General features: G+C 62.1%; 40 protein-coding genes, 5 tRNA genes and 2 pseudogenes. 18 read left to right on the forward strand and 29 right to left on the reverse strand.

All coding sequences use genetic code 11. The features are described from left to right. Positions 1-56 precede the first annotated feature (56 nt). From AC6R19_RS13685 to AC6R19_RS13740, 12 genes are all read right to left on the reverse strand, one after another. Positions 57-1,097: a 1-aminocyclopropane-1-carboxylate deaminase/D-cysteine desulfhydrase gene (locus AC6R19_RS13685; RefSeq protein ID WP_500580397.1), complete on the reverse strand. Its 1,041-nt coding sequence runs from the start codon at positions 1,095-1,097 to the stop codon at positions 57-59. 50 nt (positions 1,098-1,147) lie between these two features. After that, positions 1,148-1,438 (reverse strand): type II toxin-antitoxin system RelE/ParE family toxin, encoded by a 291-nt coding sequence (locus AC6R19_RS13690; protein ID WP_500580398.1) that lies wholly within the window; start codon positions 1,436-1,438, stop codon positions 1,148-1,150. Beyond that, entirely contained in the window at positions 1,428-1,670 is a 243-nt protein-coding gene (locus AC6R19_RS13695) for a CopG family ribbon-helix-helix protein (RefSeq protein WP_500580399.1), read from the reverse strand. The genes AC6R19_RS13690 and AC6R19_RS13695 overlap by 11 nt, the downstream gene beginning before the upstream one ends. Positions 1,671-1,755: 85 nt before the next feature. Continuing rightward, the gene (locus tag AC6R19_RS13700) at positions 1,756-2,541 is read right to left on the reverse strand and encodes an RES family NAD+ phosphorylase (protein ID WP_500580400.1); all 786 of its coding nucleotides are present in this window, start codon (positions 2,539-2,541) and stop codon (positions 1,756-1,758) included. 93 nt (positions 2,542-2,634) lie between these two features. After that, positions 2,635-3,000: an antitoxin Xre/MbcA/ParS toxin-binding domain-containing protein gene (locus tag AC6R19_RS13705; protein WP_500580401.1), complete on the reverse strand. Its 366-nt coding sequence runs from the start codon at positions 2,998-3,000 to the stop codon at positions 2,635-2,637. Positions 3,001-3,292: 292 nt separating this feature from the next. Beyond that, positions 3,293-3,369 (reverse strand) — tRNA-Asp (locus AC6R19_RS13710). Between the two features lie 27 nt (positions 3,370-3,396). Further along, positions 3,397-3,472: transfer RNA gene (locus AC6R19_RS13715), tRNA-Val, on the reverse strand. Positions 3,473-3,573: 101 nt separating this feature from the next. Next, complete coding sequence (locus AC6R19_RS13720) at positions 3,574-5,823, reverse strand: DUF6351 family protein (protein WP_500580402.1); 2,250 nt, start codon at positions 5,821-5,823, stop codon at positions 3,574-3,576. Between the two features lie 302 nt (positions 5,824-6,125). After that, the gene (gene cysC / locus AC6R19_RS13725; RefSeq protein ID WP_500580403.1) at positions 6,126-6,749 is read right to left on the reverse strand and encodes an adenylyl-sulfate kinase; all 624 of its coding nucleotides are present in this window, start codon (positions 6,747-6,749) and stop codon (positions 6,126-6,128) included. Between the two features lie 339 nt (positions 6,750-7,088). Further along, positions 7,089-7,164, reverse strand: a tRNA-His gene (locus AC6R19_RS13730). 244 nt (positions 7,165-7,408) lie between these two features. Beyond that, positions 7,409-7,485, reverse strand: a tRNA-Arg gene (locus AC6R19_RS13735). A 19-nt stretch (positions 7,486-7,504) separates the two neighbouring features. Continuing rightward, a tRNA-Pro gene (locus AC6R19_RS13740) sits at positions 7,505-7,581 on the reverse strand. A gap of 292 nt (positions 7,582-7,873) precedes the next feature. Between AC6R19_RS13740 and folD the strand changes: the two genes are divergently transcribed. From folD to AC6R19_RS13755, 3 genes are all read left to right on the forward strand, one after another. Then, positions 7,874-8,722, forward strand: coding sequence for a bifunctional methylenetetrahydrofolate dehydrogenase/methenyltetrahydrofolate cyclohydrolase FolD (folD, locus tag AC6R19_RS13745; RefSeq protein ID WP_500580404.1), 849 nt, complete (start codon positions 7,874-7,876; stop codon positions 8,720-8,722). Between the two features lie 116 nt (positions 8,723-8,838). Further along, positions 8,839-9,531, forward strand: coding sequence for a 16S rRNA pseudouridine(516) synthase RsuA (rsuA, locus tag AC6R19_RS13750; protein WP_500580405.1), 693 nt, complete (start codon positions 8,839-8,841; stop codon positions 9,529-9,531). 96 nt (positions 9,532-9,627) lie between these two features. Further along, complete coding sequence (locus tag AC6R19_RS13755) at positions 9,628-10,638, forward strand: class I SAM-dependent methyltransferase (protein ID WP_500580406.1); 1,011 nt, start codon at positions 9,628-9,630, stop codon at positions 10,636-10,638. A gap of 171 nt (positions 10,639-10,809) precedes the next feature. Here the strand turns inward: AC6R19_RS13755 and AC6R19_RS13760 are convergent, their stop codons facing one another. The 12 genes from AC6R19_RS13760 to AC6R19_RS13815 all read right to left on the reverse strand — a co-directional run bounded on the left by AC6R19_RS13760 (position 10,810) and on the right by AC6R19_RS13815 (position 24,361). Continuing rightward, positions 10,810-11,265 carry a hypothetical protein gene (locus AC6R19_RS13760; protein WP_500580407.1) on the reverse strand — a complete coding sequence of 152 codons (456 nt, stop codon included), beginning with the start codon at positions 11,263-11,265 and terminating at the stop codon, positions 10,810-10,812. Between the two features lie 104 nt (positions 11,266-11,369). Continuing rightward, complete coding sequence (locus tag AC6R19_RS13765) at positions 11,370-12,116, reverse strand: methyltransferase domain-containing protein (RefSeq protein ID WP_500580408.1); 747 nt, start codon at positions 12,114-12,116, stop codon at positions 11,370-11,372. Positions 12,117-12,127: 11 nt separating this feature from the next. Then, positions 12,128-12,613, reverse strand: a complete 486-nt coding sequence (locus AC6R19_RS13770) for a GAF domain-containing protein (RefSeq protein ID WP_500580409.1) — start codon at positions 12,611-12,613, stop codon at positions 12,128-12,130. Positions 12,614-12,722: 109 nt separating this feature from the next. After that, a complete protein-coding gene (locus AC6R19_RS13775) occupies positions 12,723-13,181 on the reverse strand; it encodes a hypothetical protein (protein ID WP_500580410.1) in 459 nt (152 codons plus the stop codon). Positions 13,182-13,489: 308 nt separating this feature from the next. Next, on the reverse strand, positions 13,490-14,719 hold the full coding sequence (locus AC6R19_RS13780; protein WP_500580411.1) for a Wadjet anti-phage system protein JetD domain-containing protein: 1,230 nt from the start codon (positions 14,717-14,719) through the stop codon (positions 13,490-13,492). Positions 14,720-14,837: 118 nt separating this feature from the next. After that, positions 14,838-18,464, reverse strand: coding sequence for an ATP-binding protein (locus tag AC6R19_RS13785; protein WP_500580412.1), 3,627 nt, complete (start codon positions 18,462-18,464; stop codon positions 14,838-14,840). A 66-nt stretch (positions 18,465-18,530) separates the two neighbouring features. After that, positions 18,531-19,238, reverse strand: a complete 708-nt coding sequence (locus AC6R19_RS13790; protein ID WP_500580413.1) for a DUF4194 domain-containing protein — start codon at positions 19,236-19,238, stop codon at positions 18,531-18,533. After that, positions 19,231-20,658 (reverse strand): Wadjet anti-phage system protein JetA family protein, encoded by a 1,428-nt coding sequence (locus AC6R19_RS13795; RefSeq protein ID WP_500580414.1) that lies wholly within the window; start codon positions 20,656-20,658, stop codon positions 19,231-19,233. The genes AC6R19_RS13790 and AC6R19_RS13795 overlap by 8 nt, the downstream gene beginning before the upstream one ends. Before the next feature lie 15 nt (positions 20,659-20,673). Then, complete coding sequence (locus tag AC6R19_RS13800; protein ID WP_500580415.1) at positions 20,674-20,862, reverse strand: DUF3012 domain-containing protein; 189 nt, start codon at positions 20,860-20,862, stop codon at positions 20,674-20,676. Further along, positions 20,859-21,080, reverse strand: a complete 222-nt coding sequence (locus AC6R19_RS13805; RefSeq protein WP_500580416.1) for a hypothetical protein — start codon at positions 21,078-21,080, stop codon at positions 20,859-20,861. The genes AC6R19_RS13800 and AC6R19_RS13805 overlap by 4 nt, the downstream gene beginning before the upstream one ends. Before the next feature lie 25 nt (positions 21,081-21,105). Next, entirely contained in the window at positions 21,106-22,479 is a 1,374-nt protein-coding gene (gene cysS / locus AC6R19_RS13810; RefSeq protein ID WP_500580417.1) for a cysteine--tRNA ligase, read from the reverse strand. 208 nt (positions 22,480-22,687) lie between these two features. Next, positions 22,688-24,361: a glutamine--tRNA ligase/YqeY domain fusion protein gene (locus AC6R19_RS13815; protein ID WP_500580418.1), complete on the reverse strand. Its 1,674-nt coding sequence runs from the start codon at positions 24,359-24,361 to the stop codon at positions 22,688-22,690. 124 nt (positions 24,362-24,485) lie between these two features. Here AC6R19_RS13815 and AC6R19_RS13820 point away from each other — a divergent pair, with 124 nt between their 5' ends. The 4 genes and pseudogenes from AC6R19_RS13820 to AC6R19_RS13835 all read left to right on the forward strand — a co-directional run. Continuing rightward, positions 24,486-24,983 carry a peptidylprolyl isomerase gene (locus AC6R19_RS13820; RefSeq protein WP_500580419.1) on the forward strand — a complete coding sequence of 166 codons (498 nt, stop codon included), beginning with the start codon at positions 24,486-24,488 and terminating at the stop codon, positions 24,981-24,983. A 295-nt stretch (positions 24,984-25,278) separates the two neighbouring features. Beyond that, positions 25,279-26,004 (forward strand): UDP-2,3-diacylglucosamine diphosphatase, encoded by a 726-nt coding sequence (locus AC6R19_RS13825; RefSeq protein ID WP_500580420.1) that lies wholly within the window; start codon positions 25,279-25,281, stop codon positions 26,002-26,004. A gap of 126 nt (positions 26,005-26,130) precedes the next feature. After that, positions 26,131-27,288 (forward strand): saccharopine dehydrogenase NADP-binding domain-containing protein, encoded by a 1,158-nt coding sequence (locus AC6R19_RS13830; RefSeq protein ID WP_500580421.1) that lies wholly within the window; start codon positions 26,131-26,133, stop codon positions 27,286-27,288. A gap of 352 nt (positions 27,289-27,640) precedes the next feature. Then, positions 27,641-27,925, forward strand: a pseudogene (locus tag AC6R19_RS13835) (DUF2269 family protein); the annotation flags it as partial. 160 nt (positions 27,926-28,085) lie between these two features. Here the strand turns inward: AC6R19_RS13835 and AC6R19_RS13840 are convergent. Beyond that, positions 28,086-30,083, reverse strand: a complete 1,998-nt coding sequence (locus AC6R19_RS13840) for a DNA topoisomerase III (RefSeq protein WP_500580422.1) — start codon at positions 30,081-30,083, stop codon at positions 28,086-28,088. A gap of 270 nt (positions 30,084-30,353) precedes the next feature. Beyond that, positions 30,354-30,986, reverse strand: a complete 633-nt coding sequence (locus tag AC6R19_RS13845) for a malonic semialdehyde reductase (RefSeq protein ID WP_500580423.1) — start codon at positions 30,984-30,986, stop codon at positions 30,354-30,356. A gap of 75 nt (positions 30,987-31,061) precedes the next feature. Between AC6R19_RS13845 and AC6R19_RS13850 the strand changes: the two genes are divergently transcribed. Next, entirely contained in the window at positions 31,062-31,322 is a 261-nt protein-coding gene (locus AC6R19_RS13850; protein WP_500580424.1) for a DUF3081 family protein, read from the forward strand. A 119-nt stretch (positions 31,323-31,441) separates the two neighbouring features. Here AC6R19_RS13850 and AC6R19_RS13855 read toward each other — a convergent pair whose 3' ends face one another. Continuing rightward, positions 31,442-32,056 (reverse strand): MiaE family protein, encoded by a 615-nt coding sequence (locus tag AC6R19_RS13855; RefSeq protein WP_500580425.1) that lies wholly within the window; start codon positions 32,054-32,056, stop codon positions 31,442-31,444. Between the two features lie 95 nt (positions 32,057-32,151). Further along, positions 32,152-32,880, reverse strand: coding sequence for an iron-containing redox enzyme family protein (locus AC6R19_RS13860; RefSeq protein ID WP_500580426.1), 729 nt, complete (start codon positions 32,878-32,880; stop codon positions 32,152-32,154). A 163-nt stretch (positions 32,881-33,043) separates the two neighbouring features. On the opposite strand from AC6R19_RS13860, the gene AC6R19_RS13865 reads away from it, so the two are divergent. After that, positions 33,044-33,964, forward strand: a complete 921-nt coding sequence (locus AC6R19_RS13865) for a hypothetical protein (RefSeq protein ID WP_500580427.1) — start codon at positions 33,044-33,046, stop codon at positions 33,962-33,964. A gap of 146 nt (positions 33,965-34,110) precedes the next feature. Here the strand turns inward: AC6R19_RS13865 and AC6R19_RS13870 are convergent, their stop codons facing one another. Further along, complete coding sequence (locus AC6R19_RS13870; RefSeq protein ID WP_500580428.1) at positions 34,111-34,566, reverse strand: DUF1289 domain-containing protein; 456 nt, start codon at positions 34,564-34,566, stop codon at positions 34,111-34,113. Positions 34,567-34,867: 301 nt separating this feature from the next. Between AC6R19_RS13870 and acnB the strand changes: the two genes are divergently transcribed. The 9 genes and pseudogenes from acnB (at position 34,868) to AC6R19_RS13915 (ending at position 43,745) form a co-directional block, all read left to right on the forward strand. Beyond that, positions 34,868-37,483, forward strand: a complete 2,616-nt coding sequence (gene acnB / locus AC6R19_RS13875) for a bifunctional aconitate hydratase 2/2-methylisocitrate dehydratase (protein WP_500580429.1) — start codon at positions 34,868-34,870, stop codon at positions 37,481-37,483. A 238-nt stretch (positions 37,484-37,721) separates the two neighbouring features. Next, positions 37,722-37,991: a DUF2442 domain-containing protein gene (locus AC6R19_RS13880; protein ID WP_500580430.1), complete on the forward strand. Its 270-nt coding sequence runs from the start codon at positions 37,722-37,724 to the stop codon at positions 37,989-37,991. Between the two features lie 295 nt (positions 37,992-38,286). Further along, the gene (locus AC6R19_RS13885; protein WP_500580431.1) at positions 38,287-38,517 is read left to right on the forward strand and encodes a DUF6429 family protein; all 231 of its coding nucleotides are present in this window, start codon (positions 38,287-38,289) and stop codon (positions 38,515-38,517) included. A gap of 297 nt (positions 38,518-38,814) precedes the next feature. Further along, a complete protein-coding gene (locus AC6R19_RS13890; RefSeq protein WP_500580432.1) occupies positions 38,815-40,008 on the forward strand; it encodes a pyruvate kinase in 1,194 nt (397 codons plus the stop codon). Then, positions 39,927-40,262: pseudogene (locus tag AC6R19_RS13895) on the forward strand (pyruvate kinase); the annotation flags it as partial. The gene AC6R19_RS13890 and the pseudogene AC6R19_RS13895, both read left to right, overlap by 82 nt. An 88-nt stretch (positions 40,263-40,350) precedes the next feature. After that, a complete protein-coding gene (locus AC6R19_RS13900; protein ID WP_500580433.1) occupies positions 40,351-40,701 on the forward strand; it encodes a pyruvate kinase in 351 nt (116 codons plus the stop codon). Positions 40,702-41,196: 495 nt separating this feature from the next. Then, positions 41,197-41,622, forward strand: coding sequence for a hypothetical protein (locus tag AC6R19_RS13905; RefSeq protein ID WP_500580434.1), 426 nt, complete (start codon positions 41,197-41,199; stop codon positions 41,620-41,622). A gap of 101 nt (positions 41,623-41,723) precedes the next feature. Beyond that, entirely contained in the window at positions 41,724-42,308 is a 585-nt protein-coding gene (locus AC6R19_RS13910; RefSeq protein WP_500580435.1) for a DMP19 family protein, read from the forward strand. 786 nt (positions 42,309-43,094) lie between these two features. Next, positions 43,095-43,745, forward strand: a complete 651-nt coding sequence (locus AC6R19_RS13915) for a hypothetical protein (protein ID WP_500580436.1) — start codon at positions 43,095-43,097, stop codon at positions 43,743-43,745. Positions 43,746-44,053 lie beyond the last annotated feature (308 nt).

Here is a 44,053-nt window from a genome sequence, read left to right on the forward strand (position 1 = left end):
TTTGTGAGTCGAACGGGACCGCGGAGTTCAGTTGAGAATTGTGAAGACTGCACTGATTATATTTTGCACAACCATGTGCGCTGATTTCCACGCCTTCCTTGAAGTCCGCCGGAATGCAGTGCCAGTATCCTGCTGCCGGGGGGGATGCGGCCGCTGATGGCTTCCTGATGTAAACCGTACATCAGTTTTGCGGTGTATACCGGGTCCAGGGGGATGTTGGTTTGATGCTCGAAGGTTTGCTGGAAGTCTTGCAGGTATCGGGGGTATTTGGCGTAGCCGTTGCAGTGGTACTGGTTGATCAAGTGGATGTTGCCGCGGTTGGCTCCGTGGCAGGCCATGGCTACCCCCTCCCCAACCCCTCCCCCGCAAGCGGGAGAGGGGCTAGATAGTGCCTCTAGCCAGTGTTGTGCATCCCGGCGGATTGAGTCGCCTGCCTTTAGCACCTCCACGCCGTAGATTGGAAAGCTTGTGATCGATGAGGCCAGCCCGGCCAGGGTGAGGCCGGTGCCACAGGCCAGCCACAGTTGATCAAATCTGATTGGGGCAGTCGCCTCGATTGTTTTTCCCAATAGCCGGACGCCCCTGGCCCCGGCCAGGTTGGCGCCGCCTTCCGGTATATAGAGAATGCCCGGCTCTTCAACCCCCAGGAGACTCAGGAACTCCGGGTTATTGCGCTGGCGGTACTTTTCCCGCGTGATGAATCTGAATTTCATGCCGAAGCGCTCGGCATCTTGCAGGGTGGCGCTCAGTTCGGGTGGGCGTTCTCCGCAGATTATGCCGATAGTGTTGAAGCCGAAGCGGGCGCCGGCGGCTGCGGTGGCGTGGATATGATTTGACCAGGCGCCGCCGCAGGTGATCAGGGTGTGGGCGCCCTGCTCTCTCGCTTCGATCAGGTTGTACAGGAGTTTGTAGGCCTTATTGCCGGAAATGAGAGGGTCCAGGAGGTCATCACGGCGGATCCAGACTTCGATGTTGGGGAACAGGTCGCTTTCGATGCGCTGGAATGGAACTTCGCGGACAGCTTCTATAAAGGCATCCAGATCCAAACTGACTAGATAGCGGAGGGGCATGCTGGTTTCGCTTACATGGCGGGCCATGGGTTCGCCTGCAAGCAGGCTCCTACAAAGGATGGTTACTCGTTCCCGTACTACCAACGCTCTGGAAGGCGGCGGGAAGCGTGGAAGACGCGCAGAATTTCAACACGATTCAAACGTGCCCTTACGCGATAAGGAATGATATAGCGGGTATTGGGCACCACCAGTTCCCTGGTGCCGTGGATGCGGCCGGGATGACCGAGAGCAGGGTTATCAGGCAATAGATTCACCGCGTCGTAGATTCTCTGGACAACCTGGCTGGCGGCCTGGGGGTCATCCCTGGCGATATACTCGGCTTCGTCGTCGAGATTCTGCAGGGCTTTTACCAGCCACTTAATCTGCATCCACACCCCATTTCCTGAAGCGCTCTTTTACCGCCTTGTCACTGGCGAAATCACCCTTCTCAGCCTCTTTAACGGCATCCTTGATCTCCTGAACCTGCCATTCATTCAGCTCAATGAAGTCTCGTAGGGCCTCAGCGGCGAGAAATGACTTTGACCGGTGTGTCGCCTCCGCCAATCGCTCGAGCCGCAGCTTGAGTTCTTCATCGAGGCGGATTGTCATGGTTACGGACATGGTACATCTCCGGCTGTGTGCACATGTACACACTATAGTACGCCGCAGTTGTTGCAAGTGCTAGCGCGAATCACCGAAGAACGATTTAGGCCGGTCGCGGCAAGTGACCGTCGATTTGGAAGGCTTCCAGCGAGAAAATCCGGGTTTCCGTTCGATCTCCGGCTTTCACCAGGAAGACGACTTCCCCAAAACCGCTTTCTGCAGTCACATCCGCCTCCTGGGTCGGCGGCCTCTTTAGCAAAGTACGAGGCTCAAAGAGGGCGACATTGATCCCTTCGGAGTTTCCCGGCGGCAGCTCTACCAGGCCCGCCTGCAGGGCACGCGCCGAAGGTGCTTCGATTCCGACGATGCCAGCTTCACGCAGTTCGCGCCCCAGGTTCTGGCAGTAGCGGTATTCCGCCGGGTGGGTCAGCGCCGGCCAGTCGCCCTCCCAGGACGGGGCCTGCAGGCGGATGCCGGGGTCGGCACAGTATTTGGCGGAAAAGATATTGTGATAGCTGGTCACCGGCTTCGGTGGCACCGGGTCCATATCGTGGAAAAACAGCAGCCGGTAGTAGGCGGCTTCGGCAAGCACTGTGAGGATTGTCTTGCTGCCGTAGAAAATGCCGGATTCCGCGGTGCCGCCGAAGCGGGAGCCCCAGGGCAGTGGCGGGTAACGGAAGGGGGTGGCGAGCAGGTAATGTAGCTGTTCGCTGCCGGGCAGCCGCTGCGGCTTGCTCTCTTCCAGCAGTTCTTCCAGCACCTGCTGTTTCTGCAGGTTGTCGACCAGGCTGCGGGTGGCGACTTCTTCCTGGGATTCGACGATGCGGTACAGTCGGCCCAGTAGGCGCTGTTTGCCGGACTCGATCCGTTGAGTCAGTGCTTCGCTCAAACTCTGCCTCTTTCTTATTACTTGGCTGCGCATGACGCCCAGGCTGGCTGTCGGTGTGGTGCGCTGCGCTTATTACACCCTACGGAACTGCGCTCAAACTTTTCCGCGCATGGCATCCAGGTAGGTGACGATACGTACCAGGCCGTCAATGCGGCAGGCCAGCTCCTTGGGTGTGCCGTTGAGGGCGCGGTTGGGTGTGGCAAACCAGTAGCGGGCGCCCTCGGCGTCGCCCATCAGTACGAAAGCGGCGCGGTAGGCGCGCACCAGCAGCAGGGCCAGTTGGCCGGGGGCACTGTCCGGGTCCAGGCCGCTTCGGCGCCTCAGGGTGCGGTCGTCCAGGTGGATGATTTCGCCGAGTTCCTTCTTTTTCAGGCCCAGGTGGTCGGCGGTGTTCAGCAGGGCTTCAAGGAGTACCGCGTCGCCGCTGGGTTGGGGCTGGTAATTGGGGATTGAGGTCATTGTCGCCCCCTCGCTAGCATAAAGTGGTCACATGTCCGAAATATAGAGTTGTATCGGGCAAAATGCAATAAACGAGGAGTCAGGTAATGAGTTTGGTGCGCACGGCGCACCCTACGGGGCAGGCTCCCGCAGGGGTCTGGGAGTGCAGGAGTTGATCCAGAAACGAAAAAACGGCAGGGATTGCCGTTGTGCACAGCCGGAGGCTGCCCGTAGGGTGAGCGGTGCGGCGTTCCGAGCCATGGATGGCCCGAATGAAAAAGGCCCTCACTCTCGTGAGGGCCTTTTCGGAATATGGCGGACCGGACGGGACTCGAACCCGCGACCTCCGGCGTGACAGGCCGGCATTCTAACCAACTGAACTACCGGTCCGCGGTAGATGCACTCCCTGAAGGGGAGTGGTGGGTGGTACAGGGGTCGAACCTGTGACCTACGGCTTGTAAGGCCGCCGCTCTCCCAACTGAGCTAACCACCCGTTGCTCTGCTTTCTCTAGCCTGGGGCCTTGCCCCTCGAGCGACGCGCATCATACCGGATTGCACTGACCTGTCAACAAAAAACGCGCCAATAATTTGCAGTTACCGGCCCTCCTGCCCCCGCGGCAGGGAAACCGGCAGCGGCTGGGCTTCCACCTCTTCCTGCCTGTCCCTCGCCAGGTGATCAATGGGCTGGCGGTAGTCCGGTTCGATCAGTTGGCCGGCGATTTTCACCGGCGTCTCACCGGGAATCAGGTCTTCACTGGGGCGGGCCAGGTCCGGTTGGTTGTAGTTGCAGACACCGGTGGGGAAGATCCGCTGCATGTCGTCGATACGCGCGGCGATTTCCTTCGTATGAGCACCGTAGACACCCTTGGCCAGCGCCCTTTCAACCGGCTGCAGGGCGCATTTGAATATGTCACCGCTGATCGGCCCGCCAGCCACTTGGCGCGGGGTGCTGTAAATGGGGTATTCCTGCATGCACTCGCCGATGGGCTGGCTGTTCCAGTCGCCGTTCCAGACCCCCTCCCCCGCCATCATCACGTTCCCCTCGCGATCGAAACACTGATCGCTGGCATCCACCGGGCGATTGGCGGCCACCCCGGCCTGCGGGTTGTCGATGATGTTCTGCATCCAGCGGTCCACGGTATCCAGGGCTTCGTCCAGCGGCGTGTAGTTCTTGTGGCTGACCCAGATCAGCTGGTTGTCGGCGTGGCCGCGGGCGCGGCGGATACGCTCGCGGGCGGAGAAGGAGGCCGAGCTGTGGTGCATGTCCAGATCACCGTCCAGGTAGTGGCGCAGGTCGATGATCGGAATCTCCACATCGCCGAGGAACACGTGGCCCGAACGGTAGATAGCCTCGATCGCCTCCCGGCTGGCGCGACTGCGCCTGGCCGGCTTGTCGAGGTTGCCCAGGTTCATGTTCTGCTCGCTCCAGACGGACAGCTCCACCGGGAAGACACTTCCGTTGAGGAACCAGAGTTTTTCATCGCCCTGGTCGATGGGGGGCTTCCAGCCACCGATGGTGGCGTTGAGGGTCAGGAAGGTGTCTACGGAGATATCGCCATTCACCAGCGCCTGCAGGCCGTACTGCACCCCCTCGTTGTCCCAGGCGCTGTTGGCATAGCCGGTTTCATCGGCGCCGTAGAACCGGCGCAGGTCCTCCCAGTGGGTCCAGTGGGTCTTGCCTGCCACCTCGTCGGAGAAACTCTTGATAAAGTGCACGAAGTTGGGGTTGTTCACCAGCGGCACCAGCCCGCGCCAACCCTGGGTGCACTCGGTGGCTCCCTCGGTGCCGTCGCGGTAGCGGCCGTCGAACAGGGCCGCGGCCAGCTTGAGGGTGCGGAAGCGGCTGCTGAAGTCCTTGCTGGCGGACAGGCCCTGGATGACCGTGCGCTCCGCCGCGTTGCGCCAGCGCGGATTGTCCGCATCCACCACGTCGAAGAAGTACTCCAGCGGCTCGCAATCGAAGACGTAGATGGTCTGGCTGACCATGTCCGGATAGGAATAGAGAGGGATGGCCGCGTCCAGCAGTCCCGGCGCATTCTGCGCAAACAGATACTGCTGTATGGCGCCGCCCGAGCCGCCAAGCCCGACGGTGTACAGGGGCTCGCCGTAGAGGGCGGTGAATTGCTTCTTGAGCCGGCGCGCGGTGTCCTCCGCCAGCCAGATGTTGTAATGGTTGCTGGTCTGGTTGGCGGTGGAGTAGACGATCGCGTAACCCCGCGCCAGATGGTCCGCACGGCGGGTTACTATGTCGCTCTTGCCGATATCCCCCTGGCGGCGGCCGACACCCACACCGCCGCGCATCTGGTAGATCAGGCGGCGGTTCCAGTTGCTGGGACTGGGTTTGCCGGCGGACTCCCCCTCCCCTTTCAGCACCGCGATGGCATAGAAGAAGCGGTTGATGGTGCCCGTCTCCAGGCGCACCACGAAGTCCGTGAGCCGGCCGTTGACCGTAACCTGATCGATGTCGCCGTCGGCCTCCTCCAGCGGGTGGAAGTCGCCGTCCTTGGTGCTGCGGTAGTAGTAGGCGACTTCCGTGGGATGGCTGCAATCGCGGCTGTAGCCGATGATCTCGTCGGTCCTCTCGCCCTTCTCGTCGAGGGCGAACACAGGAACCCCCTCCCCTAGCTGGTTGTCCACCAGCGGCTGGCGATCGGTGACACTGTTTTCACCGCAGAGGAAAGGATAGCTGGAGGGACCCGCGAACAGGGTTTCCACAGGGCCTATCTCGCCGATGGTAATGGGGAAAGGGAAATACTCCGGCGGGCGCTCCATCACCCGCGGGTGGGGTCCGGAGTAGGCGGGCATGGGGTGGTGGTCCAGGGCCCCTTCGGGAACCCCGACCACGGGGGCCTCCGGCACGTCGGGAATCCGGGGTAGCTTTTGATATCCGTACCAGGCGCCAATCCCCACCAAGGCCACAAGTGCAAAAAAAACCCCAGAGAGAATCCCTGCTCTCCGAACCGACATACACGCCTCCACAGTTGCTTACGTCGTTATTTGGTACAACCTGAGTAAGTATATGTACGGATGGGCGGGCCTACCGGCAGTTGGCGCCTGAAGACACGCGAATGGGGAACGATCTGCGGCCCAGATTCACGGGGCAAGAAGGGAGCCCGAGTCGCGGACTCCCTCAGGGGAAGGATAGGTCAGGCGATAATGCCACGGGACTGCAGATTGGAAATGATCATCTCAACCTCGTCCTCCAGGGTCATCTGGTCGGTGCGTAGATGCAATTCGGGGGAGGTCGGCGCCTCATAGGGGTCATCTATACCGGTAAAGCCGCGGATCTCGCCGGCGCGGGCCTTCTTGTACAGGCCTTTGGGATCACGGGACTCCGCCTCTTCCAGGGAGCAGTCCACGAAGACTTCCAGGTATGGCAGTTCGCCCTCTTCATGGATGCGGCGCACCATTTCGCGGTCTTCGCGGTAGGGGCTGATAAAGCTGCTCAGCACTACCACGCCGCTGTCGGCGAACAGCTTGGAGATCTCACCCACGCGGCGGATGTTCTCCTGGCGGTCTTCGGCGGAGAAGCCGAGGTTGGAGTTGATACCCAGGCGGATGTTGTCACCGTCCAGGCGGTAACTCAGTACACCGCGGGCAGCCAGCGCCTTTTCCACCGCGACGGCGACGGTGCTCTTGCCGGAGCCGGACAGGCCGGTGAACCAGAGGGTCACACCCTTGTGGCCGAGAAGGCTCGCCCTGTCATCGCGGGTCACATCGCCCTCGTGCCAATGCACATTCGTCGCCTTGCGCTCAACTGTTACGGTCACCGATCACTCCAAGTCTCAATTCTTCATTTCTATGCTTCTTTCGGCAGCCCTTATAACCAAAAGCTATCGAAAGATCGGGGTGCTTATTATCAAACAATGCCGCAGGCACCGTAAAGCACCTGCTTATAGTATCAGGACTCCAAAACGAGAAAGCCCGGCATAAGGGCTCGCGTAGGGATAACTTCTGCATTCGAGCGCATCTGCGCCACGCCTGCGGTGTTGCACTTCTTGACAAGGCGCGCCATTGCCGGCGAAGTGCGCCTTGCCGGCGCGGCGCAGCTGCGCTCTCGGTGCGACGAAGTTATCCCTACGCGAGCCCTAAGCCGGGCTTTCGGGAAATGGGGTGGCCGACGGGGATCGAACCCGCGACCTCAGGAGCCACAATCCTGTGCTCTACCAACTGAGCTACGGCCACCATAGAAAGTGATATGTCATTGCGCCCTGTGGCGACGCAATCTGGTGGATGCGCTTGGCGCTTATCCACCCTACCTCCGACCGGGCCGCTAAGCCCGGCAGGGCCAAAACGGCCGCTTGCGAAGCACCGCTTCGCGGTCGTTTTGGCGCCCATCAGCTTGCTGATGGGCCGGAATAGTCCTGCGACTACAAGCTGGCAGCGGACCCTATCGAAGTCGCCGAGCTAACACTAGCCACTAACAATATGGCACGCCCGGCAGGACTCGAACCTGCGACCATCCGCTTAGAAGGCGGATGCTCTATCCAGCTGAGCTACGGGCGCAAGGTAAACCCGATAAACGTGGTCGGGGCAGAGGGATTCGAACCCCCGACATCCTGCTCCCAAAGCAGGCGCGCTACCAGACTGCGCTATGCCCCGCAAACCTTCTTTCATCGCTGGGGCCGCGCCTTGCGAACAGCTACTGTAGTGCAGTTTCGAAGCCGCCTCCCTTGCGAAGAGCGCGCATAATACTGACAGCCCCCGGGGGAGTCAACGGCGCTAAGCTATTCTTTTTGCAGAAGTTTAGCCCCTCAACCGGGGCCCGTGACCAGGTGGGGAAATTATTCGCGGCCTGTGCGAAAATAGCGCGCTTCGCAATCCGGGCCGGATGCCGCACAAGGGCCTCTTCCGGCCAATCAGCCCAAGATTCCTTATTGTTTGAGATACACCTATGTCTGCACTGGTTCTGGACGGCAAAGCCCTGGCACAGAAAACGGAAGAAGAACTCTCGGCCCGCGTGGCCGCACTGAAGGAGAAGAGCGGCGGTCAGACGCCGATCCTGGCGACCATCCTGGTGGGCGACGACCCCGCCTCCGCCACCTACGTCAAAATGAAGGGCAATGCCTGCCGCCGCGTCGGCATGGACTCCCTGCAGGTGGAACTGCCCTCTTCCACCACCACCGAGCAGCTACTGACCAAGATCGAAGAGCTGAATGCCAACCCCAATGTGCACGGCATTCTGCTGCAGCACCCGGTGCCGGCGCAGATCGACGAGCGCGCCTGCTTCGATGCCATCGCCCTGGACAAGGATGTGGACGGGGTGACCTGCCTCGGCTACGGCCGCATGGCCATGGGTGAGGAGGCCTACGGCTGCGCGACCCCCAAGGGCATCATGCGCCTGCTGGAGGCCTACAATATCGACATCGCCGGCAAGCACGCCGTGGTCGTCGGCCGCAGCCCCATCCTGGGCAAGCCGATGGCGGCCATGCTGCTGAACGCCAATGCCACAGTGACCATCTGCCACTCCCGCACCCGGGACCTGGCCGAGCATATCCGCCGTGCGGACATCGTTGTCGGCGCCGTGGGCAAGCCGGAATTCATCAAGGCCGAGTGGATCAAAGACGGCGCCGTGGTGGTGGATGCCGGCTATCACCCCGGCGGCGTCGGCGATATCGAGCTGGGCCCGCTGGCGGAGCGCGCCGCCGCCTACACGCCGGTGCCCGGCGGCGTCGGCCCCATGACCATCAATACGCTGATCTACCAGTCGGTGGATTCGGGCGAGCGCAAGATCGGGGGTTGATCTACCCCGCTCCCCAACCCTCTCCCCCAGGGGGAGAGGGAGTAAACTCCGAAAATTTTCAGTAGTCGCCCGCACCCAAGCCTCCTCCCCGGATTCAGGAAGGAGAGGAAACATCCATGCGCCTAGATAAAGCCGTAAGCCAGGTCACCGACCTCTCCCGCTCGGACGTCAAGCGCGCCGCCAGGGCGGAGCGTATCACCGTCAATGGAGAAGTAGTGACGGACCCGTCCACCAAGGTGGCGGAGACAGACACCCTGTGCCTGGACGGTGAACCACTGCTGGAGCCGGGCCCGCGCTATTTTATGCTGCACAAGCCACTGGGCTACGTCAGCGCCACCAAGGACAGCGAGCACCCGACGGTGCTCGACCTGATCGACGAGCCCAACAAATACAATCTGCATATCGCCGGCCGCCTGGATATCGACACCACCGGCCTGGTGCTGCTCACCGACGACGGCCAGTGGTCCCACAAGGTCACCTCCCCCCGCCACCACTGCGACAAGACCTACTACGCGCACTTGGCGGAGAGGATCGACGAGGATGCGATCGAGAAATTTGCCAGGGGTATCTGGCTGGAGTACGAGAAGAAGAGAACCAAGCCGGCCAAGCTGGAAATCCTCTTCGCCAACGAGGTGCGACTCACCATCAGCGAGGGCCGCTACCACCAGGTCAAGCGCATGTTCGCGGCGCTCGGCAACAAGGTACTGGAGCTGCACCGCGAACGGATCGGCGACATAGTCCTGGACGAAGACCTGCAGGAAGGGGAGTACCGCCCCCTCACCCAAGAAGAAATCGCCTCGGTGAAATAGCTTCTTAGGATGGGCAAAGCGCAGCGTGCCCATCAACTCTCACCCAGTGGGCACGTCGCTGCGCTCCTTTGCCCACCCTACAAACCTGAAAACTGAATGGTCACGTTACTCAGCCAGGAACTGCAGATAGACCCCCGGGAAACCCTGTGGATCGCCGACGAAAACAGCAAGGCTCTGCTGCAGCGGGGTTTTTCCTTTGCCGGCGACCTGCTCAGCAACCGCTGGGATATCGCCAGGCTCGCCGAGGGCAAAACCGGGCGCAGTTTTTTCAGCGATTTCCATTTCGAGGAACTGGAGCGCAACTACCGCCGCATCGTCTACCCGGTCTCCAAGGAAAAGGCGGTGGTGCACCATATCATCAACCGCGCACCGCAATTCCTCGACGAAGGCGGCGAGCTGGTGCTGCTGGGTGGCAAGCAGAGCGGTATCAAAAGCTATGCGGCCAAGGCGGCGCAACGGTTTGGCTGCACCAGACAGTTGCAAAAACACGGCACGGAATACACGAGCAGCAATCCGCTGCACGGCCGCGGCGGTGAGAAAATCGACGACCAGGATTACACCAGACTGCGCCGGCCGGAGGAGCTGGACGGACTCTACAGCAAACCCGGCCTGTTCGGCTGGAACAAGATCGACCGCGGCAGCGCCCTGCTCGCCGAGCAGTTTCGGGATCACCTGCCGCCCGCGGATGCCGGCGTGCTCGATCTCGGCTGCGGCTACGGCTACCTGTGCGCGCAACTGTCCAGGCACGGGCACTTCCACTTTACCGCCACTGACAACAATGCCGCCGCCCTGCTCGCCTGCGGTAAAAACTTCCACGAGCTGGGACTGGAGGGGGTGGTGGTGCCGTCCGACGCCGGCGCCGAACTGGAAGGCGGGATCGCCGACCTGCTGATCTGCAATCCACCTTTTCACCAGGGATTCCAGGTGGAGGGGGACCTGACAAATCGCTTTCTCTCCCAGGGCGCGCGCCTGCTGAAACCGGCCGGATTCGCACTCTTCGTGGTCAACGAGTTTATTCCGCTGTCGAGGAAGGGGCGGGATTACTTTTCCGAAGTGCAGCTGCTGGTCAAAGACAAGGGCTTCTGCGTCTACAAGCTTATTCTGTAGGTACTCTGTTCACGCTCGAGGTTCTAACGGCTCGTCATACCGCGCAGGCCGGCATCCAGTTCAGTGCCACCTGGATTCCGGCCTGCGTTGGTATGACGACAATACGATGAAGGGGCGAACACAAGGTTCGCCCCTACGCGTCAGATTCCACGGAGTTGCAGTTTCCGCGGCTTAGTAATCCCGCAGATTGAACAGATTCATCGACAGGGTATGCTCCTCCAGCTCCTCCAGTTCCCGCAGGCGCTCGAAGGCATCCCGTGCCGACGGTGTCTCGGCGCCCTGGGCCAGGTCGCGGTACTGGTCCGATAAATACATCTCGATGTCCATCGCCAGTTTGGCGATCTCATCCAGGTCGGTGATGTCGACATTGCGCAGTCGCTGCAGGAACTCCTTCTCGCGCCCCTCCGGGGCGAACTGGACCCAGGTGTGCAGGGCGCCGGGGGTCAGGTCGTCGTGGAAGTTTTCCAACGAGTGCTTCATGGAATCCTCCCGCCGTCGCAGCTGGTCCAGCAGCAGCTCTATGCGCCTGTCGGTGGCGAGTTGCTCGTACTCCGCGTACTGCTGCGCCAGCTTGGCATGAAAGTCCCGCCCTTCCTGGATCACTTCCTCCACAGTTTTGTACCGCATCGACCGGCCCCGGAACACAATATGCTTTTTTTCAGTATAGACACGGGGTGACAACGGGCGCCAACCGATATTGGCGCAGCGGTTAGCCTGAGATGGCTGGAAAATCAGGGAAGACGTTTCAGTCGACAGTCCAGCCGCCGGGATGGGTTGCGGGGGTTGATGGCATCCGGCGCGCGGGATGCCAGGCCGGCCAGGGACAGCGGCTGACGGCTGACGGCCAGTACACAGTTTTCATAGGCAGGCAGTTCAGCAGTCCAGCCGCCGCGCAGCTGTCCGCGAATGGATTTTTCCCGCCAGCCGCTGGCCAGCAGTTCGCGGCGGCTGCCGAAATTGCCGACCAGCAGGCCATCCGGGCTCAGCAGTTGCAATAGCTTTCCACACCAGTGCGAATCCGCCACAACGGTGCGCTCCGCCTCGCCACTGCCGTGGCCAAAAAGGTCGTCGATAACCAGGTCAAAGGAACCCTGTTCTTTTGCTCTCAGCTGGTCGGCGACAAAATCCCTCGCATCGGCGCGCACCAGCTCGGCATCGCGCACACCGAAGTACCTGCGCGCCACCTGCAGGTGGGTCGCATCCAGGTCCACGCCGACAATCCTGGCCGGCCCGACAAACCGCTGCAGCAGGCGGACCAGGGCGCCGCCGCCCACACCCAATAGCAGCACCGAGCGGATCCGCCGTTCGGGAATAAAGAAGGCCGGCAATAGCAACAACTCCCACAGGGACCCCTTCAACGGATCCCGCGGATTCCACTGGGAGTGAAAGACGCCGTTGCTGTAGAGACGCACGCTGGCACCGTGACTGCGCACCTGGTAGTGGTTGCTCCCCACCCGCTTCTGCCATAGCAGCGCCATCAGCTGCCCCCCTAAAGGCTATGGGGAATAACGGGGGGAATTTCAGAGCAGTTCAGCAGGACGCGGGCAAACTCCTGCAGCCCGGCCAGGTCCTCGACGGTGAAGCGCGCCAGGCTGGGACTGTCGACATCCAGAACACCGAGACAGCGCCCCCCGGCGTAGAGGGGAATCACCACCTCGGATGCGGAGACCGCATCGCAGGCGATATGGCCGGGAAACCGGTGCACATCCTCCACCAGTTGCGGCTCGCCGGTCGCCACAGCCGTACCGCAGACCCCCGCGCCGACCGGAATCCGCGTACAGGCCGGCTTGCCCTGGAAGGGCCCCAGGCGCAGTTCATCGCCGTAGAGGAAATAGAAGCCGGCCCAATTGATATCCTCGAGCTCCATAAACAGCAGCGCGCTGGCGTTGGCGGTATTGGCCAGCCAGTCCCGCTCCCCGGACAGCAGGGCCGCCAGCTGCTCGCTGAGTGAAGAATAAAAACTGTTCGATGACATAATCCGCTCCGGGCTGATAAATCCTGGCTCAGCATAACGACAAAGCCCCCAAACTGTCCGGGGACAATCTGGGGGCTGGCGGCGCGAATTCAATGCGCGAAGACAGGCTCTACTGGTAGGGATCCACCGGCTGTTGCGAATCCGAATCGCCGGAACTGGCCGGCTGGTACTGTTCCGCATCGACCGTGGGGCGATTCCACTCGGCACCGTCCCCTTCTTCACCGCCTCCGGCGCGGATGGCCGGCGGTGCGCTGGTGACGTCGGACGCGATCAGCTGACGCGAACTGCCGGTTTCGGCAGTGCGCACCGGCGCCGTCCTGACCGGGCGTTCCTCACCGCGGATGCGGCCGGCGATGGTCTTCAGGTCCGGGCGGCGGCGCTCCGCCAGCTTGACCGCCTCCAGCTCGCCGTTGAGCCGGTTGACCTCCGCCTGGAGGTCCCCCAACTGCGCCTGCAGCTCGGTGATCTGGGTCAATACCCCCTTGACCTTGCGGCTCTCCTTTTCGTACAGCACCGCGGCACCGCCAAAGGCGAGGACAAAGACAACCAGAATGGAAAACTGACGCATGGTAATCTCCGGAAAATTCCCTTTTAGGCAAAGGGTATTATTTACAGCAAATTGGCCGCATCTTCCGAGAACCTGCGCATAAAACGCAATAGTGGAAACTGACTGCCGAGCCTTGGTCAGGCCCGCCAGACTGTGCTCCCAGTGGTTAGCGGCGAGTGTGTAGGCTGGGGTGAGTCTTGCGACCAAATTTGCCGGGAGCAAATTGGGACGCCGAAGGCGCCCGAAGGGCGAGCGCCACGGATGGCGCGAGTCAACCCCATTGCCCCGGGACCCGTTGGGCTTCGCTGCACTCAGCCCAACCTACGTGTCTAGAGGCCGGCGAATTGTGTTGCGGCAAGCAGCTGCTCCGGCGTCACCGCCTCCTGGTCCACGTAGCGGCCGAACTGCCACAGCGCCGGGACCAGCTCCCCATCGGCATATTCGCAGCCGGTACTCTCGATGGCCCGCTGCCCGATCTTCCTGGCCTGCTGTGGCCGGTGGCCACCGCCAGCGCGCAGCCGCTCGAGCATCGGCTCGTAACCCGGCCGCCAGCAGTCGAGGTCAGTAAAACTGCGCCGCAGGGCGGCGGCTATCTGCATGCCCTCGTAGTCCAGGTCGCCCCAGAAGTACACCGGCAGCTCCTCCGCGCCCTGCCCCTGCCACCACTGCAGGAAATCCCGGCGCGCCGATTGCGGTGCCTCGTTCAGTGTGCTGAAGCGGGCCACGCCGGGCGCGCGCACCCGCGCGGCGCCGCCGCGGTAGCCCTCGATATAGACCAGGGCGGTGGTCTCGGGTCGGCAGTCCGCCAGCATCAGGAAGGAGTCCTGGTTCTCCACCAGCAGCACCCGCTCGGTCTGTTGCGGCAGGTACAGGTGCATCAGCAGCGGCCGCTCGCGGACTCTACCGCAGAGGCTTGGGAAGAGCGCGCGCACCAGTGCCTGGCGCCCCTCCCCGTCCAGGTATTTGGAGTCGCCGAGAAAACAGCGTGCCGACAGCTGGCGCCAGGAGAGGCTGTCGCTGCGATCCAGCTCCCCGCCCACTGAAGCCCAACAGGCCAGCAATTCTTCGAAACTGTCGAAACCGGGATCCAGCTCCACGCCGCCCGGCGGAAGGCCGCCCCGCGGAAAAGAGTCCGGATTTTCAAAGCGGCCGGCAAATCTGGTCAGCGCCGCCTGCCATTCCGGGTCCACCCGCTGCGGGCGCGGTCTGTCCAGCCACTCGCGAATCATCGCCTCGCGATTGTCTTCGAAGTAGAGACGCGCCCCCTGCCAGGGGGCGGCACCAGTCGACCGGCGCGCCGGCGTTTTGATGGAGAAGCAGCGGTAGTCCTGGGACAGCCATTTCAGCTCGTCCCAGAGCTCGCCGTCGTCGTAGGTTGGGTCGGCGAAAGGTGCCAGGGCGGCACGCAGGGCCCGGGGCGCCTTTGGGGGATCCAGGGTCATGGCGATGGTTTTTTCCTCGCCGGAGAGAATCTGCTCGTCCCGCTTGTCGAGCACGTATTCCAGCAACCCCATGATCACCGGATTTGCCGCCGCCAGATCGGGAATGCGCCTGGTCATGCTCTTCTCTCCCTATTTTCACCTATGCCCCCTGTAGGAGCGGCCGGTGGCCGCGATCGGTATCTGCCAGTAGCCACATCGATCGCGGCCAACGGCCACTCCTACAGAAGAGTCTGCCTCAAGTTTCTACCAGCTCCATAAAATCCAGCGACGCCTGCTGGCGAATCGTGCGGCGGTGGTTGGCCCAGAGCTCGGCGATCTTCTCCCGGTTGCAGACCTTGCGGTCCACATAGACGCGGGTGTTGAGCTGGCCGATGGTTTTGGCACTCGGGCACTTGCTGAACACGAACTGGTTGGAGATCAGGTCCATAAAGGGCCCCGACTTGCTGCTGGGCATGATAAACAGCAGCTGCAGGCCCAGGGTCTCGGTCAGGTAGCGGATCACCTCTTTGGAGCGGGACTCGTCCATCTTGGAGAAGGCCTCGTCCACCAGCACCATCTGCAGGTGGCTGCTGCCCTCGTTGAAGCGGAAGGCCGAGGTCACCGCCGCGGAGCGGATGATGTACGCCGGTGTTTCCAGCTGGCCGCCGGAGCCGGTGCCGTACTGGCTGAGCGCTATCGGCTCCTTGCCCTCGGGCTCCTTGAAGATCTCGTAGTTGCGGTAATTCCTGTAGTCGCTGATGCGATCCAGCTCCCGCCGCGCCAGCTGTTCGTCGTCGGAGAGCAGCATATCCAGCAGCCTGTCGCGCACCTTCTGCTGCGCCGGGGACAGCTGGGCGTCGAACAGGCTCTCCTCCTCGCCCAGGCTCGGCAGCTCGATCACCGCCTTGAAGAAGTTCCAGTACTCCCGGAACTCCGGCACCCAGCTGTAGGCGAAGCGGAAGCGCTCGCGGTCGGCGCCGAAGCGGTGGTGCTCCAGCTCTTTGTTCAGGTCGTCCAGCACCCGCTTGCCGTCGTTGATGGACTGGTAAATGGCGTGGCACAGATGAGTGACGAAGGTGGTATTGAAGGATTTCTTCAGCCCCAGCAACTGCTCGTGGCGGTCCACCAGCAAATTGTTTTTCAATCGGTTGCGCAATGCCTCCACCTGGTCGTGCAGGCTGCACACCAGTTTGAACAGCGCCTCATTGTGGCCCGCGGCCAGGTCCGGTTCGAACGCCAGGGTATCGCCGGCGGCGCAGTGGGCGTTGTAGTCCATCACCGCCCTGTCCAGCTGGCGACTGTATTTCTCCAGTAGGCCCTGCCACTCCTCGATGTCTGCACCGAAGTCGAAATTGTCGCCGGCGCGCCCGGCCTGTTCGTCCGCCTGTTCCAGCACCTTCTCGGCATCGTAATCGGGACGTATCTGCGCTATGCGACGCACCGCGGCTTCGCAGTCGCTCAGCGCCTCGTCCAGAGAGTCCAGCTCAGCCGACAGCGCCTTCAGTTGCTTGCCGGTATTTTCCAGGTCGCGTTCCAGTTTGCCGGCGTCGTGCAGCAACGACGACTGCAGTTTCTGTTGCGCCTGCAGCTGTTCCTTCAGCTCCGCCACCTGCCGCTCCAGCTGCTCGCAGTCTTTCAGGTCCAGGTTTTCAAGTGCCTGCTCGGCGCTGCGCCACTCGCGCTGGGCGGCCAGGGCCGCGTCCACCACCGGCAGCAGCTGCAGTCCGTTCAGGTCGCGCACCGCGGCGGCCACCCGGCGGTACAGGCTGTGCTGCTCGTTGACCTGTGCGGCTTCCGCCAGCAGCTGCTCCAGCGCCTGCTGCTGCGCGGCCAGCGCGCGGGCGCGGGCGCCCTGACCAAACACCAGTTCGGCGTCGTCGATATCGCAGCGCCACATACTGTAGTTGCCGCTGGCCATGCCGTCGGCGGTCAGGCCACGGCGGGTGCCGCGCAGTTCGTTCTCATCCCGCACTTGCAGCACCGAGCCGTAGGAGGCGCGCAGATAGTATTCGGCGGTCTTGTGGTTGAACTCCATCAGTTCGACGATGGAGTCTTTTGGCATCGATGCCCGCTCGGCATCGCGGCGCGCCTTGTCCCCCTGGATCACCCGCGCGCGGTTGTTGCGCCCCGGCAGGTTGCGGACTATGCGGATGGCCGCGGCCTCGTAGTCCGGCTCGACGATAATCGAGAAGCGCGCACCGCCAAGGTAGCCCTCCACCGCCATCTGCCAGCGCTCGTCCAGCACTTCCACATAATCGCACAATACCCGCGGCTCGGCCTGGGGACACTGCTCGCGGATGGCCGCCAGGGCCTGCTCCACCGACTGCGGGTAGCGCACGCGGTTGGCCTGCAGGTGCTGGATGCGGCTCTCCTGAGTGTGCAGTTTTTGCTGCAACTGCTGCACCTTCAGTTCCCAGCGGGATACCTGCTGGTTTATCTGTTCCCGCAACGAGGTGTCGCTCGATTCGGTACCGGAAATCAGGCCGTACAGCTTGTTGTGCAACGCCTCGGCTTCGGCGGCGCGCTCGCGCAGCGGATCCAGCGCGGCCAGGTCTATCCAGTCCTTGCCCAGCAGCTTGTGCAGGTCCGGCAGATCCTCCTCGCGGGCCAGCTGTTTGATGCACTGCGCCAGGGCCTTGTTGCGCAGCGCCGGGATTTCCAGCTCCGCGGCGGTGCCGTTCAACAGTTCCAGCAGTTGGCCGGCGGCGTCGCGGTTGCGCTGCCAGCATTGCTCCTGGATCGCCAGCGGACCGCCCTGCTCCGACAGCTGGCGGTGTGCGTTTTTGATGCGCTGTTCCAGTTCGTCCTTGGTGCGCAGGGCGTCGATACCCAGGCGCTGGGCCTGCAGTTCCACCAATTGCTGGTTCAGCTGTTCGGCGCGCTCCGAGGCCAGGCGCGTCTCGCGCTCGTTGCTCTGCAGGTCCGCGCGCAGCTGCTGCTGGTTCTGTTTGCCGGCGAGATAGGTTTTCTGCACCCGCAACTGGCGGTGGCGCGCCTGCAGGTATTCCTGCAGGCGCAGTTGCAGCCACTGCTCGCGGTACAGGTCCGCGGACCTGGCAATCTGCTCCAGGGACGCGACCCGCTCGACGATCTGGCGCGCCTCCAGCTCCATGGCGTGGATGGTTTTCATCAACTCGGAGACGGAACGGATGGCATCGCCCAGATCGCGCTTCTCCAGCACCTCCTGGGCGACGAAGTCGTTGATGCTCTTGACCGGCTTGTAGGCCATAAAATTGGAGAAGGTGCGCGCTGCATGCATGGCCTCGCGGTCCGGCACCGCGTCGCGGCGGCCGCGCAGGGCGCCGTAGAGGCGGCGCAGGTAGGCCTTCTTCTTGTCGTACTGCTCGACCTTCTCGAACTGTTTGCCCAGCACCGAATGGAACTTGTCCAGCGGCAGCAGGTGCTTGCCGTCCTTGTACTCGCGGATAAAGTCGCCGATGGACAGCTGCTCGCCGGGGAAGATAAAGAAACGCAGGTCGTCCTGGCGTGCCTGGGCCGGCTTGCTGCTGGTGTCCAGGTGGGCGCGGATGGCCATTACCGAGGTGAAGGGGTCGCCGTCCTCACCGGCAGTGGGATGGAAGACGCCGGCGATGTAACAGTCCGTCGGCTGCAGGCGCGCGTAGCTGCCGTCGTCACAGCCGAGCACATAGGAGGCCAGGGTGCGCACCTGCTTGCCGCCGCGGCCGCGCTGGGTGGTTTCGTCCTGGCCCGGGTTGAAGGTGAACAGGGTGTCGTGGGCCGCGGTCATCAGCGTCTGGATGGCATCGGCCGCCGTGGTCTTGCCGGAGCCGTTGCCGCCGGAGAATAAATTGATAGGGCCGAATTCGTATTCCAGCTGGGGGATATTGCCCCAGTTGATCAGGATCAGTTTTTTCAGAAACATGCGAATTGCGCGTGCTCAGCAGTTATTTTTTATTTGTAGAGTGGATAAGCGTCAAGCGCATCCACCCTACGATTCGGTTTCGACGAAGAGGCTGTGATCCTCGCTGTCCGGGGTTATGCGTTCCACCTCTTCCGTTTCCTGTTCCTGCGGCTGTCCGTCGAACAGCTGCTGCAGCGTCTCTTCGCTGACAAAATGGGCGATGGTCGGGCGCACCCGCAGCCAGATTTCCGCGAGGGTCTCCGCCTCGTCGCCGGTGAACTGCACCAAGCGCAATTGGCGCAGTTTTTTCAGCAGGTTTTTGCGCTCCGCCAGCTTGTCCGGCAGGGACATTTTCAGCAGGTTTCGCAGGCCCAGCTCCAGCGCCTCAAGGGAGAGCGCGACGCAGCCACTCTCATCCACCTGCCCTTCCCGGAGTGCCTTGTCGTACTCGACCCGTAGCACCAGTATGGCCGCCACCTCCTGCTGGGTCAGGCGCGCGCGGAAGCCGCCGTGGTGGGGCTCCTCCTGGTCCGGCATACCCGGCACCTCGGCACCGGGGGGGTAGACGCGGATAAACTGGAAGCGGCTGTCGTGCTGCAGGCGCAGCCCCAGGGGTGCCAGCCATTCGCGGATCAGCTGTTCACAGCGCTGGAAGCGGTCGTACAGGATCGTCTCCACCTGGCTCTCGTCGCGGCAGATAACGCCGTAGTCCAGCAGGCGCACCAGCAGCTCGGAGAATTCCCCGCGGGTCAGCTTGCACTTTTCCAGCGCTTCTTCCAGGGCCTGTTCAATCACTTTCTTTCAGTTCCAGGATGTATTCGTCAAATTTCTCGAAATAGTCGTTGCTGGCGGTCTCGCCGGTGAATTCCACCGTCAGCGCCGCGGCGCCGCTCTGGTTGACCGCGGCCGCCTCCAGTGCGTGGCTCATCGCCAGCAGGTCGCGGGCATCTCTCAGCGGCAGGTCGCGGCTGTTGATACGGCGGCCGCTGCCGAGGGCATCCTGCAGGTAGTGGCGCAGGTCGCCGCCGTTGAAATTGAAGGCCTGGTCAAGCAGCTGCTGCAGCACTATGTCCCGGCGGCTGTCCTCGGCCAGCGGTGCCTCCTCATCCACCCGTGTATTGACCGGCTGGCGGCGGCTGCGCTGCCACAGCTGAGTCTGCCTGGGGTCGAACAGGCGCAGCTGGAAACCGCCCAGTTCATCGCCGAGTTTTTCCAGCAGCGCGGATTTCTCCGGGTTGTCGCCGAGGCGCTGGCACAGGTCGGCGAAGTCGCCGTCCGACTGGCTGTGCAGGTAACTCAGCTGGCGGATGATGATATCGGCGCGCTTGGTGAATCCCTGCAGCGCGCGGCGCAGCGCCGGCAGCTTGATCTCGCAGGCGCGGCGCATGCGGTCCTCGATGGTGTCCAGCATCAGCCACAGCAGCGAGCGGCCCTCCTCCACCAGCTCCGGCAGCAGCTGGCGCAGGCGCCTCTCCCACTCCGCCTTGAGGGCCTTGTCCTTGCGGCGGATGCGCGCTATCACCTTGCCGATGGAGTCGCGGTGTTTCTCCACGCTGTCCGCGGACAGGCGGATGGCCAGGTCCGGCTGGAAGCGGCTCTCCATAAAGGAGAAGAACTCGTCGGTGGCCTGCTGCACCAGCAGCTGCGCCTCCACCTCTCGCACCAGCTCGCGCTTGCGCTCCTCCAGCTCGGCGATCATGTCGGTGAAGTCGGCGACGATGCGTTCGGAATATTCCCAGGCGTCGATCAGGTCGTGGATCTCTCCCCGGCCCGCGAAGGCCTCCAGCGCATTGAGGGTGTTGCGGGTATTGCGGTGGCGGGTGCGCACACGGGTGCTGTTGACCTCCACCAGCGGCTGGGTGAACAGGCGGCCGCGGCGGCTGAAGGGATAGGTGGCGGACAGGGTCGCGCTGTCCACCTGCTTTTCCAGCCAGCCAAAATCAACCAGTGTGTTCAGCACCCAGCCGGCCTGCTCGCGCAGGTTTCTGAAACGGCTTTCGGGTTCCTGGGAGTTGTCATCGCTGTCCAGCTGCGGCGCGCGGGTCAGGGCCTCGGCAAAGATTTCCAGTATCTGCTCGCGCGCCAGCGACTCGCCGTAGTCCGCCTTGGCGGTGTACAGGCGCTCGTACAGCAGGCGCAGGCATTCCACCACCTGTTCGCGGTATTTACCGGTGAGCGGGCGGAAGAAGTGCTGGTAGGCGTCGACGAAGAACAACGGCGTCGATTCCGCTTATTCTTCTTCGGGCTTCTGCTTGAATACGCAGTACTTGGTGTAGTCGCTGGCGTCGTTCAGGGTCCACTCGCCCTTGGGGACTTCGTCCATTTTCTTGCACCACTTCTCCGAGCCACGTTTGGGTTCGCAGGCGGTGAGGGTCAGCAGGGCGGCGATGGAGGTTGTGAGGACAAATATTTTTTTCATTCTGCCTTCTGTTTATTTGTAGGATGGGCAAAGCGCAGCGTGCCCATCAGCCTAGTTTGATGGGCACGCTGCGCTTTGCCCATCCTACGAAATTTTGCCTGTAGGAGCCTGCTTGCAGGCGAAAAGAAAAGGACTCCGTAGTTATTCGCCTGGCAGATTTTTGCTCCTGCAAAATCTGCATTTCCGCTGGGCGGCACTCCGCCATCCATGGCGGTCACAGCAGGCTCCTACAAAGTACAGTTTCTATTCCCGGCGCCACTTGGTACCTTCGCGGCTGTCTTCCAGCACCACCCCCTTGGCCTTCAGTTCCTCGCGGATCTCGTCGGCGCGGGCGAAGTTCCTGTCTTTCTTGCTCTGGGCGCGCTCGGCGATCAGCCGTTCGATTTCCTCTTCACTGATCTCCTCGCCGCCACGGGCCTGTTTGAACCAGGCCTCGGCGTCCTGCTGCAGTATGCCCAGTTGCTGGCCTGCGGCCAGTAACAAGGCCTTCCAACGCGCCTTTCCGGCGTCATCGGACTTGTTCAGTTCTTTGGCCATCTGGTGCAGTTCGCCAATGGCAATGGGGGTATTCAGGTCGTCCTCGAGAGCGGCCATAAATGCGGCGCCCCCGAGATCCACCTCTTCTTCTTTTATGCTTTGCGCCTCGCGCAAAGCACCATAGAGGGAGTCGAGGCTGCGCCACGCCTGGTCCAACAGGTCAGAACTGAAATTCAGTTCCGAGCGGTAGTGGGCGGACAGCAGCGCGAAGCGCAGCACCTCGCCCGGGTACTGCTTGAGCAGGTCGTTGACCATGCGGAAGTTGCCCAGGGACTTGGACATCTTCTCGCCCTCGATATTGACGTAGCCGTTGTGCATCCAGTAGCGCACGAAGTCGACGCCGTTGGCGCAGCAGCTCTGGGCGCGCTCGTTCTCGTGGTGCGGGAAGGTCAGGTCGCGGCCGCCGCCGTGGATATCGATGGTGTCGCCCAAGTGCTTCTTGATCATCGCCGAGCACTCCAGGTGCCAGCCCGGGCGGCCGCGGCCCCAGGGGCTGTCCCAGCCGGGCTCGTCTTCGTTGGAGGGCTTCCACAGTACAAAGTCGCCCGCATACTTTTTGTAGGGCGCCACTTCGACGCGGGCGCCGGCGAGCATATCGTCCAGGGAGCGCTTGGACAGCTGGCCGTAGTCCTCCATTGTCTCCACCGCAAAGAGCACATGGCCCTCCGCGGCGTAGGCGTGCCCCTTCTCGATCAGCCGCTCGATCATGTCGATCATTTCCGGCAGGTGCTGGGTGGCGTAGGGGATGACGTCCGGCTCCAGGTTGTTGAGCGCGGCCATATCCTCGAAATAGGCCTGGGAGAAGCGCGCCGACAGGGCCCCGATCTCCTCGCCGTTGTCCCGCGCCGCCTTCATGATCTTGTCGTCGATATCGGTGATATTGCGCGCGTAGATCACGTCGCTGAAGTTTTTCTTCAGCAGGCGGTAGAGGGTGTCGAAGACCACCGCCGGGCGGGCGTTGCCGATATGTACGCGGTTGTAGACGGTGGGGCCGCAGACGTACATGCGCACCCGGTCTTCCACCAGCGGTTTGAAGGTTTCTTTCTTTCCGGAGAAAGTGTTGTAGAGCTGTAGAGGCATAACTTCAGTTTTTCGCGGCCACAAGGCCGCTCCGATTGCTCGTTCTTTTCTGGCTGCGGGGCGGGCCTGCTGCCGGTGGTTCTTTGCGGGACACGCCGTGAATACATCCCTGTAGGCTTGTCGGCGAGGTCCCTCTAGCCAACAGTCCCGCAAAGAACCACCGACATCAGGTCCTTCGCATCAACCTTTTGCGTTCTTACTCGACTACTTATGTATCCTGTTCCTTGGCCCAGCTGTCGCGAAGGCCGATGGTGCGGTTGAATACCGGCTTTTCCGCGCTGCCGTACTTGTTGTCGCGACAGAAGTAGCCGTTGCGCTCGAACTGGTAGCTCTGTTCCGGCTCCGCCTGCGCCAGGCCGATTTCCGCCTTGCAGCCTTCGAGAATCTTCAGGTTGTCCGGGTTCACGAAGTCGAGGAAATTCTTGTCGCCGGAATCCGGGGCCGGGTCGCTGAACAGGCGATCGTAGAGACGCACCTCACAGTCGACGTTCTTCTCGGCGGAGACCCAGTGGATCACGCCTTTGGGCTTGACGCCGTCCGCCGGGTCCTTGCCCAGGGTGTCCAGATCCACGGAGCAGATGATCTCGACTATCTCGCCGGCGTCGTTCCTGACCACCTCGTCCGCCTGGATCACATAGGCGTTGCGCAGGCGCACCTTCTTGCCCAGCACCAGGCGCTTGTACTTCTTGTTGGCCTCCTCGCGGAAGTCCTCCTTTTCAATATAGAGGGTGCGGGTGAACGGCAGTTCCCGCGACGGCAGATCGTCGCGCACCGGGTGGCCGGGGGCACTGAGCATCTCCTCCCTGCCCTCCGGGTAGTTGCTCAGGGTGACCTTGAGCGGCTCCATCACGCACATGGCGCGCGGGGCGTTTTTGTCCAGTTCGTCGCGGATGCAATATTCGAGCATGCCCACGTCCACCACCGAGTCGGAGCGGGTCACGCCGATCATCTCGCAGAAGTTGCGGATGGCCCTGGGCGGCACGCCGCGGCGGCGCTGACCGGACAGGGTCGGCATGCGCGGGTCGTCCCAGCCGTCCACATGCTTTTCGTCCACCAGCTGCTTCAGCTTGCGCTTGGATACCACCGTGTAGTTCAGCTGCAGGCGCGCGAACTCGTACTGGCGCGGGCGCGCCGGCACCGGCAGGTTGTCGATAAACCAGTCGTACAGGGGCCTGTGGTCCTCGAACTCCAGGGTACAGATGGAGTGGCTGATCCCCTCGATCGCATCGGACTGGCCGTGGGCGAAGTCGTAGCTGGGGTAGATGCACCACTTGTCGCCGGTCTGGTGGTGGGCCATCTTCTTGATGCGGTAGATGATCGGGTCGCGCAGGTTGATGTTGGGCGCGGCCATATCGATCTTGGCGCGCAGGCTGCACTCGCCCTCTGCCATCTCGCCGTTCTTCATCTGCTCGAACAGCGCCAGGTTTTCCTCCACCGGGCGGTCGCGGTAGGGGCTGTTTTTGCCCGGCTCGGTCAGGGTGCCGCGGTAGTGGCGCGCCTCTTCCGGGGACAGGTGGCAGACGTAGGCCTTGCCCTCGTTGATGAGATGCAGGGCCCAGTCGTACAGCTGGTCGAAATAATCCGAGGTGTACTTGGCCTCGCCATTCCACTGGAAGCCCAGCCAGGAGACGTCACGCTTGATCGCGTCTACATACTCTTCCTCTTCCTTGGCCGGGTTGGTATCGTCGAAGCGCAGGTTGCAGGTGCCGCCGAACTCCTGCGCCAGGCCGAAATTGAGGCAAATGGACTTGGCGTGGCCGATATGCAGGTAGCCATTGGGCTCCGGCGGGAAGCGGGTGGCCAGTTGGGATACCCGGCCCTCGGCCAGGTCTTCGCGAATGATGTTCTGTAAAAAGTGAGCGGGCTTGCTCTCGGATGTCATAGGATTCTCTATATACAGCTCGGCGATGTAAGCGGCGGATTATAGCCTAGCACCGGGACCCTTTTGCACTACTGCGGCCAGCGGGTATCATCCGCGTCCAGACTCACCCCAAATAGGATGTTTTATGATCACCCTGCACACGACACACGGCGATATCGCCATCGAACTGGACTTCGACAAGGCCCCCAAGACCGCGGCCAACTTCCTGCAGTACTGCCAGGACGGCTTCTACACCGGCACCATCTTTCACCGGGTGATCGACAACTTCATGGTCCAGGGCGGCGGCATGACCCCGGACATGCAGCAGAAAGAGACCCGCGAGCCGATCGAGAATGAAGCGGACAACGGCCTGAAGAACGACACCGGCACCCTGGCCATGGCCCGCACCATGGACCCCCACTCCGCCAGCTCCCAGTTCTTCATCAACGTGAAGGACAACGACTTCCTGAACTTCCGCAGCAAGGACGCTCAGGGCTGGGGCTACTGCGTATTCGGCAAGGTGGTCGAGGGCATGGACGTGGTCAACAAGATCAAGGGTGTCAAGACCGGCAGCAAGGACTTCCACCAGGACGTGCCGCTGGAGACCATCGAGATCACCGGCGTGACCATCGCCGAGGACTGATCCTCTTTCCCCCTTGTAGGAGCGGCGGGGCGGCCATCCGCCCATGGCCGCGATCGGAGCTTGTTCGGAGCCACGAACTCCAAGGGCTCCGATCGGCCCCGCATCCGATGGCCACCCGGGAAAAAGCCTCATCGGCAAACATTTCCCGGATAGCCACCGGATGCGGGCCCTTGCATTGTGCCACCCCGCTGGCTCGGTGACCTCCCGACCGTCGATCGCGGCCATGGGCCGCTCCCGGCCGGACCGCTCCTACAATAGCCAGTGCCTAACAGTCCACGCCAAGGAGGCAATCGCCGTGACCACCTACCTGATCTCCGACCTGCACCTGGACGAGAGCCGCCCGCAGATCACCGAAGCCTTCTTCGACTTCCTGCGCGGCCGCGCCGCCGGAGCCGAGGCGCTGTATATACTCGGCGACTTCTTCGAGGTGTGGATCGGCGACGACGACGATGCGCCCCTGGGCAGGGAGGTAGTACAAGAGCTCAGCCGCTATAGCGGCACCGGCGCCGAGGTGTACCTGATGCACGGCAACAGGGACTTCCTGCTCGGCCAGGACTTCGCCCAGCGCGCCGGCGCCGTGCTGCTGCCGGACCCCAGCCCCATCACCCTGGGCGACCACAGGGTGCTGCTAATGCACGGTGACACCCTCTGCACCCGCGACACCGAGTATCTCGCCTTCCGACAACAGGCCCGGGATCCCAACTGGCAGGAGGCTCTGCTGGCCAAGCCGCTGGAGGAGCGCCGGGCCATCGCCGCGCAGATCCGCGCCGTGTCCAAGTCCATGGCCAGCCGCAAGGCCGAGGACATCATGGACGTGACCGGGGAAGAGGTGGAGAGGGCCATGCGCGAACAGGGCGTGCGCACCCTGATCCACGGCCACACCCACAGACCCGGCCGCCACCAACTGACCATCGATGGCGAACCGGCCGAGCGCATAGTGCTGGGCGACTGGGGCGAGCGAGGCTGGTGCGTGAAGGCCGACGGGCATGCCCTTGAACTGATCCACTGGCCCATAGGATGATTTGGGGACTCGGGACTCGGGACTCGGGACTCGGGACTCGGGACTCGGGAAACAGCGTAGGGTGGGTAAGCGTCAAGCGCATCCGCCCTACCAGGGGAATGCACGGGGATTGGGGCGACCAGGGTGATGAATTACAAAAAGCGCGTACTGATCCTCGGCGGCTACGGCACCTTCGGCTCGCGCATAGCGCAGCTGCTGAGCAGCGAAGCGGATCTGCAGCTGATCATCGCCGGGCGCGACAAATTCCGGGCCGAACTCTGCGCGTCCAAGCTGCCCGGCCTGGCCGAGGGCCTGCGCCTGGAGCGGGACGCCGTCAACCTGGCCGCACAGCTCAAGGCGCTGCACCTGGACCTGCTGATCCACTGCGCCGGCCCCTTCCAGAGAGAGTCGGACTACCGCGTCGCCCGGGCCTGCATCGAATCCCGCACCCCCTATCTCGATATCGCCGACGCGCGCCGCTTCGTGTGCGACTTCCACCGCCTCTCCCCCGCTGCCGAGGCCGCCGGCATCGCCATGGTCTCCGGCGCCAGCAGCCTGCCGGCACTCAGTTCCGCAGTGCTGAAGGAGATCCAGCGGGAACTGCCGAACATCCGCGCGGTGGAGATTGCGATAGCCCCGGCACACCGCATAGATCGCGGCCTGGCCACGGTGCGCGCCGGTTTCGAATCCCTCGGTGAAAGCTTTCCCCAGTTGCAGGACGGTCAGTGGCGCGAGTCCTACGCCGGCAACCACCTGCGCCGGGTAACGCTGGCGCACCCGGTGGGCGAACGCTGGCTGTGCGACTTCGACGTACCGGACCTGGAACTCTGCCCGCGGCACTTTGCGAATCTGCAGGGCGCGCGTTTTGCCACCGGCGTCGAGCCCCGCACACTGCAGACGGCGCTGACCCTGTGTGCGCGCCTGGTGCGATCGGATTTCCCGGTCGCCAACAGCCGCCTCGCCAGTCTCGGCCGCAAGCTCGCCGACCATTGGCCCGGCGGCAGCAGTCACGGTGGCATGCTGGTCCGCGCGGACGGAGAGGATTCCCGCGGCGAGGCGGCTTCCTATCAATGGCAGATCCTCGGCCTGAACGGCGCCGGCCCCTGGATCCCGGCCGCGCCGGCCGCCGCCATGGCCCGCAAGCTACTGCGCGGCGAACAGGCATTCGCCGGCGCCCGGGCCTGCTGGCAACTGCTCGGCCTGGAGGAGATTCTCGCCGAACTGACGCCCTACTCCGTGGTTACCGCGATGGAGCGCCTGGAACCGCAGATCCCCGCGACGCCGAGGTTGGCGGCCGGCTCGTGAGCATCTACCTGCTGCTGAAGGCATTGCACGTGCTGAGCGCGATGGTCGTGCTGGGCACCGGTATCGGCATCGCCAGGTGTGGTGCCTCATACTAAATGCGGTTATCAGCGGGCCGCTAAGCGGCCAGATGCAAGGCGCATTCGCGCTGGCGTAGTTGTTTCTACGTCAAGCGAATGCAACGCCGCAGATGGCTGCTTAGCGGCCCGCCCGAAGGGAGCCCCCCAAATTGTCCACAGCCGCGTTGCCGCTCTTGAAAAGGGCGCGCCATTCCCTGCGAGCGGCGCCTAACTGTGAACAATTTGGGGGGCTCTGATAACCGCATTTAGTATGAGGCACCACACTAACGCTACGCGGCTGGCTTTCCGGGGACCTGCAGGTGTTGCGCTGGATCAGCCGCGAGACGGTGGCGGCGGACTGGATTTTTACCTGTAGCGCAATCGTGACCTTGCTGGGCAGCGCCGCCGGTATGCTGGCGATCAACCCGGGCTGGCTGCAACAACACTGGCTGCAATTGGCGATTGCGCTGACCGGTGCCGTTTTCCTGCTGTGGCTGCCGGTAGTGTTTTTGCAGTATCGGTTGCGGCGGCATGCGCGAGAGGCCAGTGAGCGGGAGATTCACCGGACCATGAAAATCTGATGCTCGCTCGGGGCTGCGGCCCTGCCGCTGGTGATCACCATAGTTTTTCTGATGGTTACCAAGCCTATCTTGTAGGTTGGGCTGAGCTCCGCGAAGCCCAACACGCCGCGGCAACTATTCGTTGTATTCACCCTTGGCCGCTCAGAAGCACACAGCTCGGTCAGGCTTCGCTTACCTCAGCCTTGGAACGGCGCCCACTGGCCCGGCGACGAGTGCCACTGCCCGAGCGGCTTTTGCCCGAGCGCTTTCCGGCCGCCCCCTTCTTGCCGGGTCTGAGCCCGGCAGGTGAAGCCGGCGCTTTAATGCCGGCAAAGGCGCGGCTGTCCAACGCGCAGGCCTCGCTCACCAGCTTCTGCAGTTGCTGCTGCAGTGGCTGCATAAAGCCCTGATAATCCAGCTGCCGCTGGCTGATGTCGTTCAGCTGTCGCTCCCATTGCGCGGTCATATCCGGCACAGCAGTGCTTTCGGGCAGCGCGCGGATCAGGGCCTTGCCCAGCTCGGTGGCGTGGATGCTTTTGCCCTGGCGCCGCAAAAAACCGCGCTTGAACAGCAGCTCGATGATTCCCGCCCGGGTGGCCTCGGTGCCCAGGCCGTCGGTGTCTTTGAGGATCTTCTTCAGCTGTGTATCGCGCACAAAGCGATTGATCCCCGTCATCGCGGCCAGCAGGCTGGCATCGCTGAACGGCTTGGGGGGCTGGGTGTGTTTCTCGTCCACCTCGGGCTCGCCGCTCCACAATTCCTGCCCCTTTTCCACCTCGGGCAGCGGCGGGGATTCTTTCTCAGAGGGGGTTGCAGGCATGGCCAGCTTCCAGCCGGGGACAAGGGTCCGGCGCTCTTTGGCGACAAAGCGGCCGCCGGCAATATTCAGTTCGATGCGAATATCCAGGTACTGGTGGCGCGGATAGAACTGCAGCAGATACTGCCGCGCAATCAGCTGGTAGACCTGCTGTTCGGCCCTGCCCAGGCGCGCCCAGGACGCCTGCCTGGCCGTGGGAATAATCGCGTGGTGGGCATCCACTTTGGCGTCGTTCCAGGCCTTGCTATGCAGCGACCAGTCGGCACCCTCGTGCACCGATTGCAGCGCGTCGCAGCTAGCGGCGATGGCCCGGCCGACCTGCTGGCGCTCCGCGTAGTGGTCCGCGGGCAGGTAGCGGCAGTCGGAGCGCGGGTAGGTGATCAACTGGTGTTTCTCGTACAGCGCCTGGCAGGCGTCCAGCACCTGTTTCGCACTCAGGCCAAACGCCTTCGCCGCGTCGATTTGCAGTGCCGACAGGTTGTAGGGCAAGGGCGGCGCCTGTGTCTTCTGTTGCCGCTGTACCCCGGTGACGGTGGCGGCCTGCTGGCGAATCCGGCTGGCCACATTGGCGGCCAGCTTCGGATTGAGCACCCTGCCCTCGTCGTCCTGGTGGGGAGCGCAGGCCTCGCTGGGTTGCCAGAGGGCGTAAAAACTCAGCGGCTGCGACCGCTCCAAATGAACGGCGGCGCGCACCTCGTAATAGGGCCGGCTGACGAAGCGCGCTATCTCCTCGTCGCGGCGCACCACCAGGCCCAGCACCGGCGTTTGCACCCGCCCCACGGACAGGACCTGTTTCAGCCCGCCCTGCTGGCCCTTGACCGTGCAGGCGCGGGTCAGGTTGATGCCGTACAGCCAGTCGGCGCGGCTGCGCGCCAGTGCCGAGACCGACAGCGGCACGAATTCCCGGTTGGGACGCAGCTGCTGCAGCGCCCGCGCCACCGCCTGGGGGTTCAGGTCGCTGGCCAGCAGGCGCTGCATCGCCAGCTTCTTGGCAGCCGGCACCTTGAGGTAATCGACCACCTCGTCGACCAACAACTGGCCTTCGCGATCCGGGTCACCGGCATGCACCAGTTGATCGGCCTGTTTCACCAGTCTGCGCAGCAGCGCCAGCTGTTTGCGGCTGCCGCTTTTAGGCTGCAGCTGCCACTGCTGCGGCACTATCGGCAATACATCCAGGCGCCAGCGCTTGTACGACGGGTCATAGGCCTCCGGCTCCGCCTGCTCCAGCAGGTGGCCGATACACCAGCTCACCACATCGCCGTTGGCGGCGCGGATACAGCCGTCTTCCTTGCGGTGTGGCCTGGGCAGCACCGCGGCAATGGCGCGCCCCAGGCTGGGCTTTTCGGCAATAAACAGGCGCATCGGAGATCTTCCGGGAAACTGTTCAAATATACAGTGTAACCCGACAAGTCCGGTTTGCGCGAGGATGAGGCTAATTTGCAGGGGCCCACACCCGCCGAGGGCGAACACAAAGTTCGCCCTCGGCCGATTCAGTGGATGAAAGGCGCCAGTGGTTACTCCAATCCCGGCACGAGATTTCGTAAACACCTTTAATCCGATCCGTAGGGGCGAACCTTGTGTTCGCCCTGCGGTGTTGCCCAGAACTACCCGGCGTGATTACAAGGTTTTTACTCAGAGAATCTTGCACACCTCACCGAACTCAAACCGCGGGCTGCGCGGGTACAGCATCTGCGGATCGCCGTAGCCGAGGTTGCAGAGGAAATTCGATTTGATATGGCTGTCCGGGCAGTGTTCCTGCTGGAAGGCCGATGTGCTGCCCTCCTCGCTGAAAAACTCGTGATCCACTTTGGCGTTGTCGAAGCCGGACATGGGGCCGCAGTCGAGGCCAAGCGAACGCGCGGCCAGGATAAAATAGCCGCCCTGCAGGGAGCCGTTGCGAAACGCCGTTGCAGTCGCCAGTTCCGAATTGTCCACGAACCAGTCCCGCGCCGACGCGTGGGGAAACAACTTCGGCAGGTATTCGTAGAACTTCAGGTCGTGGGCAATGATCGCGGTGACCGGCGCGGCCATGGTCTTGTCCACATTGCCCTCGTTCAGGGCCGGGCGCAGCCGCTCCTTGCCCTCTTTCGTTTTGACAAACACGATGCGCGCCGGGCAGCAGTTGGCGCTGGTGGGGCCCATTTTCATCAGGTCGTAGAGCCGCTGGAGCGTCTCATCACTCACCGGCCTGTCGAGCCAGTGACTGTGTGTTCGCGCGTCGGTAAACAGCTGTTTCAGGGTTGCGTCGGGAAGAATCTCGCCCATGATTGTCTCCAGGCAGACAATGCCGGTAACCTCTGACACTATAGTGTGATTCGGCAAGGGGCAGAGGGCGGAATCGTGGAACAGGAACACAAGATAGACGTCAAGCAGGCACTGCGCGTCTTCGACAAGGTCACCAGGGAAGGCGTAAAGGAAGGCGACGGCTGGCGCTACCGCGGCCTGACCGTGAGCACGGACTTTGACGGCTACACGGTGTTTATCAATTCAGCCAAGGTGCAGCTGACGGTTTTCTTTCACAACAAGTACACGGTGGACTACCAGAGCGCGCACGACCTGCAGGAATTCGTCGACCTGCTGAAAAAGCTCGACCGGGACTGAGCCCCACGCACTTGATCGCACTTCGCGCTGTAGGAGCCTGCTCGCAGGCGAAAGCTGCGGAGCTCTGCCCTCTTCGCCTGCAAGCAGGCTCCTACAAGCAGTTTCAACCCGCGGAGGCGCTATTTTGGCACACCGCTGTGAAAACGGAAGTCGCCATCCTTCCCTTCGACCAGCTCTCGCTCCACCTCCAGCAGCTGCCGCACCCGTGGCTCGATATCCTCACCGGCCGCCTTCCGGGCCAGGGTCAGGTAGTCGCGAAAATGGCGCGCCTCCGATTTCAGCAGTGACAGGTAGAACTTCTGCAGTTCCTCGTCGAGGTGCGGGGCTATGCGCGCGAAACGCTCGCAGGAGCGTGCCTCGATAATGGCGCCGCAGATCAATGTGTCCACCAGCCGCGCCGGTTCGTTGGAGCGCACCTGTTCGCGCAGCCCTGCCGCGTAGCGCGAGGCGCTGATATGCGGGTAGTCGATGCCGCGCTTCTGCATGATCGCCAGCACCTGCTCGAAGTGCCGCAGCTCCTCCCGCGCCAGGCGCGACATCTTGTTCAGCAGCTCGAAATTGTCCAGGTAGCGGAACATCAGGTTCAGCGCCGTGCCCGCGGCCTTCTTCTCGCAGTTGGCGTGGTCCACCAGCATCAGCTCCGGCTCGGCCAGCGCCGCCTGTACCCAGGCATCCGGGGTCGGGCACAGCAGGAAGTCGTGGATGGCGGACAGATCGGGGACTTGGGCGTTCATCGGCATTGCGGCTGGATTGCGGAAAGCGCGGGATTATAGCGGCGCCCGGTTCGGATTGGCAGGTGTAGGCTGGGGTTCGTTTCACTCACCCCAACCTACGTCTTCCTCTGCACCAGGCCGCAGTGCTCGGCCACCTCATCGCGGTACTTCTGCCAGGCGTGCAGTACCAGCCCCATCCAGTGCAACACCTGCGGGCGCGCCGACTCATCCACATAGTCCAGCATCAGGTGCCAGGCCGCCTTGCGGTGCCCGCCCTCCACCTGGTGGTGCACCCGACTCAGGGCCAGGTTCTGCACCGGCAGGCCGTAGTGTTTGACCAGCGGATGCTCCGAGGGCGCAAACTGCGGCCGCCGTGGCTGCCCCGGCTCCAGTTCGCCGCGCTCGTACTCGGTGCCCTCGAGAAAGATGGTGGTCACTGCGGCGCCCACCTCCCAGCCGTGGCCTGCAGTGGCGTCATCCAGCAGCGCGCGAAACGCCGCTGCCGCCGGCAGCAGCTCGACGTGTTTGAAGCGGTCCAGATTCATCCCCAGCCCGCGCGGGTACTCGAGGAACAGCTCCGGGTGCGGCCGGCTGCCACTCAGCCCGCCGGTCTCCTCCTCGTAGATATTCTCCGCCAGTTCCCGGCGCACCGCGGCGATCGGGCACTGGATATAGGCGCGCGCCATCATGATCGGGAAGTCGCGCACATAGGTGCCGTACTCCTGCTCCAGGTGGATATGCAGCAGCTCCTTTGGCACCTGGCCGCCGGTAAACGCCGGCCAGGCCCAGTGCGTCTTGCGCTCCATCACCCGCAGCAGTCCCTCTTTGAATTCCGAGCGATTCATGCCGGCAATGGTAGGCGGGGAAACCGTGGCGCAGTAGCTCCCCCTGCCCTGATTACCCAGGTGTTGGCAATAAAAGGTTGACGACGACTGTTCAACGGTAAATTGATAACGGTTTATTAAGTGGATTAATATTTTGCTATCCATTGCACTGAAAGGCCGACAAATGACTGATCACCGGAAGCTGGCGGCGGCCATCCCGCCCCTGCTGGAGCGGCTCTACGCCAGCGCCGCGGCCCTGCGCCAATCCCTCGAGCAGCTGCAGGGCTCGCCCAAACCCTGGCAACACTACCTGCTGCAGCCGCCCTTTGCCCGCGATGCGGCGGAGCGCCTGGGCGGCAACTTTGACAAGCCCTTTGCCCTCGCCGGCGCGCTGTTCGCGCAACTGGACTACTGCGACCCACTCGACACCGCCGGCGACGCCCGCGCCACGCTGCAGATTCCCGGACTGCTGGCGGTCCCCTCCGGCACCATCGCCCTGGCCCGGCAGTTGAACACGGACAAGGAGGCCTTCGCCAAAGCCGTGGCCGAATACAAGGCCGCGCTAAGTGAGCGCCCTGCGCCGGAGCGGGACCGCAACCTGCGCGAGCTGCTCGCCAATGTCGGCCATCCCCGCGCCCACCTGCGCCAGTGCTATCGCCAGGTACTGCTGTGCCCGGAGCGGCCGGATGCCATAGCGCTCTCCTGGATCAAGGCGCGCAAGTCGATCCGCAAGGTGACGGTGCAGTGGTGTGAGAAGAAGCTGGTGCAACTGGATCCCCAGGGCGCCGATCCGGGCATCCAGTACCAGCGCCAGTTGCTGGCCGGCCTGCACAAAAGCCAGCACCAGGAACTGCGCCAGGTGCAGGTGCAGAGCCGCCCCAACCTGCAGGTGGCGGAGATATTCCGCGATGGCGACGGTGAGACCTACCGGCAGGTGGGCTATGCGGCCATGCCGGTACTGGTGCTGGCGGATGAAAGCGGCCGGCTGCCGGACTTCACCCGCGTCGACCACCAGCCCAGCCAGAGCCGGCGGCGGCAGCGGCGGGATCTGGCGCTGTCCACCGAGCCGTTTTTGCCGGCGCTGCGGGTGTTTTTGAGGGAATAGCGCGGGCAATTTATGTAGGGGCGAACACAAGGTTCGCCCCTACGGATCTGGCTTGATTGATCAAGCGGGGCGCACCGCGCCATTCGGGATGATCGGGACACCCCGAACCGGATGGATCAATCAGCACATCGGGCTGGGTGGAGTTATCAGGCCTTCTGCAGTCCCGGGGCGACGAAGCGCTGGTAGTAGGCCACCGACAGCGCGTAGAAGTCCTCGTCGATGCGCTTGCGCAGCTCCACCAGGGAAACGCCGCGCGCCTGGGGGGTCGGCCTCAGGCCGTAGTGGGCGGGATTCTCGATCTGGCTGGCGCCGGCGCGCAGCAGTTCGAATACCCAGCAGTAGGGATTCTGCTCCTCGTCGAAACGGATCTGCTGGTGGCGCAGCTGCGCCAGCAACAGGTTTTGGTCCACTATCTCCAACTGGCTGCGCACCGCATTGGCCAGGTAACCCTCGCGGCGCTCGGCGATGATGCGCCGCTGCTCCTCGGAGTAGGCATTCCAGTCGATCACCTCGTGGGCAAAGCGCTTGCAGCCGCGGCAGACGTCGTCGCCAATACCGGTGGAGCAGACGCCTATGCAAGGGGTGCGGACTTTTTTGTACATCGAATAACCAAGCTGTCTGCGCCGGCTTAAACCGGCCTGAAAAATTTGCCCGGTAGACTATTTTGTTTGGATTGTGAAGGAAAGGTCACCGTCTGCAAATTGACCAAAATTCACCAAACAAATAATGGTAATTCGCGTAAGTTATTGATTTTTCAATAAACTTAACAGTACTAGGGCTTTACTGTAGAATTCGCCACCCGCCTCCAGCGGCACGAATGCAACCAATCCCGGCACAGAAAAAAACGATCGGGAATTCCATCCGCTGTTGGTGCCACCCCACACACCAATGAGGGACATATCCGTGCTTGAAGCCTATCGCAAACACGTCGCCGAACGCGCCGAACAGGGTATTCCGCCCAAGCCGCTGGACGCCGAACAGGTGGCCGGCCTGGTAGAACTGCTGAAGAAACCCCCCGCCGGCGAGGAACAGGAACTGGTTGAGCTCCTCACCCACCGCGTACCGCCGGGTGTGGACGAGGCCGCTTACGTCAAGGCCGGCTTCCTGTCCGCCATTGTCAAAGGCGAAGCGGAGTCCCCGCTGATCGATCGCGAGCACGCCGTCAAACTGCTCGGCCAGATGCTGGGCGGCTACAACATCGCCACCCTGGTTGAACTGCTGGACGACGCCCAACTGGGCGAACTGGCCGCAGAGCAGCTGAAAGGCACCCTGCTGATGTTCGACGCCTTCCACGACGTGGAAGAGAAAGCCAAGGCCGGCAACGCCCACGCCAAGGCCGTGATCCAGTCCTGGGCCGACGCCGAGTGGTTCACAAAGCGCGACAAGGTGCCGCAAAGCATCAAGGTTGCCGTCTTCAAGGTGACCGGCGAAACCAACACCGACGACCTGTCCCCCGCCCCGGATGCCTGGTCCCGCCCGGATATCCCCCTCCACGCGCTGGCCATGTACAAGATGACCCGCGACGGCCTCACGCCGGAAGAACACGGCGTAACCGGCCCGCTGAAGCAGATCGAGGAAGTGAAGGCCAAGGGCCTGCCGGTCGCCTTTGTCGGCGACGTGGTCGGCACCGGCTCCTCGCGCAAGTCCGCCACCAACTCAGTACTCTGGTACTTCGGTGAAGACCTGCCCGGCGTGCCGAACAAGAAAGGCGGCGGCATCTGCATCGGCGGCAAGGTGGCACCCATCTTCTACAACACCATGGAAGACGCCGGTGCGCTGGTATTCGAAGCGCCGGTGGACGACCTGAACATGGGCGACATCATCGAGATCCGCCCCTACGACGGCAAAATACTTTCCGAGTCCGGCGAAGTATTGAGCGAGTTCGAACTGAAATCCCAGGTACTGCTGGACGAGGTGCAGGCCGGCGGCCGCATCAACCTGATCATCGGCCGCGGCCTCACCGGCAAGGCCCGCGAATCCCTCGGCCTGGAACCGTCCGACCTCTTCCGCAAGCCGGAGCAGCCCGCCGACACCGGCAAGGGCTACACCCTGGCGCAGAAGATGGTCGGCAAGGCCTGCGGCGTCGAAGGCGTGCGCCCCGGCACCTACTGCGAGCCGAAGATGACCACCGTCGGCTCCCAGGACACCACCGGCCCGATGACCCGCGACGAACTGAAAGACCTGGCCTGCCTGGGCTTCTCCGCGGATCTCACCATGCAGTCCTTCTGCCACACCGCCGCCTACCCCAAGCCGGTGGACATCGACACCCAGCACACCCTGCCCGACTTCATCATGAACCGCGGCGGCGTTTCCCTGCGCCCGGGTGACGGCATCATCCACAGCTGGCTGAACCGCATGCTGCTGCCCGACACCGTCGGCACCGGCGGCGACTCCCACACCCGCTTCCCGATGGGCATCTCCTTCCCGGCCGGCTCCGGTCTGGTGGCCTTCGCCGCCGCGACGGGAGTGATGCCGCTGGATATGCCGGAATCCGTACTGGTGCGCTTCAAGGGCGAAATGCAGCCGGGCATCACCCTGCGCGACCTGGTACACGCCATCCCCTACTACGCGATCCAGCAGGGCCTGCTGACCGTGGAGAAGAAAGGCAAGAAGAACATCTTCTCCGGCCGCATCCTCGAGATCGAGGGCCTGGACAAGCTGACCGTCGAGCAGGCGTTCGAATTGTCCGACGCCTCCGCCGAGCGCTCCGCTGCCGGCTGCACCATCAAGCTGCCGGAAGAAGCCATTGCCGAATACCTGCGCTCCAACATCACCCTACTGCGCTGGATGATCGCCGAGGGCTACGGCTCCAAGCGCACCCTGGAACGCCGCGCGCGCGCCATGGAAGCCTGGCTGGAAAATCCGGAACTGATGGAAGCCGACAAGGACGCCGAGTACGCCGCGGTAATCGAGATCGACCTGGCCGAAGTGAAAGAGCCGATCGTCTGCGCCCCGAACGACCCGGACGACGCCCGCCTGCTCTCCGAAGTGGCCGGCGACAAGGTGGACGAGGTCTTCCTCGGCTCCTGCATGACCAACATCGGCCACTTCCGCGCCGCGGGCAAGCTGCTGTCCCAGCACAAGGGCGGCATCTCCACCCGCATGTGGATAGCCCCTCCCACCAAGATGGACGAGCACCAGTTGATGGAGGAAGGCTACTACAACATCTACGGCGCCGCCGGTGCCCGCACCGAGATGCCCGGCTGCTCCCTGTGCATGGGCAACCAGGCGCGCGTGGCCCCGAACAGCACCGTGCTGTCCACCTCCACCCGCAACTTCCCCAACCGCCTGGGCGACGGTGCCAACGTCTACCTGACCTCGGCGGAACTCGCCTCCGTGGGCGCCATCCTCGGCAAGCTTCCCACCCCGGCCGAGTACCAGGAGTATGCGAAGGACCTGGACTCCATGTCTGCGGAAATCTACCGCTACATGAACTTCGACCAGATTGAGGAATTCCAGAAATCTGCCGAAGAGGGCAAGCGGATCGCTGCGACCGAGATTCAGGATGTGGCTGTTTGACCGGTAAACAGCCTTCCTGATCACCTGCTAAAAGCCCCGCTCCGCGGGGCTTTTTCATAGGTACCAACCACCTGTGGCTTCCGGGCGACTAATGGTTATATTGAGCTGACAACGATATACACTGTAAGGAGGCGGTGTGCCGACAGTCTTGCGAGAGGGACCCTACCGGTTCTTTTGGTACAGCGACGAATACGGGAAATAGTGGAAGCCCATCAATCAGAATTTCTGGAGGCATGGAATGGGTACTTTGGCTCTTGATGCAGACGAAAGGGTCGCGAGCGTCGCCTTTTCCGAAGATTACCTCATCGTCGGCCTCAAGGACGGCCGGCTTATTTCCGTGCCGCTTGAATGGTACCCCCGCCTGGCAAACGCCTCCGGGGCCGAACGCTCAAACTGGCAGATCTGCGGCGGAGGCTATGGCATCCATTGGCCAGACCTGGATGAGGACCTGAGCACCGAGGGCCTGCTTCGCGGCGCCCCCGCCCCAGCCAAGCGACTCGCGAGCTAGAAATCAGTTATCGCCCGCCGCCGAACCGACTTCTCAGCCGCTGGCGAGCCAATAGCGATCCAGGCTTTATATTTCAAACTCTTATTTAAGCGTAAGTTACTCAGCGCGCTACGCATTTTTACATTTTCTGTCCCTTGGGGTGCCCATATACTACCGGGTCGGAAGCAAAGAATACCCCTCTCCCGGGACACGCTGTGAATACGTCCCTGTACGCTCGTAATCGGCATCCCTGCCTCATACGGTCCCGGGAGAGGGGTATTCTTCCCTTCCGCCTTATTAGTAAGTCTCAAAAGCCATGAAAACCGACAAAGACAAAATTGATGAAGCGGTATTAGCCTTGATGTATTTGACGCTGCACGGCGGTGGCAGGGCGTGGAAGTCATTCGACTGGGACGCCATGGCAAGGCTTCACGAGAAAAACCTTATCCACAACCCGGTTGGAAAAGCAAAGTCTGTGCTTCTTACCGATGAAGGGCTGAAGGAATCAGAGCGCCTGTTCCGGAAGCTATTCACCGAGGAATCATGAAATTTGCTTTGGCCCAAAGGTCACATTCATACCGATAGGGCCACTCCGCTCGGCTTACAGTCGACCTCCCATGGATAGCGCCTCCCACCAGGATGGGCGGGCACCGACAGAGTCATTGGGGGAGATCCGGGAAAGCATATCGCGACTCCACCCTCCCAGCCCCGGCTATAGTTGACGGTACCTCACCTTTGAAGCGAATTTGGGGCAAGCCTGCTTGGACGGGACCTGCGATCGGGCGCCGTATCGAAAGGTGGCGCTGAGCTTCCTATGAATGTTCGTCCTCTGGAGAGCTTGGCTTTGAGCGCGAATAACACGGACAGCCGCATTCACCGGAATCACCGGGACATCGAGGGCCTGCTGCGGGAACTCACGGCGATCCGCGCGGACATGTTGTCCAGCCCGGCCATGCCGCAGCAGCGACTGCAGGGGATTCATCCCAACTACCGGGACAGCGCCCGCAACCTCCTCCACTACCTGGCCCTGCGCCGCCACGACCTGCGCCCGCTGCAACTCCGCCTGGCCGCCCTGGGCCTGTCGTCCCTCGGGCGGGCGGAATCACACGTCCTCGCCACGGTGGACGCGGTCCTGGAGGCCCTGCACCAACTGGCGGGTCGCGCCTGGCAGCCGCCGGCACCGGAGGAACAGTGCGTCGATTTCGCCAGCGGGCAGCGGCTGTTGGCCGAACACACCGATGCCCTGCTCGGCCCGGCAGTCCCGGGCCACGACGTCCGCATCATGGTCACCATGCCCACCGAGGCGGGCAGCGATTACACCCTGGTGCACGACCTGCTCAAACAGGGCATGAACTGCATGCGCATCAACTGCGCCCACGACGACGCCGCCACCTGGTTGAAGATGATCGAGCACTTGCGGCGTGCCGAGCGGACGCTGGGCCGGTCCTGCCGGGTGGTGATGGACCTGGCCGGCCCCAAGCTGCGCACCGGGCCGCTCGAGCCGGGCCCGGCAGTGGTCCGGATTCGACCCCGCCGCGACAAATTCGGGCGGGTCACCGCCCCCGCGCGGATCTGGCTGACCGCCGAAGGGGCCGCTCACCCTCCCCCGTCAACCGCCGACGCCTGTCTGCCCCTGCCCCCGGCCTGGCTGAGCTGCCTGCGGACAGACGAAGTTGTAAACCTCACCGACGCGCGCGACGCCAGGCGGATCTTCACCATCGCCGACACCACCGACCGCGGCTGCTGGGCGGAGGCGACCAAGACGACCTACGTCGTCCCCGGCACCACTCTGTACCACGACCGCGCCGGGGAAGCCCGCGTCGGCGACCTTCCCCCGCGCCGGAACGCCATCACCCTCCGCCAAGGGGACCCGCTCATCCTGACCCGCGACATCGAACCGGGCCGCCCGGCGGTGGTCGACAGCGCCGGGCAGATCCTGACCCCGGCTTCGATCGGATGCACCATCCCCGAGGTGTTCGACGATGTCCGCTCCGGGACAATGTCTGGTTCGACGACGGCAAGATCGGCGGCGTTGTAGAGAAGGTCGAGGCGAAACGGGTTTTCGTTCGTATCACCCACATCCGCCCGAAGGGAGACAAACTGCACGCCGACAAGGGGATCAACCTGCCGGACAGTCCTCTGCAACTGCCCGCCCTGACCACCAGGGACCTGGAGGATCTGACGTTCGTGGCCCGGCACGCCGACGTGGTCCAACTGTCCTTCGCCAACAGCGCCGGGGACGTCGAGTCGCTCCACCAACACCTGGCGCGCCTGGGTGGCCGGCTGCCGGCGGTGGTGCTGAAGATAGAGACCCGGCGCGGCTTCGAGTGCCTGCCGGACATGCTGCTGACGGCCATGCAGACCCCCCTGCTGCGGCGTGATGATCGCCCGCGGCGACCTGGCCGTGGAATGCGGCTTCGAGCGCCTGGCCGAGGTGCAGGAGGAGATCCTCTGGATCTGCGAGGCCGCCCATGTCCCGGTGATCTGGGCCACACAGGTTCTGGAAAGCCTGGCCAGGAAGGGGATGCCGTCTCGGGCGGAGATCACCGACGCGGCCATGGGGCACAGGGCCGAGTGCGTCATGCTCAACAAGGGCCCGCACGCGCTCAATGCCGTGCGGGTGCTGGACGACATACTGCGGCGAATGCAGGCCCACCAGGCCAAGAAGCAGTCCATGCTGCGGGAGCTACACCTGGCCCACACGCTGCCGGCCGAACCGAGAGACGCCTGACCGCTGCACAACCGGCTCCCGTGAGCCCCCCGTGCAAACTGCCCATGCGGTCGAGCACCGGGAGCATGCGAAAAGCGTCAACTCCACTGGGAGCGAGATCTACCACCACATGAACCAGCTTGAGCGATAACCGATCCCGAACTCAAAAGCCCAAGCCCTACCCTCATCCGTGGTTTTGTATGCTCCCCCACAAAGATAAAAGCTCAAAAACCACCAGATTGTCCGCGTTCACGAGCCACTGGCTCGTGAACACGGAGAACCGGTTTGTAACCCATTGACTTTTAAAGGGTTCACAATATGATCAAGAGCCATATCAGATTCCGAATTAACAAGCCACAGGCTCGTTTTTCATCGCACTCAATCTGGTGGTTACCTCTCTATTTTGTTGATTTGATAGGATTTTTCGGGGTAAAACCCAAAAGAGGGAGCGGTGAACAGGAGCCAAAGTGATATAGGGCCAGTGGCTTGTGAATAAAACTGTTAAAGGATTGGCAAATGGCAGTCTCAGTAGATAGGCTCAAAAAACTCACGATCAACTTTTTTGAGCTCCATTGGAATTCAGAAGAGCTTGGCTCCACTCCAAAGTGGTCAGAACCTTGGCACTTGAAAGGCGCGGCTCCCAACCATAACCGACAGGGCATCTACGCTTTCGTTCGGGGAGACGATGTCACCTATATTGGAACAGGTGCCAGCAAAGGCAAGAAGGGATATGAGGGGCATGGTCTTGGTGCGAGGCTCGGACATTATGTTCGAGTATCAGGCCCCGGCGAATACCGCCCAAACGACTGGAAGCTTGAGAATGCGGATTACGTGATCACGTTGGGTTTTGAACAAGGTATGGGCTATCTCTCATACGCACTGGAAAGCTACCTTCTTTCGAACATTCCAACTGAGTATAACGCCAACAGGCCGGGCAGTTGATCCTTTAACAAGGCCAAGCACAGCGACAGCTTTTTCGTTGCGGCTTCGCCTTCACTACAAAGCTGCGCGTGTTGGCAGCGTCATGCAATCAAGGCATCGAAATGAGTGAAAAGATACCGTGCACCGAATGCGGTGCAGCGATTTTACGAAGTACTGCTGAACGCACTGGTGGCTTGTGCATGCCTTGCAAAAACGGTAACCGCAAGAATATCGAGCGAGCTAAGGAGTTTTATAAAAGAGAACGTGAATTGGATAAAACCTGTCCGTTTCGTGCTCTCTGGAGAGAGCTTGTAGACAAAGTCTACAAACAAGAAGGTGGTTTTTCTGCATTGACGGAAAATGAAAAACTTTATTACTCCGTCAATATTCTCAGCGGTGAAGTGTATAACGGTGGCTTTATTCAGTATTTCGATAACACCTCTGGCGAGCATTACCGATATACTGAGCTTGGTCTTGTGCGGCTAGGGGCGACGAATTCTCTCAGGCTACTACGCCAAGCCAAAGAGAAGCTTTTGGGGGCAGCTAGTGTACCCAAAGATCAAGCCGAGCGCTGGGCAGCTATCAGGAAGCACTCTGATGAGCCAAATTTGGATGCATTGGATGAGGCATTCTATAAAGACCCGGATCTGCTAGGCGAAAAACTTGAGGCATTTGCTGTAGCAACGGGGTTGGTCAAAAGTGCATAACCAAGCCATCAAACCGACGTGTGCCGCAGGGCGGCCCACGCGGTTTATGGCAAGCGTTATTTGCGACATGAAGTCGTATAAATTTCTGTTACACACCCTGAAAAATCACAGGAGGTCATTTCTCAGAACGATGTAACCCGATGTTCTGCCATCGGTTTCCTACCGGCACATGCGTGGAGAGTAATCTCTGGGTGTGAAGCTGCCGGGACAATGTAACCTGCGGGCACTGCCCGGGAGAGAAAACCGCGAGGGGATCTCAACTCTACCAGCACCAGGGCGGTAAGGGGCTAGGAATGGATAGTATGGTCAACATATGTGAACTGTTGTAACTCTCGTGACAGCCAGGCGAGCCAAAGGTGCTGACAGGCTTTAACCAAAAGGTGCGTGGACAGGTTGGTTGGTTTATAACGTCTCGCCACGCAGATGCCGTTACACCGGGGGACAGACAGGGCCTAACCTATCCGGAGATTTATACGGAACATGATAACCCCGTACCGTACCGGGCAACCGGAAAGCGAGTCGCGAGGCGAGCCGATTGCGGTGCGGGTGTAGGAGGCTGGAAGAAGCGAAAGCCGTGCTGTAATGGCGCGGATACGGGTTCCAACTTTGCCCGGCGCGAAAGCGAGCAGACGTCCAGCTGGTGCCTCATCGCGAGAGAGGCTGGAGAACCGGTTTTGTGAGGGAAAGCAAATGACAGCGTACGTGGAGCACCCGGAAACGGACAGGCCGCGTTCTAGTGCTGGTGCGCCCCCAGCGGGAACGGCGAGCCAGACCGATAGGCCAGCAATGGCCATCGAGACAGCCCGTTACCAGGTTTATCGGCTGCAGCGGCGTATCGCGAAGGTGACTTGGCAAAAGCGTTACAACAAAGTCCATGTACTAAAGCGGCTCACCATATTGCAGGACGCTGCTTGGCGTCGTATGGTGCAGGACGGAATTGATAACGAGCTAAATCACCGGGTTCACCCAGAGCCTTTGAGGGGCTTGAGCCGTATGCGAGGAAACCCGCACGTACGGTTCTTAGAGGGCTGGGAGTCGGTGACGGCTCCTGGCTACTCTGCAACCCAAGGAGATTCAATGCTGGTCTGGGATGAGACAGATGTTCTATCCGTACTTGAGGTTCTTCCGGAAGTGGAGCGCGACGGTATTTGGCATAGGTTCGTAGTCCAGAGACATGGAATTGAGCTTACTGTAACTATTTACCAATACGACGCTGATATTTGGTTTGAAATGCGATCAATAGGCATTGATAGGCCGGTTTTCTCCATGCGGATTTTCGATTGCCCTGGTATAGCTCGCAAATTCGATTCTACTGGTGAGTATTTGGAGTTTGCCGCGTCAAAGTGTTTCGGTTCGCGCTATGACACTGAGCAGACAATACCCTATGGTGTCCGCGTATACGTTAAGCCTTCTATCAACGTGGCACTGTTCGGGTAGGTTATAACCAAGCGCTGCACCGGACGGCCTACGCTGTGCACCTTTGTGCTGGTCGCTCCGCTCCCATTCTCGCACAAAGGTGCACAGCGTAGGCCGCCGGTGAGCGCGGCGTTAGTGTTTTAGGAAGTTATGAACAGAATATTAAGTTCAGTATTTTTGATATTTTTGGCTGGTTGCTCTTCGGCACCTATAAAAATTTACTAACGGGGCGGAAATAATCAATACAACATGGTATCATGGCGCGCATGAAATACGACGCCAGAAAACTTAGCACAGAAGAGCAGCACCTCATACGAAAAATCGCCGTT

The sequence above is a fragment of the Microbulbifer sp. SE14 genome (assembly GCF_059834885.1).

Coding starts and splice junctions, on each gene's coding strand:
- AC6R19_RS13690 (WP_500580398.1), bottom strand. CDS start 1,438: ATGCAGATTAAGTGGCTGGTAAAAGCCCTGCAGAATCTCGACGACGAA.
- AC6R19_RS13820 (WP_500580419.1), top strand. CDS start 24,486: ATGATCACCCTGCACACGACACACGGCGATATCGCCATCGAACTGGAC.
- AC6R19_RS13755 (WP_500580406.1), top strand. CDS start 9,628: ATGGTCACGTTACTCAGCCAGGAACTGCAGATAGACCCCCGGGAAACC.
- AC6R19_RS13705 (WP_500580401.1), bottom strand. CDS start 3,000: ATGACCTCAATCCCCAATTACCAGCCCCAACCCAGCGGCGACGCGGTA.
- rsuA (WP_500580405.1), top strand. CDS start 8,839: ATGCGCCTAGATAAAGCCGTAAGCCAGGTCACCGACCTCTCCCGCTCG.
- AC6R19_RS13880 (WP_500580430.1), top strand. CDS start 37,722: ATGGGTACTTTGGCTCTTGATGCAGACGAAAGGGTCGCGAGCGTCGCC.
- AC6R19_RS13695 (WP_500580399.1), bottom strand. CDS start 1,670: ATGTCCGTAACCATGACAATCCGCCTCGATGAAGAACTCAAGCTGCGG.
- AC6R19_RS13855 (WP_500580425.1), bottom strand. CDS start 32,056: ATGAACGCCCAAGTCCCCGATCTGTCCGCCATCCACGACTTCCTGCTG.
- AC6R19_RS13765 (WP_500580408.1), bottom strand. CDS start 12,116: ATGGCGCTGCTATGGCAGAAGCGGGTGGGGAGCAACCACTACCAGGTG.
- AC6R19_RS13840 (WP_500580422.1), bottom strand. CDS start 30,083: ATGCGCCTGTTTATTGCCGAAAAGCCCAGCCTGGGGCGCGCCATTGCC.
- AC6R19_RS13905 (WP_500580434.1), top strand. CDS start 41,197: ATGGCAGTCTCAGTAGATAGGCTCAAAAAACTCACGATCAACTTTTTT.
- AC6R19_RS13915 (WP_500580436.1), top strand. CDS start 43,095: ATGGCCATCGAGACAGCCCGTTACCAGGTTTATCGGCTGCAGCGGCGT.
- AC6R19_RS13860 (WP_500580426.1), bottom strand. CDS start 32,880: ATGAATCGCTCGGAATTCAAAGAGGGACTGCTGCGGGTGATGGAGCGC.
- AC6R19_RS13900 (WP_500580433.1), top strand. CDS start 40,351: ATGATCGCCCGCGGCGACCTGGCCGTGGAATGCGGCTTCGAGCGCCTG.
- AC6R19_RS13845 (WP_500580423.1), bottom strand. CDS start 30,986: ATGGGCGAGATTCTTCCCGACGCAACCCTGAAACAGCTGTTTACCGAC.
- AC6R19_RS13785 (WP_500580412.1), bottom strand. CDS start 18,464: ATGTTTCTGAAAAAACTGATCCTGATCAACTGGGGCAATATCCCCCAG.
- AC6R19_RS13910 (WP_500580435.1), top strand. CDS start 41,724: ATGAGTGAAAAGATACCGTGCACCGAATGCGGTGCAGCGATTTTACGA.
- AC6R19_RS13830 (WP_500580421.1), top strand. CDS start 26,131: ATGAATTACAAAAAGCGCGTACTGATCCTCGGCGGCTACGGCACCTTC.
- AC6R19_RS13770 (WP_500580409.1), bottom strand. CDS start 12,613: ATGTCATCGAACAGTTTTTATTCTTCACTCAGCGAGCAGCTGGCGGCC.
- folD (WP_500580404.1), top strand. CDS start 7,874: ATGTCTGCACTGGTTCTGGACGGCAAAGCCCTGGCACAGAAAACGGAA.
- AC6R19_RS13800 (WP_500580415.1), bottom strand. CDS start 20,862: ATGAAAAAAATATTTGTCCTCACAACCTCCATCGCCGCCCTGCTGACC.
- AC6R19_RS13760 (WP_500580407.1), bottom strand. CDS start 11,265: ATGCGGTACAAAACTGTGGAGGAAGTGATCCAGGAAGGGCGGGACTTT.
- AC6R19_RS13815 (WP_500580418.1), bottom strand. CDS start 24,361: ATGACATCCGAGAGCAAGCCCGCTCACTTTTTACAGAACATCATTCGC.
- AC6R19_RS13885 (WP_500580431.1), top strand. CDS start 38,287: ATGAAAACCGACAAAGACAAAATTGATGAAGCGGTATTAGCCTTGATG.
- AC6R19_RS13865 (WP_500580427.1), top strand. CDS start 33,044: ATGACTGATCACCGGAAGCTGGCGGCGGCCATCCCGCCCCTGCTGGAG.
- AC6R19_RS13775 (WP_500580410.1), bottom strand. CDS start 13,181: ATGCGTCAGTTTTCCATTCTGGTTGTCTTTGTCCTCGCCTTTGGCGGT.
- AC6R19_RS13780 (WP_500580411.1), bottom strand. CDS start 14,719: ATGACCAGGCGCATTCCCGATCTGGCGGCGGCAAATCCGGTGATCATG.
- AC6R19_RS13870 (WP_500580428.1), bottom strand. CDS start 34,566: ATGTACAAAAAAGTCCGCACCCCTTGCATAGGCGTCTGCTCCACCGGT.
- AC6R19_RS13685 (WP_500580397.1), bottom strand. CDS start 1,097: ATGGCCCGCCATGTAAGCGAAACCAGCATGCCCCTCCGCTATCTAGTC.
- cysS (WP_500580417.1), bottom strand. CDS start 22,479: ATGCCTCTACAGCTCTACAACACTTTCTCCGGAAAGAAAGAAACCTTC.